Origin of the sequence: Pedobacter sp. UYP30 (assembly GCF_040547165.1) — a bacterium.
Classification (GTDB): Bacteria; Bacteroidota; Bacteroidia; order Sphingobacteriales; family Sphingobacteriaceae; genus Pedobacter.
The window spans coordinates 1-57,671 of record NZ_JBEPPD010000005.1 but is presented as its reverse complement, the minus strand read 5'-3'; the positions used below and the strand labels follow the sequence as shown (position 1 = coordinate 57,671).

At 36.3% G+C, this 57,671-nt stretch carries 61 protein-coding genes and 1 tRNA gene (1 of these 62 running past the window's edge); 25 read left to right on the top strand and 37 right to left on the bottom strand.

The window, feature by feature from the left end:
* Positions 1-777: the 5' portion of an RNA/DNA-binding domain-containing protein gene (locus ABIB40_RS07550; protein WP_354357621.1), read on the bottom strand. Its footprint begins 381 nt before the window's first position; the window shows 777 of its 1,158 coding nt (coding positions 1-777); the start codon lies at positions 775-777; the stop codon falls past the left edge of the window.
* Positions 778-815: 38 nt separating this feature from the next.
* On the bottom strand, positions 816-1,784 hold the full coding sequence (rlmF, locus tag ABIB40_RS07545) for a 23S rRNA (adenine(1618)-N(6))-methyltransferase RlmF (RefSeq protein ID WP_354357619.1): 969 nt from the start codon (positions 1,782-1,784) through the stop codon (positions 816-818).
* 133 nt (positions 1,785-1,917) lie between these two features.
* Between rlmF and prfB the strand changes: the two genes are divergently transcribed.
* A protein-coding gene (gene prfB, locus ABIB40_RS07540) for a peptide chain release factor 2 (protein ID WP_354357617.1) occupies positions 1,918-2,992 on the top strand; the annotation gives its coding sequence in 2 pieces (ribosomal slippage) (positions 1,918-1,977 and positions 1,979-2,992; 1,074 coding nt in all).
* A gap of 177 nt (positions 2,993-3,169) precedes the next feature.
* On the opposite strand, the gene ABIB40_RS07535 is transcribed toward prfB, so the two are convergent.
* The 10 genes from ABIB40_RS07535 to ABIB40_RS07490 all read right to left on the bottom strand — a co-directional run bounded on the left by ABIB40_RS07535 (position 3,170) and on the right by ABIB40_RS07490 (position 10,368).
* Complete coding sequence (locus tag ABIB40_RS07535) at positions 3,170-3,604, bottom strand: hypothetical protein (protein WP_354357615.1); 435 nt, start codon at positions 3,602-3,604, stop codon at positions 3,170-3,172.
* Between the two features lie 7 nt (positions 3,605-3,611).
* Positions 3,612-4,253, bottom strand: coding sequence for a hypothetical protein (locus ABIB40_RS07530; RefSeq protein ID WP_354357613.1), 642 nt, complete (start codon positions 4,251-4,253; stop codon positions 3,612-3,614).
* Between the two features lie 34 nt (positions 4,254-4,287).
* On the bottom strand, positions 4,288-4,848 hold the full coding sequence (locus ABIB40_RS07525; protein WP_354357611.1) for an RNA polymerase sigma factor: 561 nt from the start codon (positions 4,846-4,848) through the stop codon (positions 4,288-4,290).
* Positions 4,849-4,943: 95 nt separating this feature from the next.
* Complete coding sequence (locus tag ABIB40_RS07520; RefSeq protein ID WP_354357609.1) at positions 4,944-5,900, bottom strand: transketolase family protein; 957 nt, start codon at positions 5,898-5,900, stop codon at positions 4,944-4,946.
* Positions 5,901-6,030: 130 nt separating this feature from the next.
* On the bottom strand, positions 6,031-6,876 hold the full coding sequence (locus ABIB40_RS07515) for a transketolase (protein WP_354357607.1): 846 nt from the start codon (positions 6,874-6,876) through the stop codon (positions 6,031-6,033).
* A 49-nt stretch (positions 6,877-6,925) separates the two neighbouring features.
* Positions 6,926-7,390 carry a thioredoxin-dependent thiol peroxidase gene (gene bcp, locus ABIB40_RS07510; protein ID WP_354357605.1) on the bottom strand — a complete coding sequence of 155 codons (465 nt, stop codon included), beginning with the start codon at positions 7,388-7,390 and terminating at the stop codon, positions 6,926-6,928.
* Positions 7,391-7,410: 20 nt separating this feature from the next.
* The gene (locus ABIB40_RS20705; RefSeq protein WP_502931056.1) at positions 7,411-7,971 is read right to left on the bottom strand and encodes a hypothetical protein; all 561 of its coding nucleotides are present in this window, start codon (positions 7,969-7,971) and stop codon (positions 7,411-7,413) included.
* 25 nt (positions 7,972-7,996) lie between these two features.
* On the bottom strand, positions 7,997-9,145 hold the full coding sequence (locus tag ABIB40_RS07500; protein ID WP_354357601.1) for a M23 family metallopeptidase: 1,149 nt from the start codon (positions 9,143-9,145) through the stop codon (positions 7,997-7,999).
* 9 nt (positions 9,146-9,154) lie between these two features.
* Positions 9,155-9,766 carry a fumarylacetoacetate hydrolase family protein gene (locus tag ABIB40_RS07495; protein ID WP_354357599.1) on the bottom strand — a complete coding sequence of 204 codons (612 nt, stop codon included), beginning with the start codon at positions 9,764-9,766 and terminating at the stop codon, positions 9,155-9,157.
* A gap of 68 nt (positions 9,767-9,834) precedes the next feature.
* The gene (locus ABIB40_RS07490) at positions 9,835-10,368 is read right to left on the bottom strand and encodes a T9SS type A sorting domain-containing protein (RefSeq protein WP_354357597.1); all 534 of its coding nucleotides are present in this window, start codon (positions 10,366-10,368) and stop codon (positions 9,835-9,837) included.
* 172 nt (positions 10,369-10,540) lie between these two features.
* Between ABIB40_RS07490 and ABIB40_RS07485 the strand changes: the two genes are divergently transcribed.
* Complete coding sequence (locus tag ABIB40_RS07485; protein ID WP_354357595.1) at positions 10,541-12,499, top strand: KUP/HAK/KT family potassium transporter; 1,959 nt, start codon at positions 10,541-10,543, stop codon at positions 12,497-12,499.
* A gap of 70 nt (positions 12,500-12,569) precedes the next feature.
* Here the strand turns inward: ABIB40_RS07485 and ABIB40_RS07480 are convergent, their stop codons facing one another.
* The 3 genes from ABIB40_RS07480 to ABIB40_RS07470 all read right to left on the bottom strand — a co-directional run bounded on the left by ABIB40_RS07480 (position 12,570) and on the right by ABIB40_RS07470 (position 14,998).
* A complete protein-coding gene (locus ABIB40_RS07480) occupies positions 12,570-13,856 on the bottom strand; it encodes a DEAD/DEAH box helicase (RefSeq protein ID WP_354357593.1) in 1,287 nt (428 codons plus the stop codon).
* Between the two features lie 229 nt (positions 13,857-14,085).
* A complete protein-coding gene (locus tag ABIB40_RS07475) occupies positions 14,086-14,508 on the bottom strand; it encodes a secondary thiamine-phosphate synthase enzyme YjbQ (protein WP_354357591.1) in 423 nt (140 codons plus the stop codon).
* A gap of 49 nt (positions 14,509-14,557) precedes the next feature.
* Positions 14,558-14,998 (bottom strand): hypothetical protein, encoded by a 441-nt coding sequence (locus ABIB40_RS07470; RefSeq protein WP_354357589.1) that lies wholly within the window; start codon positions 14,996-14,998, stop codon positions 14,558-14,560.
* 313 nt (positions 14,999-15,311) lie between these two features.
* Between ABIB40_RS07470 and ABIB40_RS07465 the strand changes: the two genes are divergently transcribed.
* Positions 15,312-15,385 (top strand) — tRNA-Ala (locus ABIB40_RS07465).
* A 416-nt stretch (positions 15,386-15,801) separates the two neighbouring features.
* Positions 15,802-16,677 (top strand): tyrosine-type recombinase/integrase, encoded by an 876-nt coding sequence (locus ABIB40_RS07460; protein ID WP_354357587.1) that lies wholly within the window; start codon positions 15,802-15,804, stop codon positions 16,675-16,677.
* A 7-nt stretch (positions 16,678-16,684) separates the two neighbouring features.
* On the opposite strand, the gene ABIB40_RS07455 is transcribed toward ABIB40_RS07460, so the two are convergent.
* Positions 16,685-16,972: a hypothetical protein gene (locus tag ABIB40_RS07455; protein ID WP_354357585.1), complete on the bottom strand. Its 288-nt coding sequence runs from the start codon at positions 16,970-16,972 to the stop codon at positions 16,685-16,687.
* A 447-nt stretch (positions 16,973-17,419) separates the two neighbouring features.
* Between ABIB40_RS07455 and ABIB40_RS07450 the strand changes: the two genes are divergently transcribed.
* From ABIB40_RS07450 to ABIB40_RS07410, 9 genes are all read left to right on the top strand, one after another.
* Positions 17,420-17,860, top strand: a complete 441-nt coding sequence (locus tag ABIB40_RS07450) for an SRPBCC family protein (RefSeq protein ID WP_354357583.1) — start codon at positions 17,420-17,422, stop codon at positions 17,858-17,860.
* 113 nt (positions 17,861-17,973) lie between these two features.
* Positions 17,974-18,441 (top strand): NAD(+)--rifampin ADP-ribosyltransferase, encoded by a 468-nt coding sequence (gene arr, locus ABIB40_RS07445; RefSeq protein ID WP_354357581.1) that lies wholly within the window; start codon positions 17,974-17,976, stop codon positions 18,439-18,441.
* An 89-nt stretch (positions 18,442-18,530) separates the two neighbouring features.
* A complete protein-coding gene (locus ABIB40_RS07440; protein WP_354357579.1) occupies positions 18,531-19,157 on the top strand; it encodes a dihydrofolate reductase family protein in 627 nt (208 codons plus the stop codon).
* Positions 19,154-19,726 carry a dihydrofolate reductase family protein gene (locus ABIB40_RS07435; RefSeq protein WP_354357577.1) on the top strand — a complete coding sequence of 191 codons (573 nt, stop codon included), beginning with the start codon at positions 19,154-19,156 and terminating at the stop codon, positions 19,724-19,726. Before ABIB40_RS07440 ends, ABIB40_RS07435 begins: the two co-directional genes overlap by 4 nt.
* 182 nt (positions 19,727-19,908) lie before the next feature.
* A complete protein-coding gene (locus tag ABIB40_RS07430) occupies positions 19,909-20,061 on the top strand; it encodes a VOC family protein (RefSeq protein WP_354357575.1) in 153 nt (50 codons plus the stop codon).
* On the top strand, positions 20,058-20,342 hold the full coding sequence (locus ABIB40_RS07425; protein ID WP_354357573.1) for a VOC family protein: 285 nt from the start codon (positions 20,058-20,060) through the stop codon (positions 20,340-20,342). Before ABIB40_RS07430 ends, ABIB40_RS07425 begins: the two co-directional genes overlap by 4 nt.
* 30 nt (positions 20,343-20,372) lie before the next feature.
* On the top strand, positions 20,373-20,639 hold the full coding sequence (locus ABIB40_RS07420; RefSeq protein WP_354357571.1) for a hypothetical protein: 267 nt from the start codon (positions 20,373-20,375) through the stop codon (positions 20,637-20,639).
* A 195-nt stretch (positions 20,640-20,834) separates the two neighbouring features.
* Complete coding sequence (locus ABIB40_RS07415; protein WP_354357569.1) at positions 20,835-21,263, top strand: VOC family protein; 429 nt, start codon at positions 20,835-20,837, stop codon at positions 21,261-21,263.
* 169 nt (positions 21,264-21,432) lie between these two features.
* Positions 21,433-21,822 carry a DoxX family membrane protein gene (locus tag ABIB40_RS07410; RefSeq protein ID WP_354357567.1) on the top strand — a complete coding sequence of 130 codons (390 nt, stop codon included), beginning with the start codon at positions 21,433-21,435 and terminating at the stop codon, positions 21,820-21,822.
* 435 nt (positions 21,823-22,257) lie between these two features.
* Here ABIB40_RS07410 and ABIB40_RS07405 read toward each other — a convergent pair whose 3' ends face one another.
* Positions 22,258-22,737, bottom strand: a complete 480-nt coding sequence (locus ABIB40_RS07405) for a hypothetical protein (protein ID WP_354357565.1) — start codon at positions 22,735-22,737, stop codon at positions 22,258-22,260.
* A gap of 761 nt (positions 22,738-23,498) precedes the next feature.
* Here ABIB40_RS07405 and ABIB40_RS07400 point away from each other — a divergent pair.
* From ABIB40_RS07400 to ABIB40_RS07385, 4 genes are read left to right on the top strand one after another with little or no spacing between them, the layout of a single operon-like run.
* Positions 23,499-26,501, top strand: a complete 3,003-nt coding sequence (locus ABIB40_RS07400; protein WP_354357563.1) for a type I restriction endonuclease subunit R — start codon at positions 23,499-23,501, stop codon at positions 26,499-26,501.
* Entirely contained in the window at positions 26,494-27,744 is a 1,251-nt protein-coding gene (locus tag ABIB40_RS07395; protein ID WP_354357561.1) for a restriction endonuclease subunit S, read from the top strand. Before ABIB40_RS07400 ends, ABIB40_RS07395 begins: the two co-directional genes overlap by 8 nt.
* Positions 27,745-27,799: 55 nt before the next feature.
* Complete coding sequence (locus ABIB40_RS07390) at positions 27,800-28,903, top strand: PDDEXK nuclease domain-containing protein (protein WP_354357559.1); 1,104 nt, start codon at positions 27,800-27,802, stop codon at positions 28,901-28,903.
* A 28-nt stretch (positions 28,904-28,931) separates the two neighbouring features.
* A complete protein-coding gene (locus tag ABIB40_RS07385) occupies positions 28,932-30,647 on the top strand; it encodes a type I restriction-modification system subunit M (protein ID WP_354357557.1) in 1,716 nt (571 codons plus the stop codon).
* A 77-nt stretch (positions 30,648-30,724) separates the two neighbouring features.
* Here ABIB40_RS07385 and ABIB40_RS07380 read toward each other — a convergent pair whose 3' ends face one another.
* From ABIB40_RS07380 to ABIB40_RS07365, 4 genes are all read right to left on the bottom strand, one after another.
* Positions 30,725-31,402, bottom strand: a complete 678-nt coding sequence (locus ABIB40_RS07380; protein WP_354357555.1) for a hypothetical protein — start codon at positions 31,400-31,402, stop codon at positions 30,725-30,727.
* 132 nt (positions 31,403-31,534) lie between these two features.
* On the bottom strand, positions 31,535-32,371 hold the full coding sequence (locus tag ABIB40_RS07375; protein ID WP_354357553.1) for a hypothetical protein: 837 nt from the start codon (positions 32,369-32,371) through the stop codon (positions 31,535-31,537).
* A 3-nt stretch (positions 32,372-32,374) separates the two neighbouring features.
* Positions 32,375-32,953 carry a KwaA family protein gene (locus ABIB40_RS07370; protein WP_354357551.1) on the bottom strand — a complete coding sequence of 193 codons (579 nt, stop codon included), beginning with the start codon at positions 32,951-32,953 and terminating at the stop codon, positions 32,375-32,377.
* A gap of 178 nt (positions 32,954-33,131) precedes the next feature.
* Positions 33,132-33,530, bottom strand: a complete 399-nt coding sequence (locus ABIB40_RS07365) for a hypothetical protein (RefSeq protein WP_354357549.1) — start codon at positions 33,528-33,530, stop codon at positions 33,132-33,134.
* Between the two features lie 1,385 nt (positions 33,531-34,915).
* Between ABIB40_RS07365 and ABIB40_RS07360 the strand changes: the two genes are divergently transcribed.
* The 3 genes from ABIB40_RS07360 to ABIB40_RS07350 all read left to right on the top strand — a co-directional run bounded on the left by ABIB40_RS07360 (position 34,916) and on the right by ABIB40_RS07350 (position 40,834).
* Complete coding sequence (locus tag ABIB40_RS07360; RefSeq protein ID WP_354357547.1) at positions 34,916-36,274, top strand: TlpA family protein disulfide reductase; 1,359 nt, start codon at positions 34,916-34,918, stop codon at positions 36,272-36,274.
* 8 nt (positions 36,275-36,282) lie between these two features.
* Entirely contained in the window at positions 36,283-38,988 is a 2,706-nt protein-coding gene (locus tag ABIB40_RS07355) for a SusC/RagA family TonB-linked outer membrane protein (RefSeq protein ID WP_354357545.1), read from the top strand.
* A 478-nt stretch (positions 38,989-39,466) separates the two neighbouring features.
* Entirely contained in the window at positions 39,467-40,834 is a 1,368-nt protein-coding gene (locus ABIB40_RS07350; RefSeq protein WP_354357543.1) for a RagB/SusD family nutrient uptake outer membrane protein, read from the top strand.
* Positions 40,835-40,875: 41 nt separating this feature from the next.
* On the opposite strand, the gene ABIB40_RS07345 is transcribed toward ABIB40_RS07350, so the two are convergent.
* The 4 genes from ABIB40_RS07345 to ABIB40_RS07330 all read right to left on the bottom strand — a co-directional run bounded on the left by ABIB40_RS07345 (position 40,876) and on the right by ABIB40_RS07330 (position 43,192).
* Positions 40,876-41,208 carry a hypothetical protein gene (locus tag ABIB40_RS07345; protein WP_354357541.1) on the bottom strand — a complete coding sequence of 111 codons (333 nt, stop codon included), beginning with the start codon at positions 41,206-41,208 and terminating at the stop codon, positions 40,876-40,878.
* Between the two features lie 118 nt (positions 41,209-41,326).
* Entirely contained in the window at positions 41,327-41,584 is a 258-nt protein-coding gene (locus ABIB40_RS07340; protein ID WP_354357539.1) for a MauE/DoxX family redox-associated membrane protein, read from the bottom strand.
* Complete coding sequence (locus ABIB40_RS07335) at positions 41,511-41,816, bottom strand: MauE/DoxX family redox-associated membrane protein (RefSeq protein ID WP_354357537.1); 306 nt, start codon at positions 41,814-41,816, stop codon at positions 41,511-41,513. The genes ABIB40_RS07340 and ABIB40_RS07335 overlap by 74 nt, the downstream gene beginning before the upstream one ends.
* Positions 41,817-42,301: 485 nt before the next feature.
* Positions 42,302-43,192, bottom strand: coding sequence for an RteC domain-containing protein (locus tag ABIB40_RS07330; RefSeq protein ID WP_354357535.1), 891 nt, complete (start codon positions 43,190-43,192; stop codon positions 42,302-42,304).
* A gap of 549 nt (positions 43,193-43,741) precedes the next feature.
* Here ABIB40_RS07330 and ABIB40_RS07325 point away from each other — a divergent pair.
* The 5 genes from ABIB40_RS07325 (at position 43,742) to ABIB40_RS07305 (ending at position 48,649) form a co-directional block, all read left to right on the top strand.
* Positions 43,742-44,878, top strand: a complete 1,137-nt coding sequence (locus tag ABIB40_RS07325; protein WP_354357533.1) for a hypothetical protein — start codon at positions 43,742-43,744, stop codon at positions 44,876-44,878.
* A gap of 149 nt (positions 44,879-45,027) precedes the next feature.
* A complete protein-coding gene (locus ABIB40_RS07320; protein WP_354357531.1) occupies positions 45,028-45,546 on the top strand; it encodes a Crp/Fnr family transcriptional regulator in 519 nt (172 codons plus the stop codon).
* A gap of 579 nt (positions 45,547-46,125) precedes the next feature.
* A complete protein-coding gene (locus tag ABIB40_RS07315) occupies positions 46,126-46,497 on the top strand; it encodes a hypothetical protein (RefSeq protein WP_354357529.1) in 372 nt (123 codons plus the stop codon).
* Between the two features lie 86 nt (positions 46,498-46,583).
* Positions 46,584-47,318, top strand: coding sequence for a LytR/AlgR family response regulator transcription factor (locus ABIB40_RS07310; protein WP_354357527.1), 735 nt, complete (start codon positions 46,584-46,586; stop codon positions 47,316-47,318).
* A gap of 251 nt (positions 47,319-47,569) precedes the next feature.
* The gene (locus ABIB40_RS07305) at positions 47,570-48,649 is read left to right on the top strand and encodes a sensor histidine kinase (RefSeq protein WP_354357525.1); all 1,080 of its coding nucleotides are present in this window, start codon (positions 47,570-47,572) and stop codon (positions 48,647-48,649) included.
* A gap of 719 nt (positions 48,650-49,368) precedes the next feature.
* On the opposite strand, the gene ABIB40_RS07300 is transcribed toward ABIB40_RS07305, so the two are convergent.
* The 12 genes from ABIB40_RS07300 to ABIB40_RS07245 form a co-directional block, all read right to left on the bottom strand.
* Complete coding sequence (locus tag ABIB40_RS07300; protein WP_354357523.1) at positions 49,369-49,971, bottom strand: short chain dehydrogenase; 603 nt, start codon at positions 49,969-49,971, stop codon at positions 49,369-49,371.
* 76 nt (positions 49,972-50,047) lie between these two features.
* Positions 50,048-50,905: a helix-turn-helix domain-containing protein gene (locus ABIB40_RS07295; protein ID WP_354357521.1), complete on the bottom strand. Its 858-nt coding sequence runs from the start codon at positions 50,903-50,905 to the stop codon at positions 50,048-50,050.
* Between the two features lie 162 nt (positions 50,906-51,067).
* A complete protein-coding gene (locus ABIB40_RS07290; RefSeq protein WP_354357519.1) occupies positions 51,068-51,253 on the bottom strand; it encodes a hypothetical protein in 186 nt (61 codons plus the stop codon).
* 64 nt (positions 51,254-51,317) lie between these two features.
* Positions 51,318-51,764 carry a DinB family protein gene (locus tag ABIB40_RS07285; RefSeq protein ID WP_354357517.1) on the bottom strand — a complete coding sequence of 149 codons (447 nt, stop codon included), beginning with the start codon at positions 51,762-51,764 and terminating at the stop codon, positions 51,318-51,320.
* A 7-nt stretch (positions 51,765-51,771) separates the two neighbouring features.
* A complete protein-coding gene (locus ABIB40_RS07280) occupies positions 51,772-52,182 on the bottom strand; it encodes a VOC family protein (protein WP_354357515.1) in 411 nt (136 codons plus the stop codon).
* Positions 52,183-52,221: 39 nt separating this feature from the next.
* Complete coding sequence (locus ABIB40_RS07275; RefSeq protein ID WP_354357513.1) at positions 52,222-52,692, bottom strand: helix-turn-helix domain-containing protein; 471 nt, start codon at positions 52,690-52,692, stop codon at positions 52,222-52,224.
* Between the two features lie 41 nt (positions 52,693-52,733).
* Positions 52,734-53,156 carry an SRPBCC domain-containing protein gene (locus tag ABIB40_RS07270; RefSeq protein WP_354357511.1) on the bottom strand — a complete coding sequence of 141 codons (423 nt, stop codon included), beginning with the start codon at positions 53,154-53,156 and terminating at the stop codon, positions 52,734-52,736.
* 39 nt (positions 53,157-53,195) lie between these two features.
* Complete coding sequence (locus ABIB40_RS07265; protein ID WP_354357509.1) at positions 53,196-54,440, bottom strand: RNA polymerase sigma factor; 1,245 nt, start codon at positions 54,438-54,440, stop codon at positions 53,196-53,198.
* Positions 54,441-54,442: 2 nt separating this feature from the next.
* Positions 54,443-55,174, bottom strand: coding sequence for an alpha/beta hydrolase (locus ABIB40_RS07260; protein ID WP_354357507.1), 732 nt, complete (start codon positions 55,172-55,174; stop codon positions 54,443-54,445).
* A 63-nt stretch (positions 55,175-55,237) separates the two neighbouring features.
* Positions 55,238-55,582, bottom strand: a complete 345-nt coding sequence (locus ABIB40_RS07255; RefSeq protein WP_354357506.1) for a YciI family protein — start codon at positions 55,580-55,582, stop codon at positions 55,238-55,240.
* A 740-nt stretch (positions 55,583-56,322) separates the two neighbouring features.
* A complete protein-coding gene (locus ABIB40_RS07250) occupies positions 56,323-56,817 on the bottom strand; it encodes a GyrI-like domain-containing protein (RefSeq protein WP_354357504.1) in 495 nt (164 codons plus the stop codon).
* A gap of 532 nt (positions 56,818-57,349) precedes the next feature.
* Positions 57,350-57,671 (bottom strand): nuclear transport factor 2 family protein (locus ABIB40_RS07245; protein ID WP_354357502.1); only part of this gene is annotated, 322 nt, incomplete at its 5' end.

Here is a 57,671-nt window from a genome sequence, read left to right as displayed (position 1 = left end):
GTTTCGGGTAATAAACGAAAGTGTTTTTTTATAGATTTCTCTTAGATTTCCCGTGAACGGATCTTCTTTGTCTCGGTACTCCTTTGAGCTTATATCATCTCCAACAAATGAAACACATTGTACCGTAAAGGTTGGTCTAAATTGTTGAGGGTTTTTACCAAATAATAATAGTCCGGCAAGACTAAGCTTTCCTTCTTTTATCATTCCAAGATTAGAAAGAACCTTCGAAGTCGATTGGCCCAATTCTTCGATAGTTTTTTTGGTTTTTGCGGTTATAAAATCTCCAAAGAGCTCTTCATCAATATCATTTATCGTTGTTCCGTTTACAAGTGTTTCGTCTGCATAGAGGCTCCCGCTACTCTGTAACAGCCTTGCCATTTCTTCTCTTGCCACAACCTTTCGTTTGTCCGAACCGTTTTTTAACCAAATTATTCCCTTATTATCTGTGTGAGGTTTGCTCTGTCCCTCAGCTACAGTAGCAACAATAACATTGTTGTTTTCTACTTTTACGGTTTCCGTTTCAATAAAAATTTGAGCTTTCACATTATCAGAAGCTGCATTAGCTAAAAGTCTATTGGTCTCTGTGATTTCTTCAAATGATAACCCGTTAATAATGCCCGTCTTATCGTCAACCCCGATAATAATTAATCCGCCCTTTGTGTTAGAAAACGCAACCATTTCTGTGCCTATTTTGTAATCATCATTAACGCGGACTTTAAACTGTACAACGCTTGACTCGCCTTTTTGGATTAAATCCAATAAATGTAGTGCGTCCATAATTCGTAGATTCTTTTATAGAATGTTAAACTCTAGCCCTAAGCAATCTTCCACCGTTTCGCCCATTCTGCTTGTGCTTTATCATCTTGGAAAGTCCAAGCCACAAACCGACTTATTTTTTGCCCTTGTTCCATTTGTACCGTCCGCACTTCAAAAGCATTTACCCTAACTAAAGAATTATAAATCTTCTTTAGGTTTGCGCCCTTGCTAAGCAACGATGTAAACCACAAGCTTTTGTTTGGCATTTCAGCGCTCTGGATAATCATTTGCTCTACAAAAGCCCGTTCGCCGCCAGGGCACCAAAGCTCTGCCTTGTTTCCGCCAAAATTTAATACATGTTTAATTTCTCCACCGCTTTTTAAGTTCTTCCACTTTTGGCGTGTACCCTGCTCAGCTTCTTTTAAAGATGAATGAAATGGTGGGTTGCAAATCGTAACATCGAATTGTTCTGTAGCTTTTACAACGCCTCTAAACGTGCCCATTCTAGAGCTCTGTAGGCGAATTTCTATAGTATCTTTTAAATCTTTGTTGTGCTCTACTATGCGTTTTGCAGAATCGACAGAATGTTGGTCTATATCAGTTCCAACAAAACTCCAACCGTATTCTTGATGACCAACAATGGGGTAAATGCAATTTGCACCAACGCCAACGTCTAGCACTTTTATATCGCTACCACTGGGAATTTTGCCCTTGTTGCTAGAACCCAGTAAATCTGCTACATAATGAATATAATCTGCGCGCCCAGGTATGGGTGGGCAAAGATAATCTTGTGGAATATCCCAATGTGCAATGTTGTAAAATTGCTTTAGTAATGCTTGATTTAGTGCTTTAACAGCTTTTTGGTCAGCAAAATCGATGGACTCATCGCCATGGTCGTTTTTAAATACGAATTGCCTAAGTTCTTTAAAATTTGCAGTAAGCTGCTTAAAATTATAACGTGCGCGGTGACGGTTGCGCGGATGTAACTCGCTCTTTTTATTTCGGTTACTTTCTTTTAGATTTTCCAAAGCATATAAATTAACTAAACCTACTGTGTTGTAAGTTTCTGTTGCAAAGATATAGATTTTTATCTGCTTTTTTTTAAACCAGAAATCTCTAACATGCGCTTAAGATACTCGAAAAACCAGTATCTTTGCGGCTATGACAAAAGAACAAATTCAGGATTTAAGAGACAGAATAACGTCTCTGAGGAGGCATCTTTGACGTCGATGAGAAACTTTATCAAATAAGAGAGGAACAGAAGCTTACCATGGCACCCAATTTTTGGGACGACCCTAAGAAAGCCGAAAAAATCCTTGCCGACATTAGTGTATTGAAAAAATGGACCGATGGCTGGGAAGAAACCAATGCGCTAGTAGAAGACGCTGCGGTAATGCACGATTTTTTTCAAGCAGGCGAAGCAGAAGAAGCAGAAATGCAAGAGCAGTTTGACGGTGCGCTAGATTCTTTAACCAGTTTGGAGCTGAAAAATATGTTGAGCAGCAAACAAGACCAGCTTTCTGCAGTTATGCAGATTACAGCTGGTGCTGGCGGCACCGAAAGTTGCGATTGGGCTGCGATGCTTATGCGCATGTACTTAATGTGGGGCGAGAAGAACGGCTACAAAGTTACCGAGCAAGATAGGCAAGATGGCGATGTGGCGGGCATTAAAACGGTAACCATTCAGTTTGAGGGCGATTTTAGCTACGGTTATTTAAAAGGAGAAAATGGGGTTCATCGATTGGTGCGCATTTCTCCGTTTGATAGTAATGCACGCAGGCACACTTCTTTCGCATCGGTTTACGTCTATCCTTTGGTAGATGATACCATAGAAATTGACGTAAATCCGGGCGATATAGAGTTCGAGACCTTTAGAGCAGGTGGTGCTGGTGGGCAGAACGTTAATAAAGTAGAAACCGCTGTTAGGTTGTACCACAAACCTTCGGGCATTATTATAAAGAACCAAGAGTCGAGATCGCAGTTGCAAAATAAGGAAAATGCCATTAGGCTTTTAAAATCTCAATTGTATGAGCTGGAAGAACGCAAACGTGCAGAAGAAACGGCAGCTATTGAAGGTTCTAAAAAGAAAATTGAGTGGGGATCGCAAATTCGCAGTTATGTGTTAGACGATAGGAGAGTGAAAGATCATCGCACCAATTATCAAACAAGCAATCCACAGGCGGTTTTAGATGGTGAAATAGATGATTTTATAAAAGCGTATTTGATGGAATTTTAAAGGCTGTATTGCTTAGAAGTTTTTTTGCACGGCAAAATTAATTGCAGCAAAAATTATTTTTTATTTTAAGAAGCACAAAACCCAAAATGAGAGAAGAGCTTTTTTCTACTAGCGGGGCAGCGGCTGCTTAATTAATCGCATTACAAGGATCTAATTTTTTATCTACAAAACCGAAGATTAATGGTGATTACGGTATTTATTTAACAATTCTCTTTTAAAACCTTCTAGTGCCCGATAATATTTGCCTACGGTTTTTATGGGTAGGGCAGCACGCAGTTTATTGTAATACTTTTTCTCGGTGTCGAGCTCTCTTTGTTTAAAGTCAAATTCGCTCGTTATCAAGCTTTGCACTTGCGAGTCGCTCAAATTATCTATCTCATCTACTTTTTTAAACGAAATCATTTTTTTCATTCGCTCTTTGCGCAGGCTTGATTGCTCGGCTTGCATGTCGTTATAAATGGGCCAAAATACTTTTGCCTCCTGGGGCGAGAGATCTAATTTGCTGGTAAAAAAGGCGATTTTCATGCTTTCTATTTCCCCTGGCTTTGGCCTCTGCGCCCAGAGAATGGTAGGGATGGAGATAAACAGTAAAGCGCAAATAAAATTTTTCATCGTATTTCTATAATTCCTGTGCAAGTTCAGTCGTGGTATAATGGTTTAACAGATAATTCTCCATCTCAGTATCTGTGGCAGATACGTTTTTGCTTTCTACAGGCTGTTCTGTGTTAATTTGCTGAATGATGGTGCTTTCGTCAATATCATATAAAAACTGATCTTGCGTTGTTTCTGTCGCAGAGACTTCAGGCATTAAATCGACATGTTGGTTGTAATAATAAATTCCAAAAGATGAAACGAGCACCAGACAAGCAGCACTGGCATATTTAACCAAATTTTTATGCCAAAGTCTAACTATTTTAGGTTTTGTAGTGGCTTTACGAGGGGCAGTTTTTGCTGCAAGCTTATCTTGTAATTGGGAGAAATAATCAGCCGGAACTTCAAATGCCGATTCGGACTTAATTTTTTCGGTCAGTTTTATTGTTGTGCCAATATTTGTAAAAAGCGTTAAAAAATAGTCTTCTGGCACTTCTAAGCCATAGTTGTGCTTGTTCTCGGCCATTTCAGCTAGAAAAATAGCATTGTTCGTTTGCTGCTCTAACGTTTCAAAATAGTTTATAGGTGTAGCAAACGGATTGCGCCTATTCATCTTTGCTAAAGACGGCGCTAGTTCAATCCATTCGTTATTTTCTATTTCTTTATTCATTGCAAATCTATGGATACATTAAACATCAAAAGGTTTAAAAGTCTATCTCGTCATTTGTGATGATTGCCTCGATTTTTTTTGCCGCAATGTGGAACGAAGCCTTTAAAGCCCCAACAGACGTACCCAAAATTTGAGAAATCTCCTCGTATTTTAAATCGTCGAAGTATTTCATGTTAAAAATAAGACGCTGTTTTTCGGGTAATGTTAGGATTGCCTTTTGGAGCTTAAGTTCCAATTTATCACCATTAAAATACGATGAAGCGGTTAAATTCTTTGCCAACTCTGGCGATACGTCATCTAACGGAATGTTTCTGTGCTTTTTTTGTTTGTTTAAGAATGTAATAGATTCATTGGTGGCAATGCGGTATATCCAAGTGTAGAGTTGAGAATCGTTTCTAAACTTGTCTAGGTTTTTCCAAACCTTAACAAAAACCTCTTGGATAAGGTCATCACTATCATCGTGGTTTAACACCAAGCGCCTAATGTGCCAGTAAATTTTTTGCTGATATTTTTGTACAAGCAGGTTGAACGCCTCATTTTTTGTTTTCTCTATGGCAAACATAGAGATGATATCAGCGTCTTCTACTACTTTCATCAATTGCTTTTAGTATCTATTAAAGATATAAAAGCCACCAACGCAATTACTTGTAAGTTTGGTGCATTGGCGGCTTAATTGTATTTTGTAACTCCTTATTTTTTCCTTTCGATTACTTTTTGTACAGCTTTAACAATGTCAACAGAATCTAAATGATATTTCGCCATCAACTGATCTGCTGTTCCGCTCTCGCCAAAACTATCATCTACAGCAACAAATTCTTGCGGGGCAGGTAATTCGGTAACCAATAATCTAGCAACACTTTCACCTAAACCACCAAATTTGTTGTGTTCCTCACAAGTAACCACACAACCTGTTTTCTTTACCGACTTTAAGATAGCTGCATCATCTAAAGGTTTAATGGTGTGGATATTTATAATTTCTGCATCAATACCAAGTTCTGCTAATTTTTCACCAGCTTCTATAGCTTTCCATACCAAATGGCCGGTAGCAATAATGGTTACGTCTTTTCCTTCGTTTACCATCCAAGCTTTTCCTATTTCAAATTTTTGGTCTGGATCTGTAAACACCGGCCATTTTGGTCTGCCGAAACGTAGGTAAACAGGACCTTCATATTCTGCAATAGCCAAGGTTGCGGCTTTAGTTTGATTGTAATCACAAGGATTGATAACCACCATGCCTGGCAACATTTTCATCAAACCAATGTCTTCTAAAATTTGGTGTGTTGCGCCATCCTCGCCTAGCGTTAACCCAGCGTGCGACGCGCAAATCTTTACATTTTTGTTAGAATAGGCTATAGATTGTCTAATTTGATCATAAACCCTACCAGTTGAGAAATTTGCAAAAGTACCTGTAAAAGGAATCTTTCCGCCAATGGTTAAGCCTGCGGCGACGCCCATCATATTAGCCTCTGCAATGCCCATTTGGAAAAAGCGCTCTGGAAAATCTTCTATAAAATCTTCCATTTTAAGAGAGCCTACCAAATCTGCGCATAACGCAACAACGTTCTCATTCTTCTTTCCTGCCTCATGCAGTCCAACGCCAAATCCAGAACGGGTATCTTTTTTTTCTGTGTATGTATATTTTTTCACGATGTCTTTGTTTTTACCCCAAACCCCTAAAGGGGGCTGGTTTTATTTATGGTGTAAAATTAATATTTTCCCCCTTCGGGATTATGAGGATTAATGCTTTGCTATATCTCTTCCTTTAGGGGGTCGGGGGTTAATAATCGCCCAAAGTTTCTGGGAGTTGTGCCAATGCAATTTCCATTTGTCCCTTATCTGGAGCAGAACCATGCCATTTGTGCGAGCCTTCCATATAGTCTACTCCAGCGCCCATTTGCGTGCTCATTAAATTTAAAATAGGCTTGCCCTTGCCTGTTAAGGTTTTAGCAAAGTGCAGGCCTTCTAAAATCGCGGTCATGTTATTGCCGTCTGTATTGATTACGTGCCAACCGAATGCTTCAAATTTATCTTGTAGGCTATCTAGAGAAAGTACATCTTTAGTTGGTCCATCAATTTGTTGCCCGTTATAATCTACGGTGCAAATTAATCGGTCTAATTTATGAAAGGGTGCAAACATTGCTGCTTCCCAGTTTTGTCCTTCTTGCAATTCGCCATCGCCATGTAACGAATAAATGTAAGATTTGTCTTCGTTTAATCTTTTGGCTAAGGCTGCCCCTATGGCTACAGACATTCCTTGACCCAGCGATCCAGAAGCAACCCTAATGCCTGGCAAGCCCTCGTGTGTAGTTGGGTGGCCCTGAACCCTAGAGTTTAACATTCTATAAGTAGCCAGCTCCTTAATGTCGAAGTAACCTGATCTAGCTAATGTGCTGTACCAAACCGGAGAAATGTGGCCATTGGATAAGAAGAAAATATCTTCGTTATTGCCGTCCATTTCAAATTTATCTCGATGGTTTAAAACCTCGAAGTAAAGCGCAGTAAAAAAATCGGCGCAGCCCAAAGAACCACCAGGGTGGCCAGATTGTGCACCATAAACCATACGGATGATGTCTCTTCTAATTTGCGAAGCGATATCCTCTAATTCTTTTATCGTGTGTTTCATTTAAAAAATTCTATTTATCAAAGGTAATATAATAAGCTTTATTGCCTAATTACTGGCCAATTAATTCTAATACTTGTTGAGAAGCGTTCTTGGTATCCACTTTTTTAATGATGTGTTGGATGATGCCTTGTTTGTTTATTACAAAGGTGCTCCGAGAAATGCCCATGTATTTTTTTCCATACATGTTCTTTTCTCCCCACACGCCATAGTCATTCACCACCTTATGGTCTGTATCTGCAAGTAGTGGAAAGGGCAGGCTATGTTTTGTGATAAATTTTTTATGTGAGTTTTCGTCGTCTACGCTTACGCCCAAAACTACAATATCCTTTGCTTGCAATCCATGATAATTGTCTCTAAAATCGCATGCTTCGGCTGTGCAACCTGGCGTGTCGTCTTTTGGATAAAAATATAAAACTACCGTTTTGCCCTTATAAGCATTTAAAGAAATGGGCGCTCCATTTTGGTCTTTTGCTTCTATTTCTGGCGCTTTATCGCCAATTTTTAATTCTTCCATTTTTACTGATTTTTAATTTACTACCTAAAAAAATCGATTTTATATTCTTTAAGGTTGTCTTTCATATCAGAAACAACCAAATTTAAAGTATGTTTTCCTTTAGTTATTTTGTCATCAAAGCTATACCAGAGCGTAGCAGTTTTGGCGTCAAACTCCATCAGCACCCATCTATCGTCTATATAACCATTAAAGCTTTTTATTCCCGATAGGTTGTCTCTAATTTTAAAGCGCATTTTAGGTACATCGGCCATGTTTTTTCCTTGCGAAATATTTAATGGAACAATGGTTGGTGCTAACGTATCTACACTGATATAGAAACTGCCAAAAGTTTTTGGCATTGAGCGAACATATCCATTTTCGAAACTCCCACCTTGCGAAGCACCACTTGTACTTACAACAAGTGCTTTTTCTTGGAGGTGCAGGGGTAATCCATCGGCCTTGATGGCGAGCTTAAAACCCGTATGCAGCGGGATGAATTTATCGCATACTTGGTAAACATTAGAAAAAGCATGAGACGTTACTTTTGGTAATTCTTTAAAGCTAAAGTTTAAATCGCTATAAAGTGTGCCTTGTGGGAAGATGATGTCTACATGATCATTATTAAATTTATTTTTCTTGACTATATTTAAATATAGTTCCGGGCATTTCTGCTGCTGGTACGTAGTTTTCTTTTGCAGCTTTTGCGCTAAATTGCACTACCGATGCATTTCCTGTGGCGTCTGTAACGATGTATTTTAGTTGATGCGTTTCTCCATTGGTAAAAAGTATTCTACCACCATTAACCAAATTGCTATAAATTTGCAGCGGATTGCCAGGTTCTACAAAACTCTTCTGAATTTTTACCCTGGTCTTTAAGTAGCTTGGATAATCTATATGTGCATTAACTGCTCTACTATTTTCGAATGCAAAACGCTCTAAAGCAGAAGTGAATACTGTTTTCCCATCTACTTGAAGCTGGATAGAATACACCCCATTGGTGCCCGATTTGCCATTGTGCCTATCTGTCGCTACAATTCCAAAGCCAATTTCGCCAGATAGATTTAGCACAGCCTTTGAAGAATAGTTGCCATTCGAGCCGATTATTGGAATGCTTTGTTTTGGGATATTTTGATCGAAATGCCTGCCGTTTAACCGATAAAAGTAGAGCCCATGGATTACGGGCGGGATGTTATCGGGAATGATGATCCCAAAAAATTGCGGATTTATGGTCTCTTCGGTTTTGCTGTCTCTAATTTCAAAATGCAAATGTGGCCCGCCAGAACTTCCCCTGTTACCAGAATAGGCTATTACCTCGCCTTTGCGAATGGGAATTAACGTCTCATTCGGATAATTGTCTAGCTCAAAGGTTTTACCTTGATATTGCAGGTTTTTTACAATTGCTGCAATTTTTGGAGAAAAACGCTGCAAATGTCCATAAACCGAAGTATATCCATTGGGATGATTGATGTACAGCGCTTGGCCAAATCCGCTGTTTTGCACTCGTAACCTAGAAATATAGCCATCCGCGACAGCGTAAACAGGATAACCTTCTCGCTGATTTGTTCTAAAATCTATACCAGAATGGAAGTGGTTTGCACGTAACTCTCCAAAAGATCCGGCCAAAGCTGGGGGCGAAATGTCTAAAGGTTGCCTAAAGTAAGTAAGCGGATAGGCTTTGCCGCTAAAAATCTGTTGTGCTTGCAGCGGCGCGCGGGCCAGGAACATACAAATTATCGAAAGAAATACAATGGAATAATAGGATTGATGTTTTTTCACGTTCAGCATTTATTTTACTTCGAAGTTTAAAAGTTGATTGTCCATTAGCCAAGCTTCCAATCTATCGCCTTTATGCACTTGCCCAACACCTTCGGGCGTTCCTGTAAAAATTAAATCTCCTTTTTTTAAGGTAATGTACTGAGAAACAAACGCAATAATTTTTTCGAAAGAGAAAAGCAAATCCTTGGTATTTCCTTTCTGTCGTGTCTTGCCATTAACCTGAAGCTCAAAATTTAGGTTATACAAATCGCCTAAATTAGCTTTAGGTATAAAAGAACTAATGGGCGCCGAATGATCAAAAGCTTTTGCAAGCTCCCAAGGCAGGCCTTTTTCCTTGTGCTTGTTTTGGATATCCCTCGCGGTAAAATCTATACCCAAGGCAATTTCATCGAAATAGTTGGTAGCGAATTTCTCGGCAATGTGCTTGCCTTCTTTTGCAATTTTTAAAACAACTTCCAGTTCGAAATGAATGTCAGTAGAAAAATCGGGAAGGTAAAAAGGTTTGTTATCTTTAAGGAGCGCCGTATCTGGCTTTAGGAAAATGACGGGTACAGTTGGAACCGGATTGTTTAATTCTTTGGCATGTTCGGCATAATTTCTGCCAATGGCGATGATTTTCATGGTGTGCTAAAAAAATGAAAGCGATAGGAACAATCGATTTATTTCCAAAATTAGAAAAGATATTGGGCTTATAAAACCGAAATGCGTTTAATTTGGCTTTCAGAACCTGCGGTTACCTTTAAAAAATAGATTCCAGGATTCATTCTAGTTGGAATGGAAAAAGTTTTTGTTTGCTCGCCTGCGGGCAACTTTTCATTACTTAACGTAACCACTTCATTGCCCAGTAAATCCATTATTTTTATGGTAACGGGAGTATTGTCTTTAGCTATGGCCAGTACAATATTTAGCTGGCTCTCTACCGGATTTGGATAAATTTTAACAATTGTAAGTAATTTCTCGGCGCCAATGTTTTGAGGAGCTGGCTTTGGCGTAATAGAATACGCATTGAAAAAAGTGGATCCAATAGCGTTGTTAAAGAAAGGGCGGTACGGCTGAATGTTGGCTTTAATTTCTGGAATTCTGCTTGCGCGCTTGGTTCTAGTTGTCCAACTTATTCTAACACTATCTATTTGTTGAGACCAAGAATCTAATCCACAGCATAAAATCATGCAAAAAATGCATGCAATTGCGGCACGTAGCGTTACTTTGGAGTAGAGTTTCATCAAATTTCGATAACAAATATATCAATTAAAACATTAAGAAACCATAGACTAGCAGGCATTGGTTTTATTTAACACAATTTAACAGTCACTTAAACGTTGGTTGCCTAAAAATACCAAATAATTAGCTGTTAAATAGTTTTAGTTTTTTACTTTTGCAAAAAATTAAATAAAGTTGTCGAATCACAAACATGTTAATGCGTTAACCGCAGGTGGTGTACTGATCAGTTTAGGTATCGTTTTTGGCGATATAGGCACATCGCCATTGTATACCTTAAATGCAATTTTTACAACCATTCTTGACGGTAATCAAAACATTACTCAGCTAAATGTACTTGGGGTTCTATCCTGTATTATTTGGACACTCACGCTGCAAACCACCATTAAGTACGTTATTATTACGCTTCGGGCAGATAATAAGGGAGAAGGTGGTATCTTTTCTCTTTTTTCTCTTGTTAGAAAGAAAGCCCGATGGCTGGTGATTCCCGCAATTGTGGGCGGCTGTGCTTTGCTGGCAGACGGAGTTATTACACCGAGTATTACGGTAACATCGGCAATAGAAGGACTTACAAATAAATTCAATGTTCCGGTTATCCCAATAGTTCTTGCCATTTTAACTATTCTATTTATCATTCAACAATTTGGCACTAATCTGGTTGGCAAACTGTTTGGGCCGATTATGTTTGTATGGTTTGCCGTGCTGGGCATTTTGGGTGTTGGCTTTATACTTAAAGACCCGACCATTCTAAAGGCATTCAATCCCTATTATGCCTTGCATTTATTGTTTAATGATAAGCTTGCATTTTTAATATTGGGAGGTGTTTTTCTATGTACTACAGGAGCAGAAGCGCTTTATTCAGACTTGGGTCATTGCGGAAAGAATAACATCCGCATCAGCTGGATCTTCGTTAAGTCAACCCTTATTTTAAACTATCTTGGTCAGGGGGTGTGGATTTTACAACATGCAGATGTATATAAGCCCGGCGCAGTAATGAATCCGTTTTTCCAAATTGTGCCAGATCAGTTTCAAATTCCAATGGTGGTATTGGCTACCATGGCCGCGGTTATAGCTAGTCAGGCGCTTATAAGTGGGTCATTTACGTTAATAGCAGAGGCCGTTAGATTAAACCTTTGGCCAAAAATTAGAATTAACTATCCTACAGTTTCTAAGGGGCAACTTTACGTGCCTTCTATAAATTGGCTACTTTGGTTGGGCTGCTGTAGCATTGTACTGCTGCTCCAAGAAGCAAAAAGAATGGACGCCGCTTACGGGCTTTCCATCACCATTGCCATGCTTATGACGACCGTTTTGGTGAGTTTCTATTTGCGAAGTAAGCGTTTTCCAAAATATTTGGTCTTTGCTTTCTTTATCACCTACGTTATTATAGAAGGTACTTTTTTAATAAGTAACCTAACTAAGTTTTTGCACGGTGGCTGGGTAACCGTGTTGTTGGGATCTTTTCTGTTTACCATTATGTGGAGCTGGTTTTCTGCTCGAAAAATTAAAAATCGTTTTGTAAAATACGTAGAGATAGAGGATTATTTTGAAATCATCAGCGAGTTGAGCAACGACATCTCGGTACCGAAATACTCCTCGCAACTTGTTTATTTGACCAGTGCAAATTTTAAAACAGAAATTGAGTCGAAAATCATTTATTCGATAATTCAAAAGGAGCCAAAAAGAGCAGATGTTTATTGGCTGGTGCACGTAGATGTAGTAGATGAGCCATATACCATGGATTATAAAGTGGAGTTTTTGATTCCAGGTAAACTGATTCGCATCGATTTTAAACTTGGGTTTAGGGTAGAACAGCGGGTAAATCTTTTATATAGAAAGGTAATAGAAGATTTGGTTAAAAATGGAGAGGTAGATATAACAAGCCAATATACCTCGCTTAACAAACATAAAATTACAGGCGACTTCCGTTTTGTTATCTTAGAGAAACACCTTTCTAAGTTTACGAATTTAAGCCTTTACGAGCGGACCATTATGGATTACTATTTCATTCTTAAAAAGCTCAGCTTGTCTGAAGAGCGAAGTTTTGGATTGGATAGCAGTTATGTGGACGTAGAAAAAGTTCCGCTAATTTTTGTAAGTCCAGACGACATAGAACTAAACCGATTGCCGGTATAAAACAAAAGCCTCGACACCATAAAATGGGTCGAGGCTTTTAGTTTGTATGTCCGCTAACACAGCGACGAATTTACTGATCTTTCCTTCGGCTATTAAACTTGCGGTTATTGCTAGCATTTCTTGGTTTTCCGCTCATGTTCCCATCTCCACGACTGCGGTTAGACGTATTGTTTCTGCTTTGAGGCTTACGCTTAACCTCGGTTTTTGCCAACATACTATCCCATTTTAAAGGATAGGGATGGTCTTCAACGATAGGTAGAGTGATTTTTATAAGTTTCTGAATGTCTAATAAGTACTCATTTTCCTCTGCATCACAAAATGAAATGGCCGTTCCGTTTGCCCCTGCACGTCCTGTTCTGCCAATTCGGTGTACGTAAGATTCTGGAATGTTTGGCAATTCATAGTTAAAAACGTGCGAGAGTTGATCGATGTCAATGCCCCGCGCGGCAATATCTGTCGCCACCAATACACGTATTTGTTTATCTTTAAACTGTGTTAGTGCACGTTGCCTCGCGTTTTGCGATTTATTGCCGTGTATTGCTGCTGCTTTAACTCCAGAATGGCCTAAATCTTTTACAATTCTATCTGCGCCGTGTTTAGTTCTCGTAAACACCAATGCAGTTTCAATGGTTTTATCATCTAAAAGATGAAGTAGCAATTTTCTCTTATCTGGCTTATCTACAAAATAAATAGATTGATTAATGGTTTCTGCCGTGGTAGATTCTGGCGTTACTTCCACTTTTACCGGGCTATCTAAAATGGTATTGGCCAGTTTCTGAATTTCATTTGGCATAGTTGCCGAGAAAAATAATGTTTGGCGTTTACTTGGAAGTTTGGCTACAACGCGTTTTACGTCGTGTATAAAACCCATATCTAACATTCGGTCTGCTTCATCCAACACAAAAATTTCTATAGAATTTAAATTGATAAACCCTTGGTTCATCAAATCTAATAATCTACCGGGTGTCGCCACCAATATGTCAACACCTCGGTGAAGCGCATCAGTTTGTGCCTTCTGTCCAACTCCTCCAAAAATTACCAAATGACGCAAGTTTAGGTTATTGCCATAGGCATTAAAACTCTCTTCAATTTGAATGGCTAACTCTCTAGTAGGGGTAAGTATAAGGGCCTTGATGTTTTTACTTTTTGTGTTTAAGTGTTTTTCGTGTAGCAATTGCAGCATCGGTATGGCAAATGCCGCGGTTTTCCCGGTGCCTGTTTGCGCACATCCCAGTAAATCCTTACCCTGTAATATTTTTGGGATAGATTGTTCTTGAATGGGTGTAGGTTGGGTATATCCCTGAGTTTCTAGCGCTTTTAAAATGGGCGCAATGAGGTTTAAGTCTTTAAATAACATGTTTTTATTAAAATTTATTGAAGAAGCTAGAACGATCAATTATTGAAGGACTAACTTGCGGAGAGAATGTTGTAGGTGCAGACACCTAACAAAGCCCTTAATTCCTGCTTCGGGTGCAAAGGTACAAAAAATTGTTAAAGAAGGAGATTGAATTTGGGAGCAAGGAACCAAGAGCAAGGAACAAAGTGAAAGCGCAAAGACTAGAGTAGAAAAAGCTAGAAAGCGACATTTAAACTCCCCATGCAGAAATCACAACACTTCTACTGCCGCCATGGTTTCTGTGTTCACAAAGATATATGCCCTGCCATGTGCCCAAAGCCAGCTTTCCATTGGCAATTGGTATGGAAACTGAACTTCCTAAAATGGCAGCTTTTAGATGTGCGGGCATATCATCAGGTCCCTCGTAATCGTGGGTGTACGCGGTGTCGTTTTCTTTTGCCACTTTATTAAAAAACATTTCGAAATCATCTCGCACCGTCGGATCTGCATTTTCGTTGATGGTTAAAGAAGCCGAAGTATGTTGAATAAAAACCTGACATATTCCCATTTTTAAGTGATTTATTTCTGGTATAGCCGAAATAACTTCATCACTGATTAAGTGAAACCCACGACTTCTGGCTCTTAAGTTCAGTTTTTTTTGAAATATTTCCATCTTTAGTTCGATATAGTTTTTGCTAGCAAAATTTAAAGTAGCTGATAAATTACTTCTTCTTTAATAATGATAAAAGTGCGGCGGTAACTAATCCACCAGCAATGTAAATAGCCGCCGTAGTTACGTTAGATTTTTTTCGCATCTCTATTTGTTCTTTTTTTAGGTTGATCTTATCGGGCCATTTGGCAGCGCTTAGTCCGGCGGCAAGGCCTAATGTTAAGCCCCTAAAATAAAAGTTTTGCGGCTTTCCGAAGCCTATGGTGCTAAAAAATAAAGTATTTGAAATGATGTTGCTGAGCAGGTTTTTGTCATAATCGTCTCTGTTGTCAATCAAAGGGTCATTAATCTGTTCAAAGGAATCTAAGTTTATCGGCTCATTGAGATAATTCTTGCTTTGGAAGTTCAGCGATAGAGGCCTAACTCTTAAATGGAGAAAATTTAAAGTTAGTGATCCAATGAACCCTGCGGTAATTGCTTTAAAAATGTTCATACCTTAATAATACGGTAGCAAGGAAATTGTTTTATCAATATTTAAATTTTAAAACCTTTCTCTCGATAAATTTATTTGCTTTAAACAAACAAATTGTTATTTTTGCTCTCCCAAATCAATAGAAATTAAGTTATTGGCTCGGCTTGAAAGGGATGGTCGGATGGGATGGCACATTGTTTTCGATTGGGAAGATCGAAAGTTTAAAATTTGGGGGATTAGCTCATTTGGCTAGAGCGCTTCGCTCGGCTTGAAAGGGATGGTCGGAAGGGATGGCACATTGTTTTCGATTGGGAAGATCGAAAGTTTAAAATTTGGGGGATTAGCTCATTTGGCTAGAGCGCTTCGCTGGCAGTGAAGAGGTGATCGGTTCGAATCCGATATTCTCCACCTACGCACGTAATACATCTGATAATCAACGTTTTAGTAAGTTGTCGGATGGTTACTCTGCCAAAAGTCTGCCACAATACCTATCTTTGGATGATATGGCGGCACCAGAGATACCTTATACAATCCCAAAATTAGTCAAGGGAAAAAGGGTCACGACCCTTCCAAAAGGCAGTACATGGGCAAAGGAAGAGGCCAAACACAACTGGTATGTGGAATTCTTTTTCCATAATTCAGAGACCGAGAAGATGGAACGTTTCAGACTGACCAAAAACCTGAATAGACTCAAAGACCCAAAATAAAAGCTATTACAGTTTACCAGATTATGTGATGCTTATAAGATTGCATTAGAAGGCGGGTGGAGTCCAATCAATGAAAAGGCAAACGAAAAATTAAAAAGACAGGTATCTTCCCTCACTTTGGAGGCTGCTAAGATCCTCTTTGAAGAATACCATATTGCAAAGGGGACAAGAAAAAAATCCCGCCAATCTTACCTTTCAAAGATTAACCAGTTTATTGCATATTATGGACAAGATAAAAAGGTAAGTGAAATTTCGGATTATGAAATCACTGAATTTTTGAACTTCATGGAGAAGAAAGCAAAATGGGTGGGAGTAACCTATAACAGTTCCAGAATAATCCTAAACAACTATTTCAAGTATCTGAAAGTCAATAAGTATATTTCCGAAAATCCGGTTACCGATATTGAGACTAGAACAAAGATTGCAACCGAATCGCATCAGATTTTTTCAGAGAAGGATTTTAAAATAATAATGAAATGGTTAGAGGAGCATGACCACTACTGCCTTTTCTTCGTTAAGATGATTTACTACACCTGTATCAGACCAAAGGAGTTGCGTTATCTGCAGCTCAAACATATCAACCTTGGGCAGAATGTTATTACAGTGCCCGCAAGCATTGCCAAGAATAAAAAGTCGCTACCTATCAGTATAGATGCAAGTTTACGCCGCGAACTAAAGTTACTTAATCTTTCTACCCATGAAGACTCCGATTATTTGCTCGGCTCAACTGCAACAATAGTCAGCGAGAAAAGAATTGGGGAGAACACACCTTACAATCGATTCCAAAAATGTTTGAAAGCCAACAAATTGCATAAGAAAAACTATACGCTTTATTCTTTCAAACACTTTTCAAATGTAAAGAAATTTAAAGCGGGGTGGACATTGGCCGAAATCTGTTCTGCCAACAGGCATGGAAGCCTAGTAGAAACAGAAACCTATTTGAAAGACCTTTTAAAATTCGTTAAAAATGATAAAACTATTCCGAAAATCTAGGGATAACTTATTTCTTACGCCTTCTTGGGATTCCAAGCAGTATCTCAGCAAGGAATTTTTCTGTCAGGTTTTTTTCTTTTTCAAGCGCATCCTTTGGGAAATGGAGTGAATGTATTTCTGAAATCTTACGAGCGATATCGGAAAGATGAATAATGTTTTGCCCCAACTTATCGACCTTTTCATTCAATTCAATGAAGAGCTCCAATAGACGATTTAAGAATAGTTCTGCAGGAATATCTCCTTGCTCGATTTTGTTGAGGAGTTCAGCAAACATGTTACTTTTTCCAGTAGTCATATCACATTTATTAGAATGCACAAAAATGAATTATAACTAAGTTTCTAAATAGCAATGAAACCGTGAGGTACGTGATTTTTGATACTTATCTTTCTATAAGTATCTATGAAGAAATTAAAAATGAAAGATAATAAACTATTACCTCAAGATTTTTAATGCGCTTTCGAACTAAAGAAAATAGCAATCGATAAAAATGACGCACCAGTAAACACTGCTCCATTGATTTAAAATAGAGCCGTCGATATTGATAATTTAGAATATAATAACAGTCAATGGACAAATTATCCTTCAAGCACCGCTGAAGCATATAGCTTCTCATTTGGGCATCGCAGATACTTTTTTAAGTCGGATTCGTAAAGAGCTGGTCTCTTCTTAGCATTTCTTGACCTATGTAAAGTGGTTTTAATGGTTCTATTTCTAATTTCGATAAAGCTAAATAAGTGAGAGATGAAAAGTCTAAAAACCATATCTTTTTCCATTTTTATCGATTCAGGTAGAGAAAAAATATGGGATGTGCTCTGGAACCCCACAACTTATAAAAAATGGACAAAAGTGTTTGCCGAAGGAAGCTATTATAAGGGCGAGCTAAAGGAAGGTAATACCATTCAGTTTTTAGGACAAGATGGAGGAGGCATGATTTCATACATTGAGAAATTGATTGAGAATGAGCAAATGGTTTTTGCCCATCAAAAAGAATTGAAAGACGGTGTGGAAACCGAATCAAACTGGCAGGGTGCAAAGGAAATTTATTATCTGAGAAAAGAAACAGAGACTAGTACAGAATTGCAGGTAATTTTGGATGTTGCTCTGGATATGGAAAGTTATTTCAATGATGTTTTCCCAAAGGCTTTAATATTAATTAAACAACTTTCTGAACTTAATAATTAAGTAAGAAGTTATACAAAAGAAACACCATGTCAATTTTTTTAATGGGATGTTGGCCAACATTGTAAAACGCTTACCAAATAGTCACTTATAATCTCGAACAAAAATAATAGCCGATGGGAACAGCCAATAAAGAACAGCAATCAAGTACGCAAGGTGCGACACCTTTCGCACAGACCTATTTCCACGGAACAAAAGCTGACTTAAAGCTTGGAGACCTAGTTGAAAGCGGTTTCAACTCAAACTTTGGGCAGGGAATAAATGCGAAGTATATTTTCCTTACTTCAACATTAGATCCCGCTATTTGGGGAGCAGAACTTGCTATTGGTACAGGACGCGAACGGATTTATTTAGTCGAGGCATCTGGACCAATTGAGAATGACCCAGACTTAACCGATAGAAAATTCGCAGGTAATCCTACGATGTCCTATCGTTCCATACATCCTTTTAAGGTTATTGGAGAGATTACGATTTGGCAGGGGCATACACAGGAACAAGTTAAAGCGATGAAAGACGCATTGGTTAAACTTAAAGAGAAAGGCATTAACTCGTTAAATGACGACCTGCAACAAGACGCCAATTGAAATGAAGTAAAACAATTTAAGACGGACAGCGGTCATCGTAGGCGACAAGCCTCGAGTAATCGAAATGACGGATAACTGAACGGCAAAATATGAGAAAAATAATTGCAGCAATCAATATGACTCTTGATGGCATTTGCGACCACACGGCAGGTATTCCTGATGAAGAAATACATCAGCATTATGCTGAATTGTTAAGTAGCGCAGACGCTGTTTTATATGGACGGATAACCTATCAGGTTATGGAGTACTGGCGAGCTTTGGTAAAAAATCCATCGGGCGAAAAAACAATGGACGACTTTGCAGTTGTAATGGATAGGATTCCAAAAATTGTTTTTTCAAAGACTTTAAAAGATGTTGACTGGCACAGTGCAAAATTGTCAAATCAGCCGCTTGAAGAAATGGTATCAGAACTCAAGCAATCCCGTATTGGCGGGAGTAATGACATTTTAGTAGGCAGTCGGAGTTTAATTATGCAATTACTAAAACTCAATTTAATTGATGAATTGCAACTTTGTATTTACCCTGTTATAGCGGGAAATGGTTTGCCATTATTTGAAAATATAAACGATAGAATGACTCTTAATTTTTTATCGACGAAAACATTTAGTGGTGGTGCGGTAATACATTACTATGAACCTGCAAAAGAAAGAACGAATAACAATAGCAGTTATTGTAAAGCGGCGATAACAACTCACAAACAACAATATAAAATATGAGAAAGATAATTTCATTTATGCACATCTCTCTTGACGGTTTTGTTGCAGGCCCGAACGGAGAAATGGATTGGATTAAAGTTGATGAGGAAATTTTTGATTATGTCGGTAATCGGATAAGCGATGGCGATACTGCATTATATGGACGAGTAACTTACGAGATGATGGAAAATTACTGGCCTAACGCAGGAAACGAGCCGACTGCGAGCAAACACGACATTGAACATTCAAAGTGGTATAACAAAGTTCAAAAAGTTGTTTTATCAAAAACAATGAAAGGTGCAGATTTGACCAACACAAAAATTATTAGCGACAACATTGCGGACAGCATAAACGAAATAAAACAACAGGGAGATAAAGACATTTTGCTTTTTGGTAGCCCAACAGCAACACATTCGCTTATTCAACAGAACTTAATCGACGGCTATTGGCTATTTGTTAATCCAATTATTCTTGGGCAAGGCATTCCGCTGTTTACAGGCATCAACGACAAAACAAAACTAAAACTATTGACTATGCATCAATTTACTTGTGGGGTAACTGAAATGAATTACGTAGTTGACAAACAATGACAGAGAACCGCTAAAAGCGTGTATTTGCATAGATTGGAATTATCTTTTGAGACAAAAAGGTTTACTGCCGAAACTAAATGGTTAAAAAGCGATAAGAGCTATGATACTAGTGAAAATCTGAAATATTGAAAATTATAACACCTAATTAATCTTTTAAATTTACAATCAAAAAAAATATACTTATGGCAACTGTAAATCCTTATTTAACGTTCGATGGAAACTGCGAGGCAGCTTTTAATTTTTATAAATCTGCTTTTTGCGGAGATTTTAGCGGCCTAAACCGATTTGGCGAGATGCCACCACAAGATGGAATGCCCCGCTTTCTGAGGATATGAAAAACAGGATAATGCATGTGAGCCTGCCCATTAGTGCAGAAACTATTTTGATGGGAAGCGATATCATGCCAGCACTGAGCCCGAACATAATCGCAGGTAATAATTTTTCTATTTCTTTAGGCGTAAATTCAAAAGAAGAGGCAGATAAATTATTTGCGGCACTCTCAGCTGGCGGAAAGATAACCATGCCTTTAGAAGTTGCTTTTTGGGGTGCCTATTTCGGGATGTGGACAGATCAATTTGGAATCAATTGGATGGTTAATTATGATTTGCCTAAATAATGTTGGCTTTTTATTCTTGATTTTTATAACATGGTTGAAGTTTATAGTACAAATGTTAATAATCAGAAACAAGCAGATTTTTTATTGGATCAGCTTGGTATGAGATTTCCTGCCTATAAAATTAATTTTGATCTGGAGGATTGCGACAATATCCTTAGGGTGGAATCGGATTTGGAAACAATTGAAGTCTTTCAGGTTATCGACTTGTTGAATAGCCTCGGCTTTATCGCTCAGGTACTTCCAGATATTCTGCAGTCTCCTAAACAATCAGTGCCCAAAAATCTTTCGACAACTTAGCTAGCCCAACCTTACTTGGTTTACTGTTGTATAAAAAACATCAGAATTGGATAAAAAAACGATGAACTGCTAGAGGAATCGGCTAGAATAGAAAAGTTATGTGTAATTTCATGACAATACATAATGATAGATGGAACGTCAATTGATTGAAATTTAATAAAGAAAAAACCGATGAAAAACAATAAATTATTAAGGATGGACAATGTCGGCATCGTTGTAGAATCTCTCGATGATGCCATTTCTTTTTTCTCACAGATCGGCTTAAAGCTTGAAGGTAGAGGGATAGTTGAAGGAGAATGGGCCGGTCGGGTTACCGGACTTGGTTCTCAGCGCGTAGAAATTGCAATGATGGTTACTCCAGATGGTCACAGCCGACTGGAACTTTCGAAATTCACCACACCTTCCATCATATCAGATCACCGGGTTGCTCCTGTAAACGCTCTTGGTTATTTACGTGTAATGTTTACCGTTGCAAATATCGATGAAATGGTATCTAGACTACTAAAACACGGTGCTCAACTAGTTGGAGAAGTGGTTCAATATGAGAACTCTTATAAACTATGTTACATTCGAGGAACAGAAGGACTACTTATCGGACTGGCAGAAGAAATTGGTAACAAGTAAATGAAATTAGCACAAACAGCTATTAGGAAGTTATTTCAATCGACATTAAATATACTTAACCATCAAAGCGGAATAAATACGGATTGCGAAATCTATGGTGTAACAGTTTAAATTTTTGTAATCACAGCCTTAAATAAGAAGGCCAATAACCTTAAAAATAAAACGAAAAATGAAAAATTCAATCAAATCTAAAATTTTATTTGTACTGGCACTCTTATTTGGGCTAATGTTCATCAATGCAGGTTTAAATAAATTTCTAAATTATATGCCCATGCCAGAAAAATTACCAGAGAAGATGCTAAAAGCAATGACGGCGTTTATGGAAATCGGATGGCTTTTGCCACTTGTTGGGCTTGCTGAAATCGTTGGCGGATTGTTGATAATTGTTCCAAAAACGAGGGCATTAGGTGCTTTGATAATTTTCCCCATAATGTTTGGTATAACGCTCACTGATATTTTTCAAGACCGTAGTGGTCTGCCTATCGCATTTGTTTTATGGGCTATTCTAATCTGGATAATGGTTGAGAACAGAAAAAAATATTTGGCTTTACTTGGTTAATTAAAGCTTAATTCAACACGAAGCTTTAGAACAATTTTTTCGCTTTCTTTTAAATGGATACCCATTTGGAGATTCCAATGCACACCTTTTTCTAATCGAAAAGATTAAAGAGACAAAAGAAGGCAAGAACGGACATTTTTTCCTCGTAGCAGACGAACCAGAAAAATCGCTCAGCGAAAATCATAAACTCTGGAAAGCGGTAAAAGAATCAACTTATTTTGATATGGTATAGACAAAAGAAATAGATAGCATTGAGGAATATATGGAAAAACACGGCGTCGAACCTCTTTTCACTACAAAGTAATCACATCTGCAGCCGACTGATTCCTCGGTTTGTGGTCTCCGCTAAACAATTCCCACAGCCGAGAAGCGTATTCGTAATCTACCTTTTCTACGCTTCTGGAGGCGCAAGCTTAACATCCCCCAAAGAGCGGATCAATCAAGAGAAAGTAGTTTGCTAACTCTTTCATCTAATTTGTTTATCCACACAGCAATCAATTCTATAACATCAATTGCGGATGGTGGAAGTACCGTATGCGTTTGTGGATGCATGTGGTAATTTCTAATTACTCTAATTAAATCTACCACCATCATTTCTTCTTCTCCTTCAATCAGATTTTGGTTTTTAAACCATTTTGAAGATGCCGCCAACATCATTTTGCACTTTACACCGTTAATTTTTTCATAATAATGGTTAAGTGTAAATTCCAGTAGGAGCAGGCCATTTCTTAAAGCAACGGTTATGAATTCATATTCGAAATAACTATGAATAATCAGTTTTTTTGTAATTTCGTAATGAGTTTTTATTCCTATATCTACGCTATCAGCTATTTGTGTTTTAGGCACAAAGTTTTTTTTAAAAGCATCAAATGACGATGCTTTATCTATTATCAACCATCTTACATCAGGTTCCATATTGATCTATTTTAATGCATAAACTCAAAACCATTGTTATTTGCAATGGTTACACGCGGCTGTACATGATCTTTAAATTTATCTCTCAAGTTGTTTTCACTTAAATTATATAAAGTGGTAAGGTCTGGCAAAATACTTAGATAATTTTCTAGTAGTTTGCGCCTAGGCGCAAACCGCTAACCATCTAACCAACTTTCTAACCTCAACGACTAAACGGAGTGAGCCGGAAGGATTGGAGCTAATTCAAAAAAAAGCAGAGATACCTTTCGATATCCCCGCCATTAACGCTCTCAACATAAAGATAGCGTTTAATCTTAAATAATCAAAAACAAGACGAATGTTCCAACAAGAGCCACGGGTGTTTTTATGTAGATACAATTAACCGATTTCTGACTCTGTGGTTCCTGTCTGCACGAAAAAATTTTTAGAAACAAGAAACGAGTTCAGACTTCCGCTTTACTTAGATATGTATAAATGTCATTTCCGATTAGTGCATCGACGTCGCTTTAAATATTGTTTTACAAGATAATTATAGTAATTTAATTATCTTGGCGAAATAAATTTTCAGGAACATACGCCGAATAAAAATTGCCCCAAGAAAAAAGGAATTTAAAAGAAATAATTGTCTGAGCAACTTAATAATAGTCTCAAACTTTAGTTAACCATTATTGCAGAACAGATGGCAACAAAAATTGTGATCTTTTATAAAACAACAAGAACATTAAAATTTTACCCGAAAAATTTATTGAAAGAAGATTTGAATGGCTAAAGAAAATCAAATAGAAGAAAGTTTAATCAAGCAGTTAACAGAGCTAAAATATACTTACCGCTCTGATGTTATCGACAGGAAAACGCTTGAGCAAAACTTCAAAAATAAGTTTGAGGCCTTAAACCGCGTTCATCTTACAGATAGTGAATTTTTACGATTAAGAGAGGATATCATTAATCCTGATGTCTTTGTTGCTTCCAAACTCTTACGAGAAAGAAACTACTTTCAGCGTGAGGATGGCACTCCTTTGCATTACACCTTAGTAAACATCAAAGATTGGTGCAGAAACGACTTTGAGGTAATCAGCCAGTTACGCATCAACACCGAGAACAGCAATCATCGTTATGATGTTATTCTGCTGATTAATGGATTGCCAGTTGTACAAATTGAATTAAAAAAGCTGGATATTTCGCCACGAAAGGCCATGCAACAAATCGTGGATTACAAAAATGATATTGGCAACGGTTATTCCAACTCTTTAATGTGTTTTGTGCAGTTGTTTATCGTCAGCAACCGAACTAATACTTACTATTTTGCTAATAATAAAATCCAGCATTTTAGCTTTAACGCTGATGAACAGTTTTTGCCTATTTACCAATTGGCGGATGAAAGCAATAAAAAGATAACTCACCTTGAACCTTTTACTGATAAATTTTTAACCAAATGTACCCTTGCCGAAATGATTAGCAAGTACATGGTTTTGGTAGAAAGTGAGCAAAAGCTTTTAGTGATGCGTCCTTATCAAATTTATGCGGTAAAGGCCATTGTCAATTGTATTCATGAAAATAGAGGTAATGGATATATTTGGCATACGACTGGAAGCGGTAAAACGTTAACTTCTTTTAAAGCATCTACTTTGCTAAAGGACAACGCCGATATTGAAAAATGTTTGTTTGTGGTCGATCGTAAAGATTTGGATAGGCAAACCCGTGAAGAATTTAATAAATTCCAAGAGGGCAGCGTTGAAGAAAATACCAATACAGAAACTTTAGTAAGGCGTTTGCTTTCTACAGATTATGCCGATAAGGTAATTGTTACCACCATTCAAAAATTAGGCTTAGCGCTTGATGGCACACAAAAGAAAAACTATAAAGAACGGTTAGCGTCACTCAGTAATAAGCGGATGGTTTTTATTTTTGATGAATGCCACCGTTCACAATTTGGAGATAACCACAAAGCAATCAAAGAGTTTTTTCCTAATGCGCAGTTATTTGGTTTCACGGGTACGCCTATATTTGATGAAAACGCAACCTACAACATTAGAGAGGGCGAACAAGCTTCCTACAAAACAACAGAAAGCATTTTTGAGAAATCCTTACATAGCTACACCATTACTCACGCCATTGAAGATAGGAACGTTTTACGTTTTCACATCGATTATTTCAAAGGTAAAGGGACTGCTACACCAAAACCAGGAGAACCAATTGCACAACAGGCAGTGGTAGAAGCTATTTTAGCTAAACATGATGGCGCAACCAATCACAAGCGTTTTAATGCGGTGTTAGCAACTGCGTCTATCAACAATGCCATCGAATATTATAATTTATTCAAAACTATCCAAGAGCAGAAGAAAGCATTAAATGAGGATTATGTACCCCTAAATGTTGCCTGTGTATTTTCGCCACCAGCGCAATTAATTGCTAAAGACGGAGACCAGCAAAGTCAAAAAAACAGTGCTGATATAAAGCAACTACAAGAAGACTTAATACAGGAAAAAGAAGACAACAAGCAAAATCCCGACGAGAAAAAGGAAGCACTCAAGATGATTATTGCCGACTACAATTTGCAATACGGCACCAATCACAGCATCAACGAATTTGATTTGTATTATCAAGACGTACAGAAACGCATCAAAGACCAAAAATACGGCAACAAAGACTATCCGCACAAAAACAAAATAGACATTACCATAGTGGTAGATATGTTGCTAACAGGCTTTGATTCTAAATATTTAAATACGCTGTATGTAGATAAAAACTTAAAATATCATGGTTTAATACAAGCGTTTTCTAGAACCAACCGGGTATTAAATGATACAAAACCTTATGGTAATATTTTAGATTTCCGCTTTCAAAAAGATTATGTTAACCAAGCGATAGCTTTATTCTCTGGAGAAAATAAAGAACAAGCCCAAGAAATTTGGTTGGTAGATCCTGCACCGGTAGTGATAGCCAATTACCAAAAAGCGGTAGAGGCTTTGGGCGTTTTCATGCAACAGCAAAATTTAGTAAACGAGCCAGAAGCCGTTTATAACCTTAAAGGCGATGGTGCCCGTATTGCGTTTATAAAAAACTTTAAAGAAGTGCAACGTTTAAAAACTCAGCTAGACCAATACACCGATTTAGACGAAACCCAACAAGCGCAAATAGAACAAATATTGCCAAAAGAAAGCTTGCTGTCTTTTAGGAGTTCTTACATAGAAACCGCCAAACAACTAAGAGAAATACAGCAAAAAGACAGCGACCAAATACCGCCAGAAATTGAGCAACTGGATTTTGAATTTGTACTTTTTGCTTCCGCTGTAATTGATTACGATTACATTATGGGTTTGATTGCGGATAGTACCCAGCCAAAACCATCAAAGCAAAAAATGACCAAAGAGCAGGTAATTAATTTGTTAACTTCTACTGCTAATTTAATGGACGAGCAAGAAGATTTAACAGATTACATCAACAGCTTAGATTGGAACAGCGGGCAGGATGTAAATACCTTGCGCAAAGGCTACGACACTTTTAAAGTAGAAAAAAGCGATAATGAATTAACAGCTATAGCGCATAAGCATAATTTGGAAACAACAGAGTTGAAATTATTTGTAGATGCAATTATGAGTCGTATGATTTTTGATGGCGAAAAACTGACCGACTTATTAGCACCATTAGAATTAAGCTGGAAAGAACGCAGGTCAAAAGAATTGGCATTAATGGAAGATTTAATTCCACAATTAAAAAAATTAGCCCAAGACCGGGAGATTTCTGGATTAGCAGTTTATGAGTAAAGAAAAATTAGTTCCAGAATTGCGTTTTCCTGAGTTTTTAGAGGATAGGGAATGGTCTTATTGTGCAATTGGATCGGTAGGCAACGTTATAACCGGTGGAACACCGAGTAAAGAAGAGGTTGAATTTTGGGGTGGTAACTTTGTTTGGACAACAGCTCAAGATTTTAAAAAAAAATATATTTTAAATTCTGTTCAAAAACTTACTCAAAAAGGAAAGGATAAATCTAGGGTTATACCCAAAGATTCAATTTTAGTAACCTGTATCGCATCTATTGGGCTAAATGCTATTAATAAAGTAGAATGCGCAACAAATCAACAAATCAACTCCATAATCTGCAATTTGGAGAATTATTTTGAGTTCGTGTATTACTCAATATCGCGTAATAGCCAACGGCTAAAAGATTTAGCTGGACGAACGGCTGTACCAATAATTAATAAAAGTATTTTTGAGAAATTCATAATTCAGAAGCCTGAATCAATCCAAGAACAACAAAAAATCGCGTCCTGTCTTTCCTCATTAGATGAACTAATAGAAGCCCACAGACAAAAATTAGAGACTTTAAACGGCCATAAAAAAGGATTGTTGCAAAATCTTTTCCCGCAAGAAGGGGAAACTGTGCCTAGATATCGTTTTAAAGAATTTGAAAATGATGGGGAATGGGAAGATAAAATATTGGGAAAAATGGCTGAACTGACTTCAAGTAAAAGAGTTCATCTTGCAGATTATGTTTCAAGTGGTGTTCCTTTTTTTAGAGGTAAAGAAATATCACAACTAAAAAATAATCAAATTCCTGATGATGTTCTTTATATATCAAAAAACCAATATAATGAAATTAAAGAAAAATATGGTGTTCCAAATAAGGGAGATATTCTAATTACTGCTGTTGGTACTTTAGGAAATGTCTATTGTATTAAAAATGACGATGAATTTTATTTCAAGGATGGGAATTTAATTTGGATGAAAAACATTTCCGTTGACTCCAGTTTTTTAGAAATAGTACTTGATGTTGATAAGGAAAAAATCATGGGTTCGGCTATTGGTTCCTCACAAAAGGCTTTAACAATGGTTGCATTGAACAAACTCCAATTTAAAATACCCGAAAACCAAAAAGAACAACAAAAAATTGCGTCATGTCTATCTTCTTTAAATATGCTAATCATAAAGCAAACAGAAAAAACAGAACAATTGCATTTACATAAAAAAGGTTTAATGCAGGGCTTATTTCCAAAAATTAGTGATTGAAAAAATGAAAACTGCTACCTAGCTTAGCTTTTTTAAAAAAACGCATAGGTAAATAATGACAGAAGAATACAAACAGTGGATAGTTGAGCTGAAAGGGAAAGTCCGTTCGGCACAAATCAAGGCGGCGTTGTCGGTAAACCAAGCACTTATTTTGTTATATTGGGAATTGGGTAAAATGATCACGGAAAAAGAAAATGTCTGGGGCAGCAAACTTTTTGAACAAATATCGTCAGATTTAAAATCAGAATTTCCAGATGCAGGCGGTTTTTCGGTAACAAATTTGCGTTACTGCAGATTATTTTACAACTATTTTTCAATTCATCAACAAGTTGTTGATGAATTAAAAAATGCTGAAAACCAATTATATAAAGTCCATCAGCAAGTTGTTGATGAATTTGGTGAACAGCCCGATGCCCAATTTTTGCCACAGGTTGTTACAAAAATCCCTTGGGGACATATCACGCTTCTTATTTCCAAAGTAAAAGAGTACAAAGCCTCTTTTTTCTACATACAGCAAACCATCGAAAAAGGTTGGACGAGAGATTTGTTGCTTAACGCCATAAAAATGGATAGTTATGGACAGGCTCAAAACAAAATTTCAACTAGTAATTTTGACCAAACGCTTCCTGCCATAAGTGCGGAGTACGCTAACGAAGTTTTTAAAAGTAGCTACAATTTGGGCTTTTTGGGCATTACCGAACCCGTAAAAGAATTCGAGCTTGAAAAAAGGCTCATTGCCAAAATCAAAAACTTTGTTTTAGAGTTAGGCAAAGGTTTTACATTCATTGGTAATCAACATCGCTTAGAATACAACGGCAAAGAGTATTTCGTGGATATACTTTTCTTTCACAGAGGTTTGCGTTCTTTGGTAGCTATAGAATTGAAAATAGGAAGTTTTAAAGCCGAATACGTAGGTAAAATGAATTTGTATCTTTCATTGCTTGATAAGTTTGAAAAAGGCGGGGAAGAAAACCAATCTATCGGCATTATACTTTGTGCCGATAAAGACCACCTTGATGTGGAATTAGCCTTACAAGACATCAACAAACCCATAGGCGTGGCCGAATATCAACTTTTACTACCCAAAGATGAATTGCAAGAATTATTGATAAATGAAATAAAAGCCAGTGAGCAGGATAGTAATATGAATAATAATTAAGGTATCCTATCAAACAATAAATATTTTAATGACACAGAAAGACCAAAAACAACTGGGTAAAACCCTTTGGGATATAGCAGATAATTTAAGAGGGGCAATGAATGCAGATGATTTCCGTGATTATATGCTTTCGTTTCTCTTTCTAAGATACTTGTCATATAATTATGAGGAATCGGTAAAGAAGGAATTGGGTAAAGATTACCCAACGGAAAATCTTTTTATTACCGTTCAAAAAGACGATGAAGAAATAGCATTAGAAAAAAAGAACCGTAATCATTCAAATGATGGTATAGATAAATTTAAACAAATTCCTATTTCTCCTCTTGGCAAATGGTATCATGAAAATCCTTCAGAAATACTAGATTTTGAGATGCAGATGCGTAGAAAGGTGCATTATGTAATTAAACCGCAACATCTTTGGAGTAACATTACAGAATTAGCTCGTACGCAAAACAACGAATTACTAGTGACTTTAGAAGAAGGCTTTAGGTACATTGAAACCGAATCTTTTGCAAGCGCCTTCCAAGGGTTATTTTCCGAAATCAATCTCAATTCCGAGAAACTGGGCAAAACCTCAACAGATAGAAACAAAAAACTTTGTACCATTATTCAGAAGATTTCTGAAGGCATCAATGATTTCTCTGCTGATGCTGACACGTTGGGCGATGCTTACGAATATTTAATTGGGCAGTTTGCTTCTGGTTCTGGCAAAAAAGCAGGAGAGTTTTATACGCCTCAACAAATTTCTACCATCCTTTCTGAAATAGTAACCTTAGATAGTCAAGACCCTTCAACCGGTAAAAAGAAAAAACTAGATAAAGTGCTGGATTTTGCATGTGGCTCGGGTTCTTTATTATTAAACGTACGTGAGCGTATTAAAGGCAATAAGGGCAGTATTGGTAAAATATTTGGGCAAGAAAACAACATTACCACCTACAACCTTGCCCGCATGAACATGCTGTTACACGGCATGAAAGATACCGAGTTTGAGATTTTCCACGGAGATACTTTGCTCAATCAATGGGATTTATTAAATGAAATGAATCCTTCAAAAAAGACAGAATTTGATGCCATTGTAGCCAATCCGCCTTTTAGTTTACGCTGGGAACCAACTGATGCTTTAGGAGATGATTTTCGTTTCAAAAGCTATGGTTTAGCACCTAAATCGGCCGCCGATTTTGCTTTTTTATTACATGGTTTTCACTTTTTAGGATTAGAAGGTACAATGGCCATCATATTACCACATGGCATATTGTTTCGTGGCGGTGCAGAAGAGCGAATTAGAACCAAATTATTAAAAGACAACCATGTTGATACGGTTATAGGTTTGCCGTCTAACTTATTCTATTCCACAGGAATTCCAGTTTGTATTTTGGTATTGAAGAAATGTAAAAAAGAAGATGATGTGCTTTTTATAAATGCCAGCGAACATTTTGAAAAAGGGAAAAGACAAAATACGCTAAGAGAAGGGGAGAACGGCGAACCAAACGATATTCAAAAAATCATTGAAACTTACAAGTACCGTAGAACCGAAGAACGTTATTCTTGTAAAGTGTCGATGGAAGAGATTGAGAATAATGGCTATAACCTTAATATTTCAAGATATGTTAGCACTTCACTAGATGAAGTAAAAATTGATTTGGGAGAAGTGAATGAAAAATTGGTTTTTATTAACGAGCGTATCGCAACGAATACCGCAACACACAATCAATTTTTAAGGGAATTGGGCTTGAAGGAGATTTAAACTCTATTATAAGCTGTTTTTTAATGCGGTTTTTTGAATCACTGCTGAGCACAAAGTACCAACGAAGCCTTTGCTGTTTATGGGCCATTTTTTCTCCACTTTTGACCACAGTAAATTGTTTGATTGTTCAGCCCGTGATTCTTTTTGATTTTGCTTTTTAATGAATGACGATGAATTTCCTTATTTGCGAAAGGGAAACAATTTATCATGTCATAAAGACTCTTTTTTGTATTTATTGATACGCTTTCTATAAAGTAAGATAGCATTTCTTCTTCTTTTTCTCCTATGTCATTGTGCACATAGTCGCAGTAAAATACTGTAAGTTGATTAATGTTGTTCAAAATATTCAGCCAATGGCCGCCTGCGTGTTTTTTGTCACAGCCAAGCTTTGTGGAATAATATTCGTCAACACGTTTTCTCAACGTTCTACTAGGTAAGGGTCCTGCTTTACCAATATATACTACAGTTTCATCAGGTAGCCAAAATTTGGAAAGTCTGTTCTTAATGTCTTGGCTATTTGCGATTAAGTTGTCTATAAGAATTTGCTTGTTCCTCGATTTAACCGTCGAAAGCCAGTTGCCAATTGCTAAATCATTAAATTGTGGAATTGTGTGGCAAATCATTTTATCTTGAACATCAGTCAACGCAATTACATAAAGACCACATTTGTCTAAAGGAATAGAAGTATTCCATTTAACTTGGCCCTTTATTTGGAGTCCAATATGTTTAAAAATATCTTTAGGTGTTGATGGCATACAATGGTTTGTAACATTTACAGCTTAATGAAATGGTGCGATCGATGAACTACCGTTCAATTTGCATTTTCGCCCATCATCGCAAGACCCTTATTAGCGGTTCGCCGTTTCGGCCTGTATTTTTTTCTGTGTTTATGCGTCTCTTTTTGAATTTGTTCTAAATTTTTTTCCAGTAATTAGACCAATATAATACTGTTCATTTAAAAATGAGAGAATGCATTTACATTGATTTTTATCATTTGGCAAAATTAACTTTCCGGCAATTAAATCAATTTTTAAATTAAATTTATTTGCGGAAGTTTTAATTTTTTTCGGGTTAGCATTTGTTAATACATTACTCTTATAAATTAGAGTGATTTGCTTTTTGATAATAGTGTTCCCGTTTTCTTTTAGCCAAGTTGCATCAACAGTTAATGTGTCGTTGTTCGCAAATAAATCAATTACCTCATCACTTGCGGCTTCAAAAAAGGATAGTAAACTGAAAATTTTATTCGCATTTGCATATGACTTAAAGTACAGTTTATTATTTTTATGAATAGCATTTACAATATTATCTACAATTAAAGCATCGTTCGTCAATTTATTGAAAGTTTTCTTGTCCCAAAAGATTACATTTTTGTTTTTCAATAATTTTCTTTTATCAAAATTTTGAAAATAATAAACATTCTCTTCAACCCAAAATAGTGTCTTAATTTCATCCGTAGTTAAATTCAGTTCTTTTAATCCAATAGGGTTTGTATTGGCTTCAATAACATTATCAGGTAATTGAAGTTCTACGTAAAGAATTTCTTCATCTTGGATGTTAAAGTTGCCATCAAATAAAATTTCTTCAACATCGTCATTTAAGACTGAACTACCAATATTTATAAAAACCTTTCTAATATCAGCGGTAATTGTCTGTAGTAAGTCGATTTTCCTTACCGTGTCGTCTTTTAATATTGCGAAAAAATTGCAAGTTGGGTTTGGCATATTCTATATTTTGGAATTAGTAGAATTTAATAGCACAAAATCAGTCAATTGAGAGTATGCACTTATTTCATTTATATTTATTAATTTCTGTTTTGAAATCATCAAATAGGTTACTTCTTTTTTTGTAGCTATTTCATAATAACTATAGCCAAATATTTTCATAAGTGGATTGTAGAAATATGTCCCTTTGTTTATGTAAACAATAATGCAAAGCGCTATAGTCCAACTGATTAAATAAATATCGTCTTTTTTGTAAATTTCGATGCAAGGAAGAAAGTAGCTGAAAATCAAAATATTCATATTAAGGTCGGAACTTTTGATAGACTTCACTTGAATATTGTTTCTAGTAAGTTCATTTGTCGCCAGGTATAAAATATACCAACATATAAATACCAAAAATAAAAAAATAAAAATTAAGTTTATTCTATTGAATAAATCAACAAACTTAAAATTTGAAAAATCAATAAAACCAATATTTTTACCTGAATTTAAAATGCTATAAACAGTAACAATCCACCAAATCAAGATGACTGGCGCATAGGCGGTAATTGCAAACGTTAGTTTTATTAGCTTTGAAAACATTGAATACTTTTTTATAAATTATTCCATTTGGTTATTTCTTTTCTGTTTTTTAATTTTTTGTAGGACTATCTTTTGCGTTAAAAACATGCCGTAATATCTCTATTTGGCGGTATAAATCAATGGTTTATATTGTTTTATTTTAGGGGTTTACTATTTCTTTATTTTCTCTATCGCCATTTTATTTTTTATTATTTTTATACTTTTCCGCAAACTCCCTCAACCTCCTAATCAACTCTGGATTATTTACTTTAACATTTATCCCTTTTTTCTTGTCAAGTTTTTCAACTTCGTAAGGAAGACCCCCTTCTTTATGCAGACGTTTAAGTTCTTTTTCAAGTGCTTTGGCTAAACCCGTATCCAAACGTCCTTGTGATTCCAATAAATCACGATTATCTTTTTGAAGTAATTCTCCTATTTGATTTAAGTTATCATCATTTGGCTGGTACTTATTAGAGCTCCAATTACTTACGGTTGTATAATCCACATCAACCCACAGCGATATTAATCTGGAAGAAGCTCCAGCTTCTTTAGCGGCATTTTTAATCGTGTTTATACTCTTATTGCTTTTCTTCTCCAAATTCTAGAAAAAATTAAAATAAAAGTTTGAGTTGTACACAAACTTTTACTATATTTGTTATCAGTTAATTATAGCGACAAATAGAGTAAGGCTTAAGTCTTGCTTTTTACGATGTCACTCATGAACGAAAACCGTCAAACTTTCACATGAGCCGACCGTGAGTTCGCCAGATCTATTGCATTTTGCTACCTTTGGGAAGCTTAATCAATAGGGCGGACTTCATGTTAGTCTTTTGTGAAACTCAAACCTCGGTTTGAGTCGGTTCTTGACGGTACCACGTTCAAAAGCTTTGGGGTTCGCCTTATTGGTTTTCGTACCAATCTGGTTTCCTTTCTTGCTTTGCGGGTACACATCGTTTTACATAACCAATTAACCGTTTATGAAAACGAAAAAATTCAGCTCCGCCATTTACCAGTTCCTCCAGGAGGCACTGCATGGTTATTCTCTTAAACTACTTATAAAGAACGTTATTTGTTCACCAAGCTAGCTTGCCTTAAATATTCAAGCAAAATAAGTCCCTTAGCCAAAAAAGCTTAAAAAAGGAGAGCGCCGAGCCAGAAATGGAACAGCTTATTATTTTGTTTGATACCAGCCCTTTACCGTCAAAAAATGAGTAAAGGTCCTAGCTATAGTTTATCGCAAAACCAAGGTAGGCATCTTTTTCTATATAACCTATACGGTTTTCCGTAATCACGTTAAAAAAATGGTGGTAAAGGCTGGTTTATGTCTAAAAAGGAGAGGTCGGAAGTCAGAGGTTGGAGGTCGGAAGTCAGACGTCGGAGGTCAGAAATCAGTTTGATTAACCAACCAACCAAACAACCAACCAAACAAGCCACGGGATAGGGAGCGTTGGGTTGGTAAAACGACGAGCCACGTGTATGGCTTGCGCGGTGAAGGATCGTTTTACCTTGATTTTTTGAATACTTTTTATCTAAGAAAAAGAAAGGAGCCCTTCGGCGGCAATGAGCCGAGGCAAGCCAAAAGCGTGGGGTAGAGTGAAGCATGATGAAAGGGAATCTTAAGCCGGAGCCAGGGCGTGGGGGTAATCACGCAATAACCACCCCCAGCCCCTCCTAAAAAAAGAAGGGGAGTTATTTTATTTACGGGCGGCGACGAGCCGAGGCAAGCCAAAGCGTTGGAAAAAACGCTGTCGTATTTAACTGGAATATTAAAGTAAAGTGCAACAATAACATTAACAACCATAAAAATGAACCACAACCACTACCATTTCAACCGGCTTTACGCGGTAAAGCCAAAAAACCCGGTGTAGATAGGCCTTAAACCTGTCGCTGCCTTTTTCTAAATAAAATAAGGGTTGATAAATTAACGGCGGCAGGTTTTTTTAAGTAAACCTACAACCAATTTAAACTTAACCAACAAATATCATGATTAAGAAAATAACGCTTCTGGGCGTAATGGCAGTACTGTGTCTAAACTTTTTGGCATTGGCACAAGAGAACAAGGCCATAGATGTAACCTTAAAAGGTATACAGATAGGGCAGAAGGTGCCAGATGTTACGTTAACAAGTTTACACAACTATAAAGACAAAAACGGCAAACCCGCCACTACGGCTAAACTTTCAGATTTTACGGGCAAACTTATACTATTGGATTTCTGGGCTACCTGGTGTTCCCCCTGCGTGGCAATGATCCCAAAAATGGATAGCCTACAAAAGGTTTTTGGCGATAAAATACAATTCCTTTCGGTAACCTATCAAACAGAAAAGGAGGTTTTGCCATTTTTAGAAAATTTGGAAAAACAGCGAGGTAAACATTATGATTTGCCTGTGGTGACAGGTGAAAAAGAACTACACCAATTATTTCCGCATATTACGTTGCCGCACTATGTTTGGATTGATGGGAGTGGGGTAGTCAGGGCGATAACCGAAAGCAATGAAGTGAACAGGGAGCGCATTTTGGAAGCATTATCAGGGAAGGAGGAAATGAGCAGAAAGAGCGACTTTAAAATTGCCTATGATGGCAACAAGCCCTTTTTAATTGATGGAAATGGGGGCAATGGATGGAATATGAAGTACCACTCCATACTTACAGATTATACAGAAGGAATTGCATCAGGTTTTACACGCACTCCTTTTATTAATAAGGCTAAAGGAACCGTAACCGTGAGAAACAGTACCCTGTTGCAAATGTACCAGATTGCATATGGTGGTTATAATAGGTTTTATGGCCCAAATAAAGTTGTTTTAAAATTCAATGATAAAATTGGCCTCAGGAGTAAGATTACAGGAAGAAACTATACAGAATGGCTAAAAAATGGCCATGGCTATTGCTACGAACTTATTGTGCCGCCAAATCTGAATGGCGAAATGTTTGAATTAATGAAAAGGGATTTAAAGAATTTATTTCCAGAATACAGCGCCAATGCAGAAAAAAGAAAAGTTAAATGTTTGGTGCTTAAAAGAACATCCTCGATAGACAAGTTAAAATCTAATGGCGGAAAGCCTATTATCGATTTTTCGGGGCTTGGGTTTGAACTGAAGAACAGTGTATTGCCTCTGATTCCGGCAAATATGGAAATTCAATTTATGCAGAACTGCCCATATCCAATTGTAGACGGAACCGATTACAAAGGTAGGGTAGATATAAAAGTTGAGAGTAAGCTTTCTGACCTAAAAGCACTGAATGAACAGCTGGCGAAATACGACCTAAAGTTTGAAGTAGACGATTACGTAACAGACGTAATTGTGATTGACAATAAATCAAAGCCAACCAACACCAAATAACTGCGACAATGAAAAAATATATACTCTTATTACTGTTGCTGGGGTTTTTAAAAAATGTATTTGCACAAACTAACATTCAGGGAACTATTATTGCTTCAGAAAGTAAAGCTGCAATAAGCGGGGCTTCTATACGAATAAAGGGCAACAACAAAGTAACCTATAGCAATGCCGAGGGTAAGTTTGTTTTAATTGCCGATGGCACCGATACCCTAACCGTTACTCACATAGGCTATCAAGCTTTGGAGATTCTACCGCCATTTAACGTTAAGTTATTGGTGAATCTTGTACCAACAGATCATGAACTGAAAGAAATTCTGATATCTACGGGTTATCAGACAGTGCCAAAAGAAAGGTCGACAGGTTCTTTTGTACAATTGGACAACAAGTTGTTGAACCGTAGTGTAGGTACAAATATTATTGACCGATTAAGAGATGTAGTTCCAGGTTTAAGTTTCAATACCGTTGGATCTAGCCAGATAAGCATCCGTGGGCAAAGCACTATTTTTGGAAATGCAGAACCATTGATTGTAATAGATAACTTTCCGTATGAGGGGAATCTTCAAGACATCAATCCAAATGATGTTGAAAGTGTGAGTGTTTTAAAGGATGCCGCTGCGGCGTCTATTTGGGGCGCACGGGCAGGGAATGGGGTTATCGTCATAACTACAAAAAAAGGCAAGGCAAACCAGCCGGTCCAAATCTCTGCCAATTATAACATAACCACTGGTTCTATACCAGATTTATATGCAAGAAGCAGATTGTCTTCTGAAGACTATATTGAGATAGAAAAAAGATTGTTTAATAATGGTTATTATGATGCAGACATCATTGCAGGTTACAAACCGCTCACACCGGCAGTTGAACTGCTTCTTAAAAAAAGATTGACTCCTGCAAATGCAACAACTATAGATGCGCAGATTGAAGCGTTAAAACATTATGATGTAAGGCGTGATTTTGAAAAGTATGTTTATCAGAACAATAGCTATCAGCAATATGCACTTTCGTTTAATGGTGGTGGCAAAAATAATTCGTATTATTTATCAACTGGAAATGATAAGAATAAAGAAAATCTGGTAGGAAATAAATATCAACGGCTAACCATTAATTCCGGCAACACATTTAGGCTCCTTGACAATAAATTAGAATTAAATACAGGAGCTTCAATAATTTTTAATAATTCTCAAACCAATAATCCGGGCGTAAGCGGTATTACCTCTGGTTATATAAGCAATTCTATTTATCCATACGCCCAACTTGCTGATGAAAATGGGCAACCTTTAACAATCGTTAAAAATCTGAGCAATTCTTTTACCGATACCGTACAAAACAACGGTTTGTTGGACTGGTCATACTCGCCATTAAATGAATTGAAAAACTCAGACAATACAAACAACAGGCTTAACATCCGTTTAAATACAGGGTTGAAGTATACATTTCTTGACGGTTTTAGTGCTTCATTTTTATACCAGTTTACCAATATTCGGTCAAATGGAAAAAACTATAGGACGCCAGAAAGCTACTTCGCCAGAGACCTCATCAACCGGTTTACTCAAGTTAATGGAACCGCTTTACTAAGGCCAGTGCCCTTGGGTGGCATGTTAGACAACAGCATCCAAACAGCAATAAACCATACGGGAAGGGCACAGCTGGATTTTAATAAGAAAATTACTTCTAAAAATGAGATAAATGCCATTGCAGGTTTTGAAGTAAGGGATACTGAAACCCAAAACAAGGATTTTCGCTATTATGGATATGATATGGAGTTTGCAAAAAATGGAATTGTAAATTATACCGACAACAACCTGCCTTATTATTATGATCCATCACAAAAAGGATCTATACCAAATGCAGACGGAACTGCAATATTTAACGATAGATATCTATCTTACTATACGAATATAGCCTATACGTTCGATAACAGGTTTACAGCTTCTGGCAGTGCACGCTTAGATAAAAGCAACCTGTTTGGAGTTGCCACCAACCAGAAAGGGGTTCCGCTATGGTCGGGTGGGTTAAGCTGGGTAATTAGCAACGAAAAAGGCTACAACATCAAGTTTCTGCCGTTTTTAAAATTTAGAGCCACCTATGGGTACAATGGAAGTGTAAATAAATCGGTTTCAGCCTATTCTACAGCATCGCTTAAGGGACTAAATTCTTACCAACTTCCCTATGCTACAATTATTAATCCACCCAACCCCGAATTGAGGTGGGAGCGGGTTAGAATATTAAATACAGGCTTAGATTTCTCAACGAACCGAAACAGAATTTCAGGCAGCATTGAATATTATTACAAAAATGGACTGGATTTGATTGGTGACACACCTTTCCCTCCTTCATCCGGAATCTCCATGTTTAGGGGCAATACAGCAAATACAGTGGGGCATGGTATTGATATGGCGTTGACAACCGAGAATACAACTGGAGCACTAAAATGGACAACCGATTTGGCTTTTGGTTATCTAAAGGAAACAGTTAAAACATACGGAATGCAGGTTTCTGCCAATTCCTATATCCAAGGTTCACAAATACTGCCTCTTGTTGGTAAGCCATTGTATTCGTTATATAGCTATGATTGGGCAGGGCTTGATCCAAGTAGTGGCGACCCACAAGGTTTTGTAAATGGAACTATAAGTAAAGATTACATAGATATATTTGATCATGAGACGCTAGGCAACCTGAATTATAATGGGTCAAAAAGGCCTGCTGTTTTCTGATCATTAAGAAATACCATCAGTTATAAAAATGCCTCGATATCTTTCAACATTAGCTACCGTTTAGGCTATTATTTTAGAAGTAGTTCAATCGCTTACAATAACGATTATGGGTTAAGTGCAAATAGTGGAGATTATGCGTTTAGATGGCAAACGATTGGAGATGAATTTAAAACATTTGTACCATCAATTCCTATCAGCCCCAACAACAACCGAGATCTATTTTACAACTACTCAAGTATACTTGTGGATAGGGCAGATAACATAAGGCTTCAGGATCTTCGCTTTAGTTATAACATTAATTCTAACGGCAACACATCATTGCCATTAAAATTTGCCCAAATTTATATATACCTAGCCAATCCTTTTATGGTATGGAAAGCAACAAAATTTGATGTCGATCCAGACAACCAGTTTGGCAACGTACCATTTTCCCTTTCAGCGGGGCTTAAAATTGATTTAAAATAATAATTAAACCATTATGAAACTCTATAGACCGATTTACCTTTTCTTTTTTTTGTTGTCGATATTTTTTTCCTGCAAAAAGGGGTATTTAGACATTAAGCCTGATCAGAGTTTGCTTGTGCCAACAACTTTGTTTGATATGCAAAGGATATTAGACAATGATCCTGTCATGAACCTAAGTACGGGCCTCACAGCATTATCGACGGATGAATACGATCTTTCCACAGCAACATTGAGTAATTTCAATACACCGGGCGAACGAAACGCCTATGTATGGGCTGATGATATATTCGAACGGCAAAAATCGTCTGATTGGGAGGTTCCGTATAAACAAGTATTTTATGCCAATGTTGTAATTGACGGCCTTAAAAAGATCGAGATAACAGCCGAGAACAAACTACAATGGGAAAGTATTAAAGGAAGTGCGCTTTTTTATAGGGCATTTGCTTTTTATCAGCTGGCTGATGAATTCTCCTCACCATACGAACCAGCAACTGCAAATCAGTCTGCCGGAATACCCATAAAGCTTAGTTCAGACGTAAATGAAAGACCTGGAAGGGGTACAGTACAAATGGTATATGAACAGATTTTTAAAGACCTGAACAATGCGCTCCAAATACTTCCTGAGAAACCGGCGCCATACTTCTTTCGGCCGTCCAGACTTGCATGTTATGCGCTGATGGCTAGAATCAGCCTAGCTAATGCTGACTACCGGAATGCGCTAAAATATTCAGATGAATGTATAAAGATCTCACCAGTGCTGCTAGATTATAATACATTGTCTCCATCATCAATAAGACCAATACCATTAGGTGGAGCAGAGATGATTTTCTACCACAATACCATCGATTATTCCTTCGGCAGTTCGGTGGCATTAAATTTAAGTCGATCTTTAACCTCACTCTATAAAAATAACGATCTAAGAAAAGTGATTTTTATGCGTGACCGCGGCAATGGGATAATTACTTTTAAGGGCAACTATTCCGGGAACCGTTTAATTTTTACTGGACTGGCTACGGACGAAATGTACCTAATTAGGGCTGAATGCAAAGCTAGGACAAACGATATCGATGGTGCTATGGACGATCTGAACAGGCTTTTGATCACTCGTTGGGACAATAAAACGGTCTATCCAGTGATTAAAGCCGATAACGCTAATGATGCAATACAAATAATCATTAACGAAAGGAGAAAAGAATTGGTGTCTAGGGGTTTAAGGTGGGCTGATTTAAAGAGACTCAACCAAGAAGCCAAATTTGCAGTAACGCTGAAACGAACCATTAACGGTAAAGAATATATACTTAAACCTAATGATAAAAAATATGTTTTTCCTATCCCACAAAATGAAATAGACGGGAGCGGAATAGAGCAGAATAAAAGATAATATAAAAAACAAGTGCATCGGTTTTGGATGCACTTATTTTTTTAGTTGTCTTCAAGAATAAATGTTCCTTGAACGGTACTCAATGGGGTGGCCATTGGGTTCACGTTTGGATCTATTGATGCGTCGTATTCTTTGGTACAAGATGTTTCAGCATCATCACATCGATAGTCTCGAATTACAGTTCCGCTCGATTGTTGCAGAGATGTAATGTCATGATACTGCGATCCGGCAGGTGCAGAAGAATCAAATGACCATTTTTTTGTTGCAAAATTATCAGATGGAGCTTTAAAACTCATCATTGCGATTGCAATAATCGCCATTGCGCCCAAACCTAGTTTGTTCACACTTTTAATTGCTGTTGTTACTTTATTCACGTTTTATGTTTTGGTATCACACTACCTGTTTAAGCATCATGATAGGTTAGAATGTCGGTTTACGAAGCCCAAAACCTCCACCAAATTATTGTTGTTTTGTTTATGTGCAGGGTTGGCTTTAATCCTGCTTTGGTTGTTTCATCAAATTGTCAAGCAACCTCCTTTCTTTTTTAAAGTAAAACCATCTGTTGTTTATCTTCCAATTGTTTTCTAAGACCAACCCAATATGGGATAAGGCGATAAAGAACACGTTAAATAGTAGGTGTGTGGCATAACTCATGTTTTTTAGAATGCCACCACAGCTACAAGGTATCCGGCCAAATATGCCCGTCATCACAATGGCGATGTATAAAGTGAATATGGTTAGCGTAATCAATGAACCCCACAATGCTTTTTTTTCTGGTTTTCGGAAATAGCAAAGTGCACATCAATAAAATTTCTAAGAACGGGATGAGCCATGTGAGTAGCCATGCCATCGCGGGAGGAAAAATCTGATTTTTCATTTCCCATAGTGATTTGTCATAATCTAACAACTTACTAAAAGAAGCGTAGAAGAAAAGCGCTGCAATAAGCCCGCTGATCATTTGTAGTATGGTTTCCTTTTTCATGCCCCCTAGGTATTAATTTCCGTTAATTTTCTTACATCAAAATTAAGTCGCTTATTGGCATTTATACAATGCAAATGTCTGATAATGGATAGACTTATGTCTTAAAAGGAATGGACAAATGTCTATCGTTTGAGATTTGTTGCTTATTTCGGGTATGCCATTTCAATTAGAATCCATGAAGGTTGTTTCTCGCTGACCCGAAGATATGATGCGTATATGCGTTTGAGAAAATCGTAGATTGAGTTTCCCATTATTGAATTAGTAAATCAAAAGCTATCTAACGAAGATTTACACGAAGCACCTCATGCTCAATTTCTCTTGTTTTTGTTCTTGCAGTAGGTTGCGCAACCACTTAACCTCTCAGGTGATTGCTTTAAAAAGCGCTTGAATTACATGTGATTACTCGTAATGAGCATCCATAATTGTTGCTAGGAAACGGGTAGGCATGCAGGTTTTCAATTCCACAAAGTAGGGTAGAGGTGGTCTTACTTTTCTTGATTATCGCGAAGCTTTATCCCTCGGTTTGGTTCATATCGATTATCTTCATCTACGCGCTGTTCAATGGATGCCCTCATTTTATCTAAGTACCGGGTATGGCTGTCTCTTTTCCTGTTTCTAATATCTAAAAAGTTCCTATAGGCCCTTTTTAAATCTACGTCAAGCTGCTCCTCCATCCATTTGATGATGTCTGCAACAGTGGCATTTCCATGATTGAGCTGCCCCGTGTAAAATAGCCCATAAATAACTTCAACCAAATTGGTTTTATCGCCGGTCCAGGTAAGTCGTTGAATAGAATCTTTTTGTAAAGGTGGTTTCGAAGAATCTTCTGAAATTAAGGAAAGTTGGTCAAGAATATATTTCTGTAGCTTTTCATAGGCCATAAATTTTGAAAACAGATAGCCGATGCCTGTGCTAAAGGAAGGATCTACTTCTGGAATTTCTGGAGTGAGGACATCAGTTACAACAGATCCTCTAATGAAATATTGGCTATCCAGTTCCGAGGCCCTCAACTTATAATATTGATAGTTAAACTCATTTTGGTGCAGAAACAATGTGTAGAATTTAAGCTGGTTCTCATAGTGTTTTTTAACTTCCCTAACTCCCAAAATAGGTCTAGCATTTTCAATGTTATACAGTTCAAGATAGTAGATTTGCCATTGAAAGAACTTAGGTTTAGTTTCCTTAAAAAAAATGATTTCTTCTTCGCTTGTTAAAGCGGGATTTTCGATTAGATGGTTCTTCAATTTTAATAAATCTGTTTTAATGCGGGTAAGTAAAGAGGAAAGCTTTTTTATCGGGGTTATGTCTTCCCGATGGATTCCAGATAGATCTTGCACCATCTTCTGATACAGAGACTCAAAGTTAAGCTGTTTCATAGTTAGAATTTTTTAAATGACTTTCGAAGACCATATTCTAAGATTAAAACCTAAGAAATAATTAAATATTTTTCAATAATCGCATACTCAGCATATAAGGGATATCCAAAATAGTGTTAAACTCATATTTTATTTTTCCCAAAAAAAGTGCTGACTTCCTTAAAGGTATTTAGTCAGATTATAACCAGTATCTATATTGTTTGTAGTGCACCATAATTGCTTTATCTCAATTGCGAACCATATCTCATCCGCATCGTCAATGGAGTGGTTTGCGGGTTATCCTTTGCCAAAAATCATATAACTTTGAGTTGGTTGTCTCAAATTTAGGGAGCTAGAACATATATTACAAGTTGCTAAACGGTTGCTGATTCTAGCAACCCTCCGGAAAAAAGATGTAGCTGCGATATTTATGAACAAGATATTCCGTATTTTGGGCCTATGGTTTGGCTTTGTCGTCTATGGTTACATTTTTGTCATCCCTTAGATCGTTTTGGTGTACAATAATTATATCTGACTAAAAGCAGTGGTAAATTGTATCAAAAAACGACCATGCAATATGAATTCTTCTATATAGATGCGATTCTTAGGGAACTGAAATTTAAAAAGACCATTTCAGAAGGTTATTTAAGGATGAGGAGGGAAGAATTGGAGACCAGAACCTTCGAAATAAAGACTAGATTTATTTCAAATGCCTGTAGTGGAAATAGCAAGCACACGCTCATTCAATATTTCCGGATGCATCAGATTGCGCTCACGCAAATCATCGATTCATTTTCATTTGAAGTTGGTGACAGAAAAGACCTTAAAACATCAACCATAAAAAAAACTTTATCGGAAAATGCATATACCCATTGTTTGGAATTGATGGATTTTATGATCCATACCTTTTCGTCTTATTTAGATAACAGATGCCCGTTGCCCAAACAGATTAGCAAATCACAGAAAGGCTTATTGTTAGAAAGGTTGAGTAAAATAGGCAGCTCGGTATCAAGCGAACTTACGGTAGAACTTCACAAGATCTGTGTAAATAAACTAACGCTCAAAGAATATTCCTGGTCTATTTCAAGTATCGACCAATGGGAAAGTTTAACCCAATCTCTAGAGGACACCCATGGTGTTTTCGTAAAATCTTTCGAGGGTATGGTCAGTCTATTTATCTGCCATGGATTCAATTCGATAAAGATCTACCATCAGGTTTGCTATCATCTCGACTCGCAGTTGAAAACGATCAATGATCCGCTTGAGCAGCAGCAATACCTATTCCATTTACAAAAGACCTTTGAACAAGCGTCGATCTTCGCCAGTAAAAGCTTTTTTAAAGGCCGTCCAAAGTTAGGCATCGCATTGATATCATACATTGAGACGGAGCTCAAATTGATTGACCATTTAATGGATGCTGGATATGGAAATGCTGATAAAGACCCTTTTCTTGGTAGTTTTACTGTGTCCCTCTCAGTTAGGCAGTTTGCTTTTTTTGTTTTCCTGCAGGTAGAGACAGGCATACTCCTCACGCGCACGGCAAAACAGGTACATCAATATTTTGCTTCTAGGTTTAGTACAATCGAAGGTGGCACGATATCCGAAAAAAGTTTCAAAAACGCCTATTATTCCCACGCTTCAGAAGATATTAAGAAAGTAATCGAAAAACTATCACAAATGTGGGTCATTGCCGAAGAAACGTATTAGGCATCACCCTAAAAACTGGGGTTGCTCCATATTGCTTTTTTTGCAACTTGACAAGGTTTTATATTCCGTTTCCTTTGTAGTCAAAAAAAGTTATGGAAAATGAAAACTACATTGATCAGCTTGGACGCTATGGTCAATGTTCCCATGGGATGAAGTCATACCTTCGAATTATCATTAAGACCACACATTACCAAAAACATCAGAAACTCCCGATTGATCAGATCACCATTGGAGCTTTCCCTTTTCTTGCACACGGATGCATAAGGCTTTACGCCTATGATTTTGAAAATTTAAAAGAGCACACCTTGGGCTTCTGGTTCAATGGGGAATTCTTACCGAGTTTTGGAGATCACCCAAAAATCGGCACGGGACTACTTTCTTTTGAATTTTTGGAGGATACCACCATCATTAACATTCCAGAAAAACATTTCTTGAGCATAGTCCATCACTTTCGTGAGGCCGCAGAAATCATCAAAGCATACCATTGGGAACAATTGGCCAAGTTCATTGACCAACTGGTTATCCGCAATACGCTCCGTGCATCTGGTCGATTGCAGGCGGTATTGGCCATTCAGCCAGAACTTGTAAAAAAAGCTGCCGTAAAAGACATTGCTTCATATCTGGGGATAGATGAACGAACACTAAGTAGGATACGGGGGCAAAAATGAAATTCAATGACAACGGATGTCCGTAAAATAAAGTTTGATTGTACCGATTAAATCAGATTGTCTACGGGGTAATTGGAGAGGACAACGGAGCTTTATGCTATGATTACAGAGTAGTTTCTATTGTCCAATCAAGTTTCAGTGCTTTGTTAAGGACTAATAAATGGTCATTTTGCATATTACTGCAACTCCAAAGCTCAGCAGTTATGGACTTTCCACAAAGGAGATCCTCAATAAGATCTACCCTCATCAATTGGAAATTTTGCTTATCTGATTAATTACAGTAATTGAAATGATTCCAGCAGTGGCACTGCTATTTCCATTGAAAAGAAAGACTTCGCTCGTCTCTAATTCCTCGACTAATTAGATTAGCAACCGGTTGCCATGAAAGCAATTATAAAAAATCTGATCGGAACTATATATGGATGATTTGAGCAGTTGTAGTTCATACATGAACATTGCTTGTTAAACCTTTGGCACTCTATGTATATCACGATGTATTTGTATAAAATCATACATAGTGTGTTATTAAATCAAACACATTAAGTCTCCTAACTTGACAGTTTTTGGAAAAATTTGTAAATGGCAATCCATATAGGCAAACAGATTAGGATTCAGGCGGACTTAAGGAAAGTTGGTGCAACTGAATTGGGTAAGCTACTTAATAAATCACGCGAAACAATTTATGATATTTTCGATAGAGAATCTGTCGATACGGAGCTTTTACTGGCTTGCTGTAAAGTTCTAAATCATGATTTTTTTGGCTACTATTATTCTCAAGAACCTTTACTTGCATTCAAGGTAGATGAAGATAATCGGACGATGGAACGTATTGAGGTACTTAAGGGACAGTTAGATAGAGAAGTAAAACTCAATTTTGTACAAGAGGAACTTATTGCGAACCAACGTGAAAACATTAAGTATTTGGAGCAATTAGTTAAAAAAAATAAATGATCAGATAGCATCTTCCAAATAGCAAATTGCTTTGGTCTTATACTATCTACTATTGAAATGATAACGGTCGACCCACACTTGTTACTATGGAAAACTATAATTGCGCGATTATTGATGATGAAGACTATGCTATTGCGACACTGACAGAGCATATCAAACAAATTCCAGTGTTAAAGCTTGTTAAAAGCTTTACAGATCCGATCCACGCACTTGCGGAGATAAAGCAGTCCGATAAGATCGATATTATTTTCATTGACGTGGATATGCCTGGCCTTTCAGGCATAGAGCTTGCAAATATGCTAGGGGATTCTACTAACCTCGTGGTATTCACCACCGCCCATTCAAAATATGCGATCGATGCATTTGGCGTCCACGCAGATGATTTCCTCGTCAAACCCATCGGCAGTATAAAATTCATAAACTCCATTCGCCACTTGATAGAAAAGAGGCTATCCAAATCTATTTATCACGAAAAAAATATATTATTTATCAAGTCTGCGGAAAAAAATAGGATGCTTAAATTATACGTTGAGGATTTACTGTTTATTCAAGCTTTAAAAAACTACGTCCGCCTGAACATCGTTGGTGGTATTTCACATGATATAAAAAATACAATGGGGCATGTAGAGCAGGAACTAGCGAATACGAAACTAATGCGCGTACATAGAAGCTATATTATCAATTTGGACAAAATCCAACATTTGCTGGGCAATAGCGTAAAAATCTCTGATAATAACATTATCCCAATTGGTAAGGAATATAAGGGCGCTTTAATAAATTATGTTGAAAAAAACCTGATAAGATCCGGCCGGTATTCTTAATCAGTTGTGATCGCTAAGGTGTTGTCCGAAGAGTTTCGATTGCAATGATGATTACAGTTGTGGCAGTCGGATCGGTTGAAGTTCCCGGTTGATCCATCGCTCGTTTGAAAACGAATACCGTTCTCTTGGTCAGTTTTGATGTTTGTTGTTTCATAATATTTATTTTTTTTAATGAAACTATTACTACCATTTAGACTACTAAAAAATAGTACACCGGAATTACCTGAGCGTACACCAATCCATATTCTGAGATGACTAAGCAAATTCAAAAATGGGCGATTGCAAACCAAATCCACATTATCGGATGGTCGCTTTACATTCTTTGTGAAGTGGTATTAGTCGGATTAGCCGTAGGTAGGTTCGACAAACCCGTTGCATATTTATTGCATTATTCCCTAAATATTATCTTATTTTATTCTAACACTTTATTAGTGTTAAGAAATGGCTTGGATAGAAAGAGATGGCGCGTTGTGATGTTTTCGGCTTACCTTGTAGTGGAGATCGCTATATTTATCACTTTAAAGACCTTCATTGATGCAATGCTTGTTGGGCATCAAGCTGAACTCTTCTTCGATTTTGTTGATCTCCCTTACCTCATGCAGACTCTATGGCGCTGCTTGTTTTTTATAGGGCTTTCCTGTTTTTATTACATGTTTCTCCGCTATGAAGAAGAACGATTAAAAAAAGAACTTTCCCAAAGGCAAGAACTTGAAAGCCACTTGCGTAATAAAGAATTGGAGACTGCCCTCCATGAAGCAACAAACTCCTACCTCAAAGCCCAGATTAACCCCCACTTCATCTTCAATATCTTGGGATTTATCCACGATAGTGTGCTTCGAACGGATGCACAAGCGGCACAGGCAGTTATTGATTTATCTGAACTTATGAGGTTCGCTGTGAACGCGGGTCAACAAGATTTAGAGCCGCCTTTAATGGAAGAAATACTACAGGTAGAATCTCTGATTAGGCTCTATCAGTTAAGATTCAAAGAAAGGGTATTTGTCGAATTCACACACTCGAATGTGGCGGGAGAATTCAGGCTTATTCCACTGGTATTACTCACTTTGGTGGAGAATTTGTTCAAACATGGCAATATTCATAAGAAGGATAATCCCGCCAAAATAGATGTAACCACAGATGGAAAAACCTTAACAATCTCTACTTACAACCTGAAAAAGGAAGACAAGGCACCGAAGGGTCTTCTTAGGGGGCTCGAAAATATTCAAACTAGGCTTAGGTTGAACTATAAGGGGAGGTTCAGTATGGAATATGGAACAATTGATTCAGACCATTTTTTTGTTCGGTTAGATATTAACTTTAGTGTTCTGTAAATAAATAGCTTGATTAAAGCGTTTTGGTCAGGTCAAATTTTTGATGTGTTAATTGTGGATGCTTCATGAGTCTGATTTCTAGGTAAATAACATCGTTTTTTGATGTTGCTGCCCATTGCCAAATTCGGGAAATAAATAGTCCCTATTCTTTCAGTTAACTTTGTTACAACTGTATCGAGAGCTGATACAATTTAATAACCCGCTATTACATTTTCAATGGCAAATTAGAAAGCGAAATAAACTCACTGGTTTTGCCAAGCTCGAAAAGATCAACAGGTTTATTATGAAAAATTCACATAAACTATGATTTTTAGAGTTTGTAATGTTTTTAAGCCCATATCAATAGCACTTTCGCAATGAACGGACAATTTCTAAATTAATAAAGTTAAGTTGTTCGTTTAGGTCATTAAGAAGCTTATTGATTTTTGTTTGCAATTTGAGTTTAATTTAATAATAGTCAAACGGTATTTGCTAATTTCAATATGGAAATGGTCGACTTGAGATTCTTACTATTTCTAAAATTGTTGCCCTTTATCAAGATGTTTTTAAATCAGGTAAGAAAATAAATTTTGTTTCACCTGAAAATAATTTTCAAAAATTATTCACCAAAGGAATTAATCTATTCCCCGATTATAAGATTGGAAAAATACTTGGAGAGAATTTTTATTGAGGAAAAGACTTAAATTAAAATCGAGCAAACTCTACTTAAGAGTACACTCTTAAGAAAAAACTTTCAATATTTTGCCGTTTATTGCCCCCTCTACGCTTAATATGTATGCGTTTACAATTTTTTTCATTGGTGCTAAATTGTACCCAGGGAAAAAATCACCGTATCTTTCAAAACTATCTTCAACTAGACCTGGACTTACCACATTGATTTTAATGTCGTTTTTCAGTTCTTGAGCAGAAGCTAAAACAAAACTATTGATAGCCCCATTTATTGTGGCAACAGCAGTACCATTTTTTGCTGGATGCTCTGCTGCTATTCCTGATGTAAGGGTAAAAGAGCCTTCTTTCGAAATATATTTTTTCCCGATTAATACTAAATTCATTTGCCCTAGCATTTTTCCCTTAATTCCTATCATTAGGTCCTCTTCGGTCATTGCGTAATAATCTCCATAAAAGCCCGTTCCAGCTGTACAAATACAGGCATCTACTTCTTTAAGTTCTTCATACATTTTTATAATTGAGGTTTTATCTGTCAAGTCAACATTTATATCTCCGCTATTCCTACCTGCAATAATAACTTCGTGTTTTGTTTTGAACGCTTCCACAATCTTTTTTCCTATAGTTCCAGTACCACCTACAATTAAAATTTTCATATCCTTTTTTTTAAATTAATTCTGTAAAATTATAGGATGAAAGTAGTTGTATAGTAATAGAAAAAGTCCATTCTTTTTAATTATTGGTTCTAAATTCAGTTGGAGTCATCATATACGTTTTTTTGAAAATTCTTGTAAAATAAGAGAGGCTCTCAAAACCGCAATTTTCAGCAGTTTCTGAAATTGTATTTTTTGTGTTTTTTAATAGCAAACAAGAATATTCTAAACGTTTTTGATTAATCCATTTTGTAGGCGATGAACTGTAAATACTTGCAAAATCTCGTTTAAAAGTTGAAAGGCTTCTGTTTGTAAGATTAGCATAATCTTTAAGGGATAGTTTTTGAAATAAATATTTTTCCATAACATACATTATATTTTCCGAAGAGGTAGATATTACCGAATCCCAAAAAGGAATGGTTTGCGAAGACGGAACTGTTTTTAGTAAATACAGTAAAATCTCTTTTTGCTTAAGCAATAAAATGCCTTTATCTTTTAATGAATTTTCCGTGAAATACTGACTCAGTTGATTTTTATAGGTTTCTATTATTGGATTGCTCTCAATTTTCAGAAAAGGTACGTGGGTGAAATTAGTAGTCGTTTGAATTTGATATTGAGCCACTACTTCTTTAATTATCTTTGGATTTAGGAATAATAAGATTGCTTCAAATTGCTGTTCTTTTTCAAAATATTCCGCCATTGCGTAAATTCCTTTTTTCAAAAAGATAATCTCTTGAGATGTTACTTGAACAGTTTCGTTTTCTATATGCAGCTGTTTGTGTCCTTTTAAAATGAATACCAAGACATTTTCTGTGAGAAACACTTTTTTTATGGCTGTTTTATTTTCTTTTTTAAACTTGGCAAAAAAAGTGTTTTCAACAACAAGAAAAGAATTGTCATTGGTATCAATTTCAGTAGGAGGAAAATTATAAATCATTTAGATATAGATTCGATTATTAGGTATTAGCAATACACATAATGGTTTGAGGCTTTGCAAGGTTAGGAAATCGAAGCACAAACATTCATTTTAACACAAAAGTTCAATAGAAATCCAATTTCAAATTAGTTACAAATTTTCCTGTTTTGCCAAGTAATACTGTTAACTATTCGTTGTTTTATTTAATATTTCTTTTTCTATTAAAGTTAAAGCAATTTTTAGTGCTTCAATTCTGTTTATTAATAGAGTATGTTGAGAAGTTCCATTTGTTAATTTTTGTAACGATTTTTCACATTTGTTAAGTAATGATTTAATAACAATAGTCGCTTTATCCAAATCTCTTTTCATATAATTTTCTGTTTATTTTGTTGTTATAAGTTGATTTAGGCGTTTTAACGATTTTTTTTTCAATCTAAACCCCAAACTGCCTCAAATGATGGTCGATATGTTTGTACGCCATAATACCAATTTGTTCTTTGGTCATTTTCCCGAAAAAGGGATGAATAAAATGATCGTTAGTAAAATGTTCGTATTGTCGAATAATTGCTATCCAGTTTATTTTTTCATCAACTAAATTCCCACTTGTTTCTTTTATTATAAATTCGGGTATTGTGGGTGTATTCCGCTTTAATGGTTTATCATCTTTCAAAATATTTCGTAAAGCCATTTTTCCAAAAATACGTCCAATGAAAACCCGTTTGTATGTTTTTTCTCCAAAAACCATTTCTTCCCATAAAATACAATGCTTTATCATTTGTATCACATTCATTTTACCCCATAGAGCCGTTTTATTTTCATCAAGCAAATTTATTCTTGCTAGTAATTCCTCTCGGCAAATTATATCTAATGTAGTTTTCATATTCTTGTTATTTTTTTTGTCCTAGTGAAAACCAATTACCCGAATTATCTTGAAATAAAGCTTCTATGCCATAAAATTCTTCGGTAGGCGGTTTTTTGAATATCACGCCTTTGCTTTTAAGTTCTTCGTAGGTAGCATAAATGTCGGTACATTCAAATACAGCGGCACCAAAAGTTCCTTTTTGGACGAGATCTTTCATCGTTTTTAAGGTTTCTGCATCAAACATAATACCTTCTACTAGTGGAAATAAATTTATTTCGATCCCTTCTTGTTCTTTTGGAGATACTGTTAGCCATCTAGCGCCTGGACTCATTGGCATATCCATTATAACTTTGAAGCCTAATTTATTTACATAAAAATCGTAAGCGTCGTCTTGATTGAGTACATACACACAGGTATGTGTTAATTTTGTAATCATGTTTTAATTATTTAGATTACAAATTACAGCAATTCATTTTTATTCTGTTTCTCGAAAATTGCTATTTTTCAGCCAACCACTTTTGGAAGCTATACAACCCGGAATAAATTTTAGTGGATTTGCATTCATCTCGGCATCTTTTTTTAATTGATTTGCCAAAAAAGTAGTGGGAGAACTACCAAACGTATTTTTGAATAAAGCACTGAAAGAACCTACACTTTCAAAACCTACCAAAACACAAACTTCTGAAACGGTAGCACCATTTTTTAAAAGCTCTTTTGCTTTTTGGAGTCTAACCGATTTTAAATATTGATGTGGAGTTTTATTATAAATTTGTTTGAAAAGGCGGATAAAATGAAATTTTGAGAAATAGGCTTCATCTGCAATATTATCTGTATCTATTTTTTCAGCAAAATGAATATCTATAAAAAGTTTAGACTGAACAATCCGTTTGTAGAGATAAATATTAGGATAGTGTTGATCTGTCATATTGCATTTTTTACTTAACAATTATTTTTTAGATATGATATTTGCAGTTCGTTTTTGTTTCATTAGTTTTTTTCAGCAATTTCTTTTAAGGATTTTAAAATTGGATTTTCTTCTCCCTGAGGTTCTTCCTGAACTGCGTTTGGTCTGTTGTCTTCTTGAATAATTTCGAGTTTTGTTTTTCCATTAATTTCAGTCAAAACATAATTCATTATAAAATAATTTTCTGGTTTGTCTTCAACGTCTGGTCTTGGAGCAAATAAGGAGTAACTTAATTTATCGGTTGGTTTGAATTCGATAACTTTTCCCCATTGTTCAAAGACTTTGTCTTCCCACTCTGTTCTAAATTTTATTGTTGTTCCAACTTCCCAACTTGTCTGTAATTTACTGCCGTATTGCCAAAGTTTTACAAATTCGGGTTTTGTTAGAATATCCCAAATTTTTTGCTTTGGAGCATTAATTGTTATTGTCGAAATATTTGTTGCCATAATTTATGTAGAATTTACTTTCAGTGTCTAAAAGTAATGTTATTGATTTTCAAAATTGATAGTATCTAATTTTTTTTGAATGGTTTGTTTATCCGTATTTGTTTTTGCTAACAACAATGCTTTTTGGAAATTATCTTTTGCTTTGGCATTGTCAATATTTATATGGAGTTCTCCAATTAAAGTAAAATAAAAATGATTTGTTTTTAAATCTAATTTTTCGGCTTCTGTTATGGCTAATAAATTTCCATACACTTTTGAGAATGCCCAAATTCTATTTAAGGCTACTATTTGAGAATTGTTGGCTAACAATAAAGCATCGTATAAATTCAAAATGCTAGTCCATTTATCAGGATTTATGCTGTCAACTGTATGCCAATAAGCAATACTTGCTTCAATATAGTATGTTGATGTGATTTGCCATTTAGAAGCTTGTTGTAAATAGTAAAATCCTTTTTCAATAAACTCTGTGTCCCAAAGTGTTCGGTCTTGGTCGTCATACAGCACAATGTTTCCATTTGCCGTTTGCCTTGCTTCTAATCGTGAAGTGTGAAAACACATTAGTGACATTAAACTATTTGTAGCGTGATTGTTCGTAATTGGATTGTCCAAAAGTAAATACGTTAAATTTAAAGCTTCAACGCAAAGGTTTTTACGAACAATAGTGTTGTTACTTTCTGAATAATAACCTTCACTGTATAAAAGATATATTGTTTGTAAAACGGTATTTAAACGCTCATTGATTTCTAGATCATTTGGCATTTCAATCTTGATCTTTTCTGACTGAAGTTTTGCTTTAGCCCTTTGTAATCGTTTGTGAATCGTTTCTTTGTTCGATAAAAATGCGTCTGCTATTTCATTTAGCCCTAGCCCACAAAGTATGCGTAATGCTAAACAAATTTGTGCTTCGGTTGAAATAGACGGATGACAAACCGCAAAAAGCATTTGAAGCTGACTATCAGAAATAATATCATCCGAAAAGTCAATCCCAATTTCTTTTATCGAATCTTTGTTGGTTAATTGTTCAGATACAATTTTGCTAAACGTATTGTTTCTTGCAAGATGATTTCTCAATTTGTTTTTTGCAACAATATAAAGCCAAGCCGTTGGGTTTTCAGGCGTTTTATTATATGACCAATTATCAAGTGCCGATAAAAAAGTTTCGCTAACAATATCTTCTGCAGTTTCAATGTGCTCAATACCAAATGACTTGGTTAGAACAGAAACCATTTTACTGTATTCTGTTCTAAATAGATGTGGAACCAATTCATTTTTATCACTATCCATTATTATTCAAAAAAACCTTTTGTAGCATTAACAAGTTCATCAGTAACAACATTATTTGTTAATTTCGAAGGATTATCTCCTGATTGGAAACCATAATTTCCGATGTCTGCATGATTCATACCTTTAACAAATAGGATTTGTGCATCATTTGGCAACTCTCCTTTGTGCTTTTTAATCTTCTCTGGCGGAAACACTCCATCTTGTTCGCCATTAATACTTCTGACTTTTGTTAATTCTTTTGAAATATCTGTACCACTATACGTACCGAAAATCAAAATACCATCGAAAGTTTTATTGTTTTTACTAGCATACACACAGGCCATAGAACCACCAAGCGAGTGACCTCCAATATACCAATGTATGATTTTAGGAAACTGCTTCTGAATTTCCCCTGCTTTATTAATTCCAAAGAATGCAAGATTCATATACATTTTAGGAATAAAGATTTCTATATTATTGGAAACCGCAATTGCAGACAGTTTTGAGATATATGCTTCTGGTTGCACTTTGGCTCCTGGATAAAAAATATATCCTTTATTGCTTTTATAGTTAAACGGTCTAACTGAAATATACTCATCTGTATTTTCAATACTAACATCTCGATTCTTCAGGGCATTTGACAGTACTTTTTTATCCGCATCATAACCAAAAGAAGCCCAAGCAAAAAAAGCCATACAACCTATAACCAACAGCGATAAAATCAAGTACCCTATCCTTTTTAAAGTCTTTTTCATCTAAAAATTATTGATTTTGAAAATACTAAAAAAGGTTGCCTGTTTGAGACAACCTTTTATTTCCTATTTATGTTGCATAATTTGTCTCACTTCTACTGTATTACCTTCCCCTTGTAAAATTGGTGCACCTTTTGCAAATTCTGCTGCTTCGTCTGCAGATTCTGATTTTACAATAATGTAGCCACCGAGAGTTTCTTTAATATCTCCAAAAGGACCATTTGTGACGAACTTTTTGTGATTTACTACTTTGGCATCGTCAAATAACAACCCTGTACCACTCACAAATTTATTTTGTGCAACAATACTGTTTACCCAATCCATTTGTTGTTTCATCCATTGTTGAATTTGTTCTGGAGAAACTTTACCGTTCACGTTTTCGTGTCTAAAAATAAGAATGTACTCTTTCATTTTTTTTGATTTAAAATTGTTATTAAATATTTTAACTATTACCTAATAACAATCTGGTTTGGTCAAAAGGGACATTCAAAGATAAAAAATTTGATATATTGTCTTTGATATGGAGTTGTAAATTTAGCTAATGTATACTATTAACTACTTAAGGAATCAAGTCGTAATTAAACACAAAAACGCTTCGAATTTACATCCGAACCGTTTTTGTTTTGTTATAATAGTGCTCAAATTGCTATTTGTTTGGCAATCCCCATTTTTTAACTAGTTCATAAGTTTAGCGATGTTACAAACCCACTACGTCAGTTTATCTGACATAGTGTTATAAATGACTAGCAATTTATTTTTTAACCAGGGTATTTCTCCGTTGCGTAACCGACTGCGTTATTGCATTTGGACGGACGGGAAGAAGCCCGAATGTAAACGGAAAACCTGATACGTTTAGGAATAAATGCCGAATATGCCGAAGCATGGAACAGGACAACATAAGGAGGTTGGCGCATTGCGCAAAGCCCAATTCTTAATACTACCATAACTATCAAACGGATAAAGCAGAAAGTCTACAATCCAGTGTTGGAGACTTACACAAAACTCAACCCATCATTTTACGAACCGCCGTATAGGAGACCCCTACGTATGGTGGTGTGAGAGGCGCATTCTATCAGATTTCTGGCAGAGGCGTCTACACGATTAGCGGTTCTTTGTTTTTTTTGTATCATTTTTTATAAAGAAACAAATTTCTATTTTAAAAGAAATAAGACTTCTGTTTTCCATTCTTCAATAGGCGTGACATCAGGTTCAGTTATATAAAATTCCACTCTACATCCCCATTTAACACCCATGTCTGTTTTACTTTCATCGAGAGTGAAATTATTTGATTTTGAAAAGTCTTCTAAATACATGTGTGCATCACCTAAATTTTTATAGTCCCCCGAATGAATTACGCTAAGGTATTTCCCGGCTGGAAATGAACTAAATTCAATACTTTCAGATTGTGAGTCAGTTTTTTCAATTGGAAAACCAATCTCTACAACCATTTGTTCAGAGGCTGTGCATGATAAATATCTGAAAAAACAATCTCCATTTATGTTGATATTTTCCTTATCTAGTAAATTAATTAATGTCCCAATTAAGGGAGGCATTTCTGTGGAAATGTCTTGTCGAGCTACTACTTTTCGTAATGCTGCATACGATTTTTCTGCGTTTTCTTTTACAATTGCTTGGTAATTCGTCATTTTATTTTTTCATTTAATTAGTAATGTAATGCTACAATGATCGCTAATCGAGTCTAGCAAAGGAATTTCGCCTTTGCGTTCTCATAGAATCGTACGTGAAAGTCTCCCTTCATACGGCTCTTCATGTTTATAATTCACGTAAAAACACCTCTATCTTTAAGGATGTATTAATGCCCAATGGGCAAATATAAACCACGATTCTTGCTGTGTTTACTTTTATATTTCAAGAATGACATGATTAGCGAATTCTCTTAAAAAATTTATGGCTATCAATAGCTTATTAAACTAAATATTTATATGCATTTAAAGCAATTTTTAAACTGTTTTTTGAGCATATTTCGATTAAAATAATTGCATTTATACCATTTTAATAGATTTAATGTAATTAGATGTTCAACTGTCTATTTTTGCGACCCTGTTTTATTTTTTGGCATTCATCATCTTATTGATTTATTTTTCTAAGCAAAATTATGGTTATCATAATTGATGTGTTAAGTAAAATTTATTTGATTTACACGTCGTGTTGACGTCTTTAGCTCAAATTTCCTTTTACATAACCAATTGCTTCAGTAATTTTTCCATTTGAAACGGTCATTAAGTTAATGCCTCGCGTGGCGTTTTCCAAATTTTCACCCCAACAAAACTTCCATTGAATTAATGCCCTTTCTTCAAAAACAATAATATTTTCGGGTTCAAACTGTGTATTTGGAGTGTCAATAAGATTTTGCCAAAAATTATAGCAATCGTCTAGGCCTTTGGTTATTAAATTATCAGCACCTTCCATTACACAATCTGTTGCTATCAAATCTTTAAGTAGTATTGCATCTTTTATTTGAAATGCTTTATTAAATAAA

Bases quoted from the DNA above. Each gene is read 5' to 3' on its own strand.
- ABIB40_RS07440 (WP_354357579.1), top strand. From the start codon at position 18,531: ATGAGAAAAATAATTGCAGCAATCAATATGACTCTTGATGGCATTTGC.
- ABIB40_RS07375 (WP_354357553.1), bottom strand. From the start codon at position 32,371: ATGCCAAACCCAACTTGCAATTTTTTCGCAATATTAAAAGACGACACG.
- ABIB40_RS07435 (WP_354357577.1), top strand. From the start codon at position 19,154: ATGAGAAAGATAATTTCATTTATGCACATCTCTCTTGACGGTTTTGTT.
- ABIB40_RS07260 (WP_354357507.1), bottom strand. From the start codon at position 55,174: ATGAAAAAGACTTTAAAAAGGATAGGGTACTTGATTTTATCGCTGTTG.
- ABIB40_RS07315 (WP_354357529.1), top strand. From the start codon at position 46,126: ATGGCAATCCATATAGGCAAACAGATTAGGATTCAGGCGGACTTAAGG.
- ABIB40_RS07405 (WP_354357565.1), bottom strand. From the start codon at position 22,737: ATGGAACCTGATGTAAGATGGTTGATAATAGATAAAGCATCGTCATTT.
- bcp (WP_354357605.1), bottom strand. From the start codon at position 7,390: ATGGAAGAATTAAAAATTGGCGATAAAGCGCCAGAAATAGAAGCAAAA.
- ABIB40_RS07380 (WP_354357555.1), bottom strand. From the start codon at position 31,402: ATGCCATCAACACCTAAAGATATTTTTAAACATATTGGACTCCAAATA.
- ABIB40_RS07410 (WP_354357567.1), top strand. From the start codon at position 21,433: ATGAAAAATTCAATCAAATCTAAAATTTTATTTGTACTGGCACTCTTA.
- ABIB40_RS07350 (WP_354357543.1), top strand. From the start codon at position 39,467: ATGAAACTCTATAGACCGATTTACCTTTTCTTTTTTTTGTTGTCGATA.
- ABIB40_RS07530 (WP_354357613.1), bottom strand. From the start codon at position 4,253: ATGAATAAAGAAATAGAAAATAACGAATGGATTGAACTAGCGCCGTCT.
- ABIB40_RS07265 (WP_354357509.1), bottom strand. From the start codon at position 54,440: ATGGATAGTGATAAAAATGAATTGGTTCCACATCTATTTAGAACAGAA.
- ABIB40_RS07320 (WP_354357531.1), top strand. From the start codon at position 45,028: ATGAAGTCATACCTTCGAATTATCATTAAGACCACACATTACCAAAAA.
- ABIB40_RS07525 (WP_354357611.1), bottom strand. From the start codon at position 4,848: ATGAAAGTAGTAGAAGACGCTGATATCATCTCTATGTTTGCCATAGAG.
- ABIB40_RS07475 (WP_354357591.1), bottom strand. From the start codon at position 14,508: ATGGAAATATTTCAAAAAAAACTGAACTTAAGAGCCAGAAGTCGTGGG.
- ABIB40_RS07390 (WP_354357559.1), top strand. From the start codon at position 27,800: ATGACAGAAGAATACAAACAGTGGATAGTTGAGCTGAAAGGGAAAGTC.
- ABIB40_RS07335 (WP_354357537.1), bottom strand. From the start codon at position 41,816: ATGAAAAAGGAAACCATACTACAAATGATCAGCGGGCTTATTGCAGCG.
- ABIB40_RS07535 (WP_354357615.1), bottom strand. From the start codon at position 3,604: ATGAAAAATTTTATTTGCGCTTTACTGTTTATCTCCATCCCTACCATT.
- ABIB40_RS07295 (WP_354357521.1), bottom strand. From the start codon at position 50,905: ATGATTTATAATTTTCCTCCTACTGAAATTGATACCAATGACAATTCT.
- ABIB40_RS07415 (WP_354357569.1), top strand. From the start codon at position 20,835: ATGGACAATGTCGGCATCGTTGTAGAATCTCTCGATGATGCCATTTCT.
- ABIB40_RS07495 (WP_354357599.1), bottom strand. From the start codon at position 9,766: ATGAAAATCATCGCCATTGGCAGAAATTATGCCGAACATGCCAAAGAA.
- ABIB40_RS07480 (WP_354357593.1), bottom strand. From the start codon at position 13,856: ATGTTATTTAAAGACTTAAACCTCATTGCGCCCATTTTAAAAGCGCTA.
- ABIB40_RS07450 (WP_354357583.1), top strand. From the start codon at position 17,420: ATGAAAAGTCTAAAAACCATATCTTTTTCCATTTTTATCGATTCAGGT.
- ABIB40_RS07250 (WP_354357504.1), bottom strand. From the start codon at position 56,817: ATGACGAATTACCAAGCAATTGTAAAAGAAAACGCAGAAAAATCGTAT.
- ABIB40_RS07355 (WP_354357545.1), top strand. From the start codon at position 36,283: ATGAAAAAATATATACTCTTATTACTGTTGCTGGGGTTTTTAAAAAAT.
- ABIB40_RS07470 (WP_354357589.1), bottom strand. From the start codon at position 14,998: ATGAACATTTTTAAAGCAATTACCGCAGGGTTCATTGGATCACTAACT.
- ABIB40_RS07300 (WP_354357523.1), bottom strand. From the start codon at position 49,971: ATGAAAATTTTAATTGTAGGTGGTACTGGAACTATAGGAAAAAAGATT.
- ABIB40_RS07430 (WP_354357575.1), top strand. From the start codon at position 19,909: ATGGCAACTGTAAATCCTTATTTAACGTTCGATGGAAACTGCGAGGCA.
- ABIB40_RS07360 (WP_354357547.1), top strand. From the start codon at position 34,916: ATGATTAAGAAAATAACGCTTCTGGGCGTAATGGCAGTACTGTGTCTA.
- ABIB40_RS07285 (WP_354357517.1), bottom strand. From the start codon at position 51,764: ATGAAAACTACATTAGATATAATTTGCCGAGAGGAATTACTAGCAAGA.
- ABIB40_RS07490 (WP_354357597.1), bottom strand. From the start codon at position 10,368: ATGAAACTCTACTCCAAAGTAACGCTACGTGCCGCAATTGCATGCATT.
- ABIB40_RS07280 (WP_354357515.1), bottom strand. From the start codon at position 52,182: ATGATTACAAAATTAACACATACCTGTGTGTATGTACTCAATCAAGAC.
- ABIB40_RS07385 (WP_354357557.1), top strand. From the start codon at position 28,932: ATGACACAGAAAGACCAAAAACAACTGGGTAAAACCCTTTGGGATATA.
- ABIB40_RS07270 (WP_354357511.1), bottom strand. From the start codon at position 53,156: ATGGCAACAAATATTTCGACAATAACAATTAATGCTCCAAAGCAAAAA.
- ABIB40_RS07455 (WP_354357585.1), bottom strand. From the start codon at position 16,972: ATGACTACTGGAAAAAGTAACATGTTTGCTGAACTCCTCAACAAAATC.
- ABIB40_RS07425 (WP_354357573.1), top strand. From the start codon at position 20,058: ATGAAAAACAGGATAATGCATGTGAGCCTGCCCATTAGTGCAGAAACT.
- ABIB40_RS07515 (WP_354357607.1), bottom strand. From the start codon at position 6,876: ATGAAACACACGATAAAAGAATTAGAGGATATCGCTTCGCAAATTAGA.
- ABIB40_RS07310 (WP_354357527.1), top strand. From the start codon at position 46,584: ATGGAAAACTATAATTGCGCGATTATTGATGATGAAGACTATGCTATT.
- ABIB40_RS07400 (WP_354357563.1), top strand. From the start codon at position 23,499: ATGGCTAAAGAAAATCAAATAGAAGAAAGTTTAATCAAGCAGTTAACA.
- arr (WP_354357581.1), top strand. From the start codon at position 17,974: ATGGGAACAGCCAATAAAGAACAGCAATCAAGTACGCAAGGTGCGACA.
- ABIB40_RS07255 (WP_354357506.1), bottom strand. From the start codon at position 55,582: ATGAAAGAGTACATTCTTATTTTTAGACACGAAAACGTGAACGGTAAA.
- ABIB40_RS07370 (WP_354357551.1), bottom strand. From the start codon at position 32,953: ATGTTTTCAAAGCTAATAAAACTAACGTTTGCAATTACCGCCTATGCG.
- ABIB40_RS07305 (WP_354357525.1), top strand. From the start codon at position 47,570: ATGACTAAGCAAATTCAAAAATGGGCGATTGCAAACCAAATCCACATT.
- ABIB40_RS07290 (WP_354357519.1), bottom strand. From the start codon at position 51,253: ATGAAAAGAGATTTGGATAAAGCGACTATTGTTATTAAATCATTACTT.
- ABIB40_RS07330 (WP_354357535.1), bottom strand. From the start codon at position 43,192: ATGAAACAGCTTAACTTTGAGTCTCTGTATCAGAAGATGGTGCAAGAT.
- ABIB40_RS07325 (WP_354357533.1), top strand. From the start codon at position 43,742: ATGCAATATGAATTCTTCTATATAGATGCGATTCTTAGGGAACTGAAA.
- ABIB40_RS07420 (WP_354357571.1), top strand. From the start codon at position 20,373: ATGGTTGAAGTTTATAGTACAAATGTTAATAATCAGAAACAAGCAGAT.
- ABIB40_RS07395 (WP_354357561.1), top strand. From the start codon at position 26,494: ATGAGTAAAGAAAAATTAGTTCCAGAATTGCGTTTTCCTGAGTTTTTA.